Source organism: Peribacillus sp. FSL H8-0477 (assembly GCF_038002765.1).
GTDB lineage: Bacteria > Bacillota > Bacilli > Bacillales > DSM-1321 > Peribacillus.
Window position 1 is genome coordinate 2,016,021 of the sequence record NZ_JBBODE010000001.1, and the last position, 57,671, is coordinate 2,073,691.

A 57,671-nucleotide genomic window follows, 5' to 3' on the forward strand; every position below is an offset into this window, starting at 1 on the left:
TGAACGATCCTTCATAAAATCAACTGCCATTATGAAAAACAAAAAATCCGGATAGCTAATAAGCTTTCCGGATTTTTGAATTATTTACTTAGTTACCGTTGCAGAGATATCGACAATTCTTCCCTCAATCTTCGGTTCAACTGTTTTTAATTTAGCTGCATAATCGCGCAGGTTTTCCCAATCAGATAAGCCAAGATCCGTTACACGACCTGCTTCATAGGCTTTCTTGAAGACATCAAACCCATCTCCGCCTTTGGCTGTAAATGCGTTCGTTGCAACAACGTATTCAGCAGTAGGAATCAGTTCTGAAAAAGTTTGATTTTTCCCTACAACTTCCATCTTCTGTACACGGCTGCCTGCAGGCTTTGTGCTGTCATAGGTAAACTTCATACCTGAAACATGTAGGAACCCGCCATTTTCTAACGGTTCTAGACTTACGCTGTGTTCTAAAGCCTCTTTAATTTCAGCACCGGTTAATTTCATGGTAGCCAGTGTATTCCCGAAAGGAAGCGTTGTTAATACCTCTCCTACGGTAATATCTCCTTCATTAATCGCTTCACGAATTCCACCGCCATTTTGGAAAGCAATCACGGTTTCAGCATTATATTCTTTAGCTTTATCAAGCATTCCATCTGTAATAAGGTTCCCTAACTCGGTTTCATTTTTACGGACACTTGGAAGTGCATTATTGCCATTAGTACGCGGATTCGTTAACGCTTTGACCGCTGTTGCTCCTGTTGACTTTGCTTTCAATTCCTTAATAACACTTGAATACTTCTCAAGTGACTTGGCTACTTCAGGATCATCTGCTTTATCAGCAGTCTTAATTAACTTCCCTTCATGCTCCACAATTTTGCCTTCAGCATCAAAGTTCACATTTAATTTCCCGACAAAGTCGCCATATTGATAAGCCTGTACAATCACCGTTGGATCTTTTTCTTTGCCATTATTGTCTTTAGCAATCACTACTGGTTTGTCTAATTGCGTATGGCTGTGACCGCCGATAATGACATCAATGCCACTGACAGCTGCAGCTAAGATTTGATCGTTATCATAAGCAGGGTTATCATCAAAGCCAAGATGGTTCAGCGCGACAATTTTATTCACACCTTGCTTTTCCAATGCTGCCACAGATTTTTTGGCGGCTTCAATATAGTTCTCAAATGCAACACTGCCAGGACTTGAGATGTCTATTGTTTCTTCTGTGGTTAAGCCAATAAATCCAACATTTTCTCCCTCAACGTTTAAGACCACTTCACTATAGATCTTGCCGTTTTCCGGCTTCATGGTCAGCGTATCAGAATACAAAGGACTTAAGTTTGCATCTTTTGAAAAATCAACATTTGAACTAATCATTGGGAACTTAGCTTCCTTAATAAAACTTGCCAGCGCCGCATGTCCTTGTGGTGAAGTCCCTAGATCAAACTCATGATTACCAAACGTCATTAGATCGTAGTTCATCACGTTCATGAACTCAACATCTGCTTGTCCTTCGAACTTATTAAAATACAGTGTTCCAGAGAATACATCACCAGCATCCAGTAAAAGTGTATGAGGATTAGCAGTGCGTTCTTCCTTAACCACCGTCGCACGTTTGGCCACATTATCTAAATGGGCATGTGTGTCATTGGTGTGCAATAGGGTTAGGTTTAACGGTTTAGGTGCAGTTGCTTTTTCATAAAGCCCTTTATTCTTTTTCACCACTGCAAGAAGGTTAGCCGCAAGCTTTGTCTCTTTCGTAGAGATAGCGGCTACGTATTTCTCTGCACCGGTAATAATGTCTCCTGCTTTTTCAAGATTTGTTTCAATCAGCTTGCCTGATTCAATTTCTTTGTATGCTTGATAGATGGCCATTTCGTTATTAACCGATGCAGCCTTCGCTTTTGCTGGTACGGTATAGGTTTTTTCTAGGACAGCACGTACCTTTGGTCCATAAACCTTAGCTGTTGCTTTTTCAAAAGCAGTAATTTTCGTATGTAAAACGGTTTGAGTCTTAAGAACATTCTTTTGTTTTCCACTCGTAACGGCTGTATCAAAATCAGCCTGTGCTCTTTTAAGATTAATATTTGTAGCTAGCACGTACTTTTCTGCACGCTCAAGATAATATTTTTTATCTGTTAACTTCTTCATGTAAGCCGATTTTTTGGTCTTGCTTCCACCTTTTTTGTTGATTGCATCAACAGCAGCTTGGTATGCTTTCTGTGCATCCTTTACAGCACTTCTTGTTTTAGAAAGAGAAGGTAATTGGCCTTTTTCGGCTGGCTGCTTATAGGTATGAAATGCTGTTTTCATTTTCGTAATCGCTGAAGAAATAGAATGATCAACTGAATGTGTGGCTGCCTGTATTGGTGAAGCGGCTGCGATGGCTGAGACTGCGATGGCGGATGCTGTAGCGAATTTAATTGCTTTCTTTTTACTCATTCGGTAAGTGTTCCCCTTCCACTATCTAAAGTAGTCCATTGGAACTAAAATGTCCAATAGCTTAAAAAGCACATCTCTCTCTCGTTAGACTTAACGATCAGCTACGGTGTCTCACTCATTCAGTAAGCGCTCTCTATTTAACCAAAAGTTATTCTATCAAACGATGAGTACATATGACTCTATCATAATATAAGTTATCAGTAAATTCTACCTATTTTACAAGTACTTAACATATTTTCATCAGTATCTCTAGTTATCCAACCATAGTTCCGACAAAGGTTTCCCCTATAAAGAGCAACCATATCTATTATTCCTATTACTGGATAACGACTTCCTTTATTTTATAGTATAAAATAGAAGAACTAGATTATTTTATTAGGCATTTGACTATTTCCGAAAAGACTATCAATATGGACGAATAATGATGTAATTAAGGCAAGAACTATATAGAAAGAAGGTATGTATCATGGCAAAAGAAAAGAAAGAATTTGTCTGTACAGAATGTGGTTTCTCTCATGCAAAATGGGGAGGGCAATGCAGCTCGTGCAGAGAATGGAACACGTTAGAAGAGAGAGTGGTAGAAAGCAAGAGCGCTGCAGCTACGCCTACAACCCCACGAAAGAGTCTTGGGAGAGGCAGTAAGCCAGTCCGACTTAAAGACGTGAAATCCAGTAAACAATCTCGAATTCTTGTGACGGACCAAGAATTTAATCGTGTCATGGGTGGCGGGATTGTCCGCGATTCCATTACGATTATTACCGCTCCTCCTGGTGCCGGTAAAAGTACGCTGTTACTCATGATCGCCGAACAATTAGGTTCATCTGGGTTAACCGTATATTATGCTTCTGGTGAAGAAAGTGTTGATCAGATAAAAGAACGTTCGAACCGTGTAGCGCCCAACATTGCGGATAATGTATGGATCCAGTCGGAAACCAATATGAATGCGATCGAAGATAGTCTAAATGACGTGGACCCGGATATTCTAATTATTGATTCGATCCAATCGATGTATGTAAATGAGCTTCCGGCTAGAGCTGGTTCTCCTACCCAAGTTGATGAATGTGTAAATCGGTTAATCGGAATCGCCAAAAATCCAGACCGAAAACGAGCGATTTTTATCGTTGGTCAAATGACAAAAAAAGATGAATTAGCCGGGAATCGTAGTATGGAACATGCGGTGGATACGGTATTGTATTTAGAAGGAGAACGTACCCAGCAAATACGCTATGTGTATGCGGAAAAGAATCGATTCGGAGAAACGGGCGAAGTGGCGCTATATTCCATGGAACAAGCCGGAATGATTCCGATAACCAATCCTTCGGAGTTCTTTATGACGAAAAGAAAGAGCCCTGTGCCAGGAAGTGCGTTGACGGTTACAAGAGAAGGAACCCGGAATATCGTCGTCGAAGTCGAATCACTAACCGAGAGTTCGATGTATGGTTTCCCGATTCGCGTATCAGAAGGCATCAACAAACAAAATCTCCAAATCATGACCGCCATCGTAGAAAGAAGCGGCGTACGTCTGAGTGATAAAGATGTGTATGTAAAATTTGTCGCCGGAATGAAACCGAAAGAAACCTCTGTCAATTTAGGCATTGCGATGTCTATAGTATCGAGCGTGCAAAAAATGGGCATTCCCACAGACACGGTGTTTATCGGTGAAGTCGGATTAACTGGAGAAATTAAAAACGTACCGTACCTTGAAACACGGATCAAAGAACTGGATCGATTAGGCTTCCGTACCGTATACATTCCTAAAGGAAATCTAAGAGAGCCGATTCCAACAAAGAACCTGAAAGTCATTGAAGTCGGAACCCTTAATGAAGCGATTAGCTCGGTCTTTTCAGCCAAATCAAAAGCGGTTACTCCTTTTTAAAAATATTGGAAAATAGTTACATTTATAAATTCAAATGAAAACCGCTTGCCAAAATGGCAAGCGGTTTTGTTTTTGATAGATCCAATCATGCTAGATAAACCATTTCTGTAATCGCAGACTGGTACTGCCGATTACGGATTCCATTTTCTCACCATTCTGCACCCCTCCATAAATTTCTTATACAGTTTTTCAACGGCATCCTGCTTTTCCTCTCGTGTGGTTTGGATATAGAATTTTGCCGTCATATTTACGGTGGAGTGCCCAGTCAATTTACTGACTGTGGTAAGGTCCACGCCTTTCCTAAGTAACCTTGTGGCAAACGTATGTCTAAACAAATGAGGATGCAGTTTGAATCCCACATCCTTTGAAACCTTTGCTAACCAATCTCGAACCGCATCCCTATGCATTTTTTCTGATCGTTGGCTGACCAGTAAGTACTCGCTCTCACGATATCGAGATTGTACCCGTTCCCCTTGTTGATACTGTTTAATAAGTTGCAATACATCCTGTCTTCGTAAACTTATCTCTCGAACCTTTCCACCTTTTCCTCGAACGGTAAGGCTGGACGTTAAAGCATCTATATCGGCTAGCTTTATATTGACTAACTCCGTCACACGAATACCTGTATACAACAGAATATAGGCAATTAATTTATTTCTACAACTCACTTTTGTCTGTTCCTCCAGATAGAATAGTAGTCTTTCGACCTCCTCTCCCGATAAGGCCGTAACCATATGTTCACTTCCAGAAGCGATTTTCACCTGATCCTTTTTAAGCTGGATATAATTTTCATCTACTATTCCTTTCTTTTGTAAGAAATCGTTATATACCTTTAAGCTATTAACTTTCTTATTGATGGTCGTAACGGCAAAGTCTTTATCAAGCAACAACTGCTTATATCTGACAAAAGAAAAGCGGGAAAGAGGCTGCGATTCATCCGAACTCTTTTCCCTTAGATACTGTTGAAAACCCTTTATATCGCCTATATAGGATTCAATTGTTTTTGGTGCTCTGCCTTCTTCTGTAAGCCACTGTCGGAAACCTTCCAGTAAGCCACTCATAAACTTTCCTCCAAATTAAAAGAGCCATGAATGCTTTATTTGCATCCATGACTCTTAGTTTTTAATACTAGCGATGATCAGACAGACTCTCAACGAGGGCCACCTCTTTCCTTTTATTGTTTATCTTTAGATATCTCTCTTAATACTTCCGCAGCTATCGCAACGATCACGGGAACGATGATTTTCACCCACATCTATTTCACCCCCTTTCAGGTCAGCTCCCGACAGTACTATAATTATGGCGTGAGTTTTAAACAGGCAAAACAGGCTTGATTATATGGGAATGATTGATTCTTCTTTCTCCACTCTTGGTCGTTTTATTTTTGGCGTGAGTTTCCCATAAGTTATGTCGTGAGCTTATTCCAAAGAATCTACCAAACGCTCCAGATAATCGATGTAATTTTGTACAATCTCTCTTTGGTGGATATTATTTATACAAGAGATGGATCGTTCAATCTGTCCTTTATCAATTTCAATGAACTCCTCTACAGATTCGTCTAACAACTCTTCAATTACTTCTTCTTCAGTTAGCACTTCATCTTCATAATACCCCGTTGACTCATTTACTCTCCGATAAGTCTTTTCACCGTTTTCTACGATTTTATGGAACATACTCATTTTATTATTCCTCCTGTGTTTTATTAGTGAATACCTGCTTACCGTTAAGCAAAATGACCTGTAACAACCATTTCCTAGATACGGGATGCATACCGATTATCCCTAGCCATTCATTTTCTTCTGTTTCATAAGCTAAGGTTTCATACAACAATGGATTAGGTAAATCAGTAAGAATCTCAGCTTTTATTAACGCCTCATCCACTTCCTCATGATAGTGTTCGTACCCTTCGGTACTTATTTCCTTTGATTCAACTAGTAGGCCAAATTCATGTAGAAGGGTTTCACAGAACCAGTTCATCTCTCTGGTCATGACAGATAACCCTTTTCTTTAAGAGAAATATACCGCCCATCTCCAATGATGAGATGATCTAATAAATCAATGCCTATGATCTTCCCTGCTTCTCTTAGCCTCTTCGTCACCTCCACATCCTCTCTTGAAGGTTCTGGATCTCCAGAGGGATGATTATGAAAGCACATAATGGATGTGCTGTTCGAAAGAATAGCCGTCTTGAAAACTTCTCTAACCGATACAATCGACGAATTAATATTTCCGATATGACACGTATTAATGCATGTAGGCTCATTTTTAGTATTCAGTGATACAACAACGAAATGTTCTCGATCTAAATCCTCCATAAACTCTTTTCCAAGTTCATACGCATCCGATGGAGAAGATATCCTTCGATTTCTATACAATACGCTCGATTCCTTTACTAGTTTGACCCGAACAATATCAATTCGTTTGGCTGGTTGTTCCTTCATAGACTTTTCCTCCTCAAATAGAAATAGCCCTAACTCTCCATGAAAGAGGTTAGGGCTTTGTATATTTAATTCACTTCACCTATATAATATAAGTTTGTCTTTCTACTTGATTCGGTTCTAGTTAAAAAAGAAAAGCCCCGTAGAGATTTTACTCTCTACATGGCTTTTCTATCAGATGCTTATTTCCATTTTTCTAGTCGGTTCCTAGCACCCTATTTTTTTGTTATAATTACTTTTCCTACTTTACTAACCAATCACTTTCAATATCCCATTTTCCTTCACCTTGATTAATGAATGTTACATCGATATTCTTGTATCCACCATTGAACCTCATATTAACTTTGAAAGTATCTCCTGCAGCCGGTTTTTGTGTATCAGGATAAAGGTATCTTATATATACGGTATTTGCTTCACCACTGCTATTAAGATATATAATTTTATTATCTTTACTTCTTTCAGCATTTGCTTGGAAGAATCCTGTCGACAGTGTTAGTTTTAGCTGCTTTAGATTAGATTCCCCTTCAACAATTTTATACTTAATATAGCGGGATTCTACTTTTGCATTAAGGGCATTTTGTATTGTAGCAATTTCCCCCAATAACTCTGTTTGATCCTTACCATATGGTAAAGAATTAACATATACTAACAGATTATCAATTAGCTTTTGTACAGCATCTGATTCTGCTTTGGAGAAATTTCCTTTATTAAAACTACTTTGAACTGTATCTAATGCCTTAAAGGCATCGTTTGTTTGTTTAATCATTGTTTGTGCCTTCTCAATTTCTTCCACGCTATTCTCGTCTTATACTACATTCATCTGTAGTTTTCGATTCGAGCCTTCACCGTACAGGCGGCTTTCACCGCATACGGCGATCCATCAATGGTAGAATTCCTTTAACATTTCCCTTATTCAACATCAAACCTATTCTTAATAATGAATAAATTTAATGTTAATCCTCTTATTTATTCTTAATAAAGAACATTCAGTTAAGAGCAGAGCCAATCACTGAAGTCTGATTGGCTCTATTTTATTTAAACTAAATTTAGGGAAATACGTCAGATAATTATTCTACCACTGACTGGGTTCCTTCGTTCCCATCTGTTTTCTCCTCTCACTATGTTACCATAGCAATACAAACGGCAGATGATCAACACTACTACGAACCCGCTGCCACCCTACTAGCTTCACTGGTGCTAACCCCACCTCTTCTAGTAAGACTTCAAACGTTCCATTACTTCTATCCCTATTTTTGATGACCTTAGGCTCCCACTATTCAGGAATGAGAAAGACCAGATTAACAGCCAATTCATTGATCTCCATTAAATCATTTCATATCTAAGGGTGAATGCTAAACTCCTAGCTCTTCTTAGTATTCACTACCTCACCCTGCCTAAACATGGATTCGTCTCCTAGCCATAGCCACCTTTTAAGGAGCCCCGCCTCAATTTCATGAGTACGACTTCACCTGACTTCATCCCTTCGGTTATGGTAGAACCTCAATGGATGCAGGAGGATTAGGCTCATGCTGAAAGACTGTTAGCATGAATAGGAATTTCACCTACTTATTCAAAATAACAGTTAGAAAAACACCCTATGATGAAACAAACAATAAATGTAAGTTTATCACAGGGTGTATAATCCACTTATTTCACTGGGTTACCAGCTTATAAAGTAACGTTTCGTTTAGTTTTATTAAGGAGTAACAACTGTTACATTAGTTCTTCCTTTTGCTGGTAGAACTGTTCCAAGTAAGTCAGTTATTTCAGATGTTCCTGAGAACGTTGAAGAATAGGCATACACTAAATCTGTTCCAGTACTAACTGCTTTAGTAGGAGCAAACTTGATAACCAATTCTTTATCGTTAGCTGTTCCAGTAGCTATACTTGAACCTGCATCAAATTCAGTAGAATCTCCTTTATAAAAACGGAAATCTGCAGCTTCTACAGTAGAATCCTTGATATCCCTATTGAAAGTGATTTTAACTCCATCTATTGTTTTGTCTCCATCACTGTCAACTGCTTCTGCTTTAGTAATAGCAAATGCTGGGTACTTAGATTCCTGGAATTTAGTTGTTGCTGTAGCTAAAGCTGCGACTGTTTTATCCACATCTTCTTGTGTGAGTATTGTAGCATCTTCTGCTAATTTAATAGCAGTTTTATACGCATTTATAGCTGTTTGTGGATAATCTGCTAATTTTGCAGAAGCCACTAGTGTATTAGCTTCTTTAATTACTTTTTCCAATTCTGAGAATTCAATTGTTACATTTTTAGTAATATCAAAAGATTCAACATCACCTTTAATATAAGTCAATTGATCCCCTGTGCTAATTGCATCCTCAAAAGCATTTTCAGAGACTGGGCTACCTTCTAAGAATAATTTGTCACCAGTGTAAGTTAAAGTGTGTTCTTTGCCGCTAATATCAAGTACTAAGGTATTATTATCGTTATTTACGGATTTAACTGTTCCTGGATATTTAACACCTGGTGTAAGTTCAGATGAATTTGTAAATGAAACAGAAGCCGTTTTATTTGGTAAGCTTGCTAGAGAAGCAGAAGCATTAATTGTTACGTTAGATGCAATGTTTTCTGACTCCACCTTAAGTGTTGCTAGACCAGTAGTCGCTTGAACCTTTACAGTTTCAGTTGTACCTTTTTTAACTAATACTCCGTCAGTAGGTAGACCTTTACCATACACTTTTATATTAGCAAGGTTAGCTGTAACTTGATAAGATACTTCATATGATCCATCACCTGCATAATAATCAAATCCATTTTGATCTATAGATTGATAGTGGAAGAATGCAGATTTAGCGGTTGATACTGATGTTACTGGTTTGTCATTTTCATCTTTAACTGTTAGGTCAGCATTATTAATTACAGCATCTACGAAGTAAGTAGTTTCACCTACAGTTTGTAGATCACCTTTGTCTAAGCCTGGTTCACTACCATTTTCTAAATAAACTGTTGGTGTGGCATACGAATCCTTATCACCATTTAAAGTGAAAGTAGCTTGACCGTTAGCGCCGACTGTAACTGCATAATTAGTATATTTGTTTGCATTTACGGTAGTTTTTCCATCTGTAATAGTTACTCCAGCGGTGTAGCTTCCTTCTGTAAATGTTACATACGCTTTCGTTCCAGCAGGAGCTAATTTACCATCTTTATCAGTAACTGTTACGGTATACTCACGCCCACCTTGACCAGTGCCCTTAGCATTTTTTGCAGCAGCATTCTGTACGCCTTCAGCTTTTACTGTTAGACCGATAGATTGCTTTAATTCGAATTTAACTGTCGGTGCAGCAGCTTGAAGATCAGAAGCAGCCCACTTGCCATCTTTATTTGTATCAACGAATACAACTGGTGTAACTGAAGAATTCGCACCTGTTAATGTGAATGAAGCTTCGCCATTAACTACTTTAACACGTACTTCATTTGAACCACCCGTTGTTACTTGGTATGGGTATTTGTCATTGGTTGAAATAGCAGTATCAATAACTTCTACTCCACGTACAAGTTTATCAAGAGCTACGTTGACATTTTCAGCAAATGCTACATTTACATAGTCATATAACTTATTACCAGCTGCATCATAAGCAGTTGAATAATTATTTGTCTTTACTTTATATACCTTTTTAGCTCCGTTTACTAAAGTGTTACCTTCAGTTGCTTCAGAAACTGTTAAAGAGTTGGCCCAATAAACTGAAGCTGTTGAGGATACTAGACGATTACCTGTAGCATAAACTACTACGTTATCATTTACTGCACTGTAACGAGTGTAAGAGTAAGTAGCTACACCGTTCGCATCCGTATACACTTCATCTGTAAGTGCTCCATTTAAAGAATTTCCTGCTGGAATGTTTACAGTTACAGGAATACCAGCTTTAGATTGACCTTCTGGGACTGTTACTGTTGCTTTTACTGTTACTTCTTTACCAATTGTTCCTTGAATTGATGGAGTAGTTACATTGATTGCAGTTGGAATAACGGCAGAAACACCTTTGAATGTTCCAACTTTAATTGCACCAGATTTAACTGTATATTCTTTAGCACCTTCTTGAGTAGAAGTAGTAAGAACAACCGTTTTAGAATCTGTTTGTTTAACAACAGCGCTAGCGATTGTTAAGCCTTCAATAGAGTATTTACTAGCATCAACATTTTCAACTGCGTTTTTGTACGTTACTTCAACAGTTGTAGCGTTAATCGCCAAAATTTAACCGGAAAATTCAGCACTTCTAAGTAGCCTACAAACCCAATAGTACCAAGGGTTTCACTCCTATATCAGCAGAGTAGCATAGTAAAAAACGAGTGAAAAAAGAGCAGTTTTTGGAAGAGCTTAGGAAAAGCTGAATGAAAGCAGGCATTGTAAAAAAAGAAAAGTCCTGACAAAACCGAAACAGACCGTAATCTCAAAAAGGAAAATTGAAGGTAGGATAACAAAATCCCGGAAATCCCTTAAAAGCCGATACAAAAAGAGAAAAAAATAAAAAAGGAAATGAGGACTAAACCTACATAGGAAACTACTTATGAAACATAATGATAAGTATAAAATCCATAATGCATAACCATTCCAAATACATTAGTACGGTTAACCCCCTATCTCACTACAAGTAACTCTCTCATCTATACCTTTCTATTAAGAGCCACCTGTTTTCACTGGGACATCGGGTAAACCGGGTTTCCTAGACTGTAACTACAAAAAAAGCGGGGATGGTTTTCCCATTCCCCACTAACCTTGTAACACACTATTCAGTTGTTCCTCATATCCATATCTCTTGAAAAACTCTGCCAGTGCTACCTCGATGATATCTCTCTGGGTAACATTGAATTCCTTACTAAAATCGTTCAGTAGGGTCTGCAATGAGGTAGGCAAACCCAATGTTTTATTGGCTTTCGCACCCTTAAACTTATATCGTGGAAGCGTTCCATTGCTATCTGGTTCAAGGAGTTCATACAAACGCTCTTTTTTGTCCAGAAGAAACTCTAGCAAGAAATGATATTCCTCCAGTCCTTCTGGTTTCACAATTGAAGAGGATGGAGTAGGTTGCTGTTTCTCAATCATGGCTTTATCATAATGATAGTTATTTTCTTCGCTGTTCCAAATATATCCCTGTGCCCTCATATAGTCTCCCATATCATCAATATTGGAGAAACCATTCTTCGTTACTACCTGTCTGATATCCGTATACTTTTGCTGCAATTGCCGGACAATTTGTCCTGCTTTCGTTTGATTGGCGTGGACTTCCTCCGCTGCTCCTATGATGACCTCCTCTTTTGGTTCAAAGGTTTTCCCATTCCAATGGAATCCTTTCCTTCTAAAATACATATCAATGGATGACCAAGTCTTATTACCAAAATGGTTCGTTATTTCATTTTTAGTCTTTCCCTCTGCCAGCATGGTAAGGATAGTATTAATTTTTGAGTCTTTATATAATTCTGTTTCAATTGCTGTCATATTCTTTTCATCTCCTTAGAAGTCAATTTGGTCTACAGCCGCTTGCAAATCATCTTGATTCACATGAAGATAGATGGAAGTAGTTTTCAAACTAGAATGACCCAAAAGTCGCTGAATGACCGCAACATGAGTATCTTTTTTGACCAGATAGCTTGCAAAGGAGTGCCGTAAAATGTGACTAGTAACGTGTTTTTTTATACCAGACTTTTCACAGGCTTCCTTCAGCTTCCGATTGATATACTGACCACTTACTGTTCCAGTCTTTTGCAAGGCGAAGAAGAAAAGAGAATCCGTATATGGTCTATGTAATTCCAAATACTTCTTAAGATGTTCCTTCAATTGCTTATTTAGCGGAATGGTTCGGTTCTTCCCCCCTTTCCCATTGATTACTTTAATGCACCCTTCCTCGAAATTGACATCATTTATGGTCAGATTTATACACTCATTCACCCGGAGTCCAGTATATGCCATCGTCATGACGAAATAGCTCAGGGTTGGATGTTCGACAGCTGATATGATAGCTTCAACCTCTTCTCGATTGAGATAGATTCTTTCCGAATCTGGTACTTTCATACGTTTGAAATCCTCCATCGGGCTCTCGGTTATGTATTTCTTTTTCTTCATACAACTGAAGAATGTTGAAAGTGCATTGATTTTGCGATTAATCGTACTTGGCTTACACGCTTTCGCCTTTGTAAGATAGCTAAAAAACTCTTCAATATGTTGAACAGTAATTTCGTCAACTAGGACAGGACTATTCGCTTTGGATGAAATCCAACGGTTGAATTGACGAATGTCTACATGATAACCTCTCAACGTTGCTCCACTCAGTCCTCGGATGGACAGTGATTCTTGAAATTCAGGTATTGCCTCATTCATCAGTAAACTTGTCATAACAGATTGTTTCATACTAATTTCTCTCCCTTTTTGTTGAAAAGGCAAAGGAATCACCCTTTGCCATATTTGCTCGTATCAGTAAAATTTACTAGTTATATTACCTTCACTTATTAGCTGGTTTGCTGATTGATATGCTCATCCAGAGTACCCAATGGCAGTTTAATATTATATGTGGTGTCCTGCGGTTTTTTCGGTACTTTCTCACCCAGTGAATTCTCACGTTCTTTTTGTTCTGAATCTTCAAAAATCTTAGTGCGTTTAGTTGCTCTGTCACCCTCCGTTACCATCCAACCTTTCTCCCTCCAGTCACGAATCACCACTTTCGGGTCATCAAATCCGCCTAACCTCAACTGTTGCTCCAATACGTTCTTGAGGAATGCGACCTCCATGCAGTCATGATGATTAAATATTTTCCCCCAACAATTAATAGGAATAGCAAAGTCTTTCTCTCTGCGAAAATGGCTTTGATGCTGGATTACTTGTTGCGTAATATAGTTAAGTGCCTTTGTTCCAATATCTCTAGACGTCATTTGCTCTTTTTCTTCTTTGACAAGAAAAGCGACGATACGTTCTAAATCTAGTCCTAAATCTAGTGCCTCATTGGCAATTTCTCCAGCAGCAAGAATGAAAGCACATTTTTTTGCTATTCTCGTCCGAAAAGGGGTTTGAGGTAGTTCAGCCTGAAAGCGTTCTTGCCAGTAATGCCATACTTCTTCTATGACTGAAAAACCTTTTTCAAACAGAAACTGGATGAAAACTTGACCTGCATGGCCATAATTTTCTTGAATGACCGCTCTTATCGAATCAGCATTATTAGCAGAGGTCGTCCAAGTAATATTTGAGAATTCAAACGCACGAACTGTCAGACCAGAATTTTTATTGGTTCGTTCGAAGATTGACTGCTCTCCAGTTGAAATGATAGTGGTAGCCCATGAAGCTTGTTTTCTCTGCTTCATCTCATCATTCAGTCGTGATTTTTCCTGTCCATTCGCCAATACGTATAGGTCACTAGTTAGGGACTTAGCAGTACTCATGGATAGTTCATCTAAGACAACAGGTATTCCATAGTTACCACCTAGCATATTGGGAATAGCATTCTTGGTTCCGTTCCAGGTTTTCATCAAACCCTTTTTCTTGTTAGATGGCATACCAAATGGAGAAACAGCTAAAAGAGCAGCAGTTGTTTTACCTTTGGTACTGTCACCGACAAGGTGAACAAAATGGGTATCAACATCATCATGTTCCCTGGATAGATAGCCAACTAATGGAGCAGTAAAACCTAGACTCAACATGAGTTGAAGCGGAATATGTGGGACAACTTCTTTATGCACCATTGCTTTCCATATGTTCAAAGAGCCTTTTGGCTCTAGATTATATGAACCATTTTCATTATCATTGACTGCATTGATATTTAGAAGGTTTGGGATGAGTTGATTATGTCGGAATACAACTACTCCATCTTCAGTCTCATGCCAACCAACCTCACGATATATTTCCTTGTGAGGAGCATGTTTCTGTTGTTCTCGCAGAAATCTGGAGATTTGTTTGTGGAACTCATATGAAACATCTAATCCTTTGGATGATAGTTTTAATAGCTCATTTGGGATAAGCTGTCCCATTCCAACATTTATTTCATGAAAATTATTTTTAAACCAATAACAAAGAATAACCTGAACTTCTTTCGTGTCACTGTTTTGAATGGTTTCTTTTATAAAGAGCGGTTCACTGATTTTTACAAGCGATACCTCTTCAGTTTTTTTGTCTTTCACACGATGAAACAACCCTTCTAAACTTAATTCAAACGGAAAATATTCATATTTTCCTCCGTTCAGTAACTTTTGAATTGTGCATGATTCGTTTAATTTTTTATTCATACTCCCACTCCTTCTCATTAATAGTTGACATGCCAGATTGAATGTTTATTTTCATAATGAGTTCTTCAAGACTCATCTTCAAAATCTTCATCGTCTTCGTCTGGAACTTCGACATAATTCTTTATATGGTCAATGCTGACAACATTCGCATAGATGTTCATGCCTGTGAAGGTATGCTTCACCTCAACAACACATTCTTTCCCCACTAAGTCATGGGAATTCGTTGCATTCACCAAACTGGAAACTGCTCCATTAGTTGCATAAATGAGCTGCTTCAAGAGTGGAGATTCTTCATACAATAGAATACTTAGCGTGACCTCTTGAAAATAGTCATTTCTAAATTTCACTTTTTTTCTTCTCGTCATTCCCTTCCATGTTTTCACAGGTTTATCCTCTTTAACACTCACAATATTTACCTGATTATAACTTTCAGGCATTATACTTTTATTTACTAACATTTTTAAAAACTTCCTTTCTATCTAGATTAGTTGAGAGACCCATTTTTTTGCGATGTAGTGCTAATTCCTCCATGGTGCAAATATCATGTAAGTAATATGCAAACTCTCCACCAGTCATTTCCATCGTTACAAGAAGCCCACATTTTTTTACCAAGATGTCAGTGGGAACCTGTCCCTCCACCGAAGATACTCCAAGAACGGACAACAGTTTTTCATAGTTTCTATTTACCGTATTTCCTAAAGCAAATGGATGAGAAAAGAAATCTCCATTTTCAAGACTCCACTCAATTAGATTAATATTTTCTTTACTTCGTATAGGACAAATTCCTAATGGATATCCTTCAATCCAATAGCTATTTGAATAAGAGGGTTTAAATTCACTTTGGCTAACAGTAAGTAAATATTTGTACTCCTCAATGTTTTTAACATCTCTCATTTTTTCAACTAACCCAATTTCTTCAGCAAATTTGGAATTGACCATATTCCCAATTCCATTTTCACCAATCATCATTCTGCTGGTATACATCTTTTTAGTTTGATTCATATAGTTCATTATTTTCTCCCCCTCTTTTTTTTCTTCTCTCTTTTGCAATCACTTTTAATTTTTAATAACAACTGAAAAAAAGTTTCAATTAGCAGTACAAAACATATACTAGGGTTTTATCCAGTTAGTGTCAACCCATCAAAACCCTTATGTACCAATGGTTTAAGCCCATAAATTCAAATCCCCTCCGACGTTTAGACTCAGTCTCTAACTCTAAACGTCGGAGGGGATTTGGGTGAAATTCGTACAAATTCACAAATAAAAAAATTTTTTCCCTGTCTGAATTTACCCTTTCAGTAAATTTCACTTAGCGATACTTTGCCTAAACTCAGATGTATTTTTCCAAGCAAAAAAAACTCTAAAGGAATAATCACATCAGAAATTATTCCTTTAGAGTTTTCTATTTCTTTTTAGCTAATTCATCCACAATTGTTTTAAGAATGAATAATACTATACTTATATCTATCTTTGGCATACCATTACCCCTTTCATTTATTACAAGAGTTGCACTGCATCCATTTTTTCTTTTCTTGTCGTTTGGATATAGAACTTTGCAGTCATATTTACAGATGAGTGACCTGCAAGCTTGCTGACTGTGGTTAGGTCTACTCCCTTTTTTAGCAATCTGGTACAGAAGGTATGACGGAATAGATGTGGATACATGTCGAATCCTAATTCTTTTGATATTTTAGCTAGCCAATCTCGTACTGCATCCCTGTGCAATTTTTCTGCCCTCTGGCTAACTAATAGATAGCCACTATGGTGGAAAACAGACTCGGAACGCTCTTCCTTCATGTATTGCCTTACTATTCGCAGGACATCCTGTCTAAGTCCGATTTCCCGTCTCTTTCCGCCTTTCCCCACTACTTTCAAATGACTCGTAAGAAAGTCAATGTCTCCTAGTTGAATGCCCACTAACTCGCTCACCCTAACACCCGTATATAAAAGCAAATAGACAATCAGCTTGTTTCTTGTACTAACTTTGTTTCTGTTTTCCACATAGAAAAGTAATTTCTCTACCTGTTCCTCTGAAAGAGCATCCACCGATTCCTCACTTCCAACAGCTATTTTGATTCTATCTCTCTTCAATTGGATGAATGACTCGTGTACAACTCCCTTGGTTCTTAGAAAATCATTGTAAACCTTTAGACTATTAATCTTTTTGTTGATAGTTGAAACGGCATAACCCTCCTTCATCAGATGTTCCTTATATCTGACAAAAGAGAAGCGTGATAGGACTGGAATGTCCTTCAACCTCTCTTGTAAATAAGCTTGAAATCCTTTGACATCACCTACATATGACTCGGTTGTTTTGACTGCTTTTCCCTCCGCAAACAACCACTTTTCAAAATCAACTATTTCCAAGGGTCATTCACCTCCAAAAATAGAAAAAGGCCATTGATGTTGTAATTTCACATCAATAGCCTTTTACGGTTTATTTGTAATCATATTTTATTCCTTCCCTTCAAACTGACGACAGTTATATAATAATGTCATGAGCCTATTCAAGCTAAAACGATTGTCTTTCTATGCTGAACATCGAATCTATCGTTCATAGGCAGAGTCACTTTAGTTTTGGCGTGAGATACTCCTTAGAAATGTCGTGAATCTACTCGAATGATTCAGTCAAACGCTCAACATAGTCTAGATAGATTTGAACAAGTTCCCTCTGATATCTGTCTGGTATATTGGAAATGGCTCTCTCAATCTGCCCCTTATCCACTTCAATGACTTCCTCCACAGCATCTTCCATCAGATATTCAATCAATTCCTCCTCCGAAAGTGTTTCCTTTTCGTAAAAACCATTTGCCTCATTGAATTCTCTGTAACGTACTTCTCCATTGGTGATAATCTTGTGGTAACTGGACATTTATCATCTCTCCTTTTTCTTTTTAGATGTATATTTCATATGCGATAGCCTCACCGTTCTTTATCCATACTTCGTAAAGCATTTCCTTTGTCTCTTCATCCAATACAACACCAGCTAACCACTCGTTCCTGCTTTCATCAACGTAAATCAGTGTTTCAAGAAGCAGTGGGTTGGGAAGCTTTTCTAAATGTTTTACTGGAAAGAGCAAGTCATCCAATTCATCATGGTAAAAATCATAAGACTCATAGCCTACTTCCTCTTCAAGGATTATTGTGTTGAACGTCATTTTCATTCTCTTTACAAACCAATCCACATACAACATGTAATATCCTCCTCAAAAGAAATAGCCCTAACTCCATGAAAGAAGCTAGGGCTTGGTATATTATATTTACTTCAACAATATAATATAAGTTTATCTTTCTACTTGATTCGGTTCTAATGAAAAAGAAAAGCCCCGCAGAGATTTACACTCTTGAGGACTTTTCCATTTTATCACTATAGATTAATGACGGGTGTCTGATACCCTGATTTTAATGATTTCTTATCTAGTTAGAGTAGTTCCAGCAGAATTACCAACTACATCAGTAACAGCTGGTGCAATCACAATCTTGTCATTTACTTCCAATTCATTAGTGAATGTAATAGTTACAGATTTATTATCCGTTGCTCTTTCAAACTTTGTAATCGCTCCTCCTTCTACACTTGAGAAGTTTGTTTGAATAAGATTATCTGCTTTCATAGCTTCGCTAAACTTTATAGTAATAACTTTTTTATCTGTACTAGTGTAATCACCAGTAGCTACAGGTGCAATTCCATCAATAGTTACACCAGTTAGTAATCCATCTTTTACTGATAAGTTTGCTGGACCGCCTTTAATAGTACCAATTGTACCACCTTCAAGGTTTATTGAAGATACAGCTAAATCCTTCCCAACTGGAGTTGTATCCCCAGAAAGAACTTTATATTTAAATACTAGTTCTTTAGTTCCACTACCTGTTTGATACGTAGCTTTTGTACCACCAACGTTCAATGCTAAACTCGGAGTTCCAGTAACAGTAACCGCATCACTGAATGTTACTTTTATATCAACTTCATCACCAATTTTTTGACCGCTTGTTGCAACTGTAGATACACCTGTAACAGTTTCAGCTAGGCTGTAATCAGGAGTACCTGTGCCTGAATTATCAATAATTTCAAACGATACTTTACCATCTGTAGTTTTTGTATAAGTTGCTTTAACAGTACTTGACGCTAGTGTTGCTTCGAATTCTTTCTTATCAATTACATTACCATTTTTAGCTTTAAATGTTGCATTTGCATAGCTTACTGCGTCTCTACCCTCAAATGTAACTTGTTCTTTATTTTTACTATAAGATTCAATAGTACCTGTATAGACATCACTAACTGCAGTTGTTGATGTAAATGTTACTGAAGCAGATTTATTTGGTAATGAGATAGAAGATGAAGAAGCATTCACATTAACAGTTGTTGCTAAATTGTTAACGGAAGTAACATCTAATTCAGCTTTACCATTTACCGCCTTCACAGTAACTGATTTTGTAGTACCTTTAGCAACAGTTACTCCCTCTGCAATTACATCATTAAACAAAGCTGATACTTGATACGTCACATCATAGCTTCCAGTACCTTGAATGTAATCGAAACCGTTTTGGTCAACCGATTTGTAGGTAAATGTAGCTGTATGATTTCCTGGTACTGAAGTTGCTTCTTTCTTAGTATCTTTATCTGTAACTGATAAAGTAGCTTCTTGAATAACAGCATTTACAAAGTAAGTAATTTCCCCAACTTTTTGTAAATCACTGCTATCTAATTTTCCGTTATCAGTACCATTATCCAAGTAAACAGTTGGTGTAGCATAAGCGTCTTTATTACCGATTAAAGTAAATGTTGCTTCACCTTTAGAACCTGCAACTTGTATCGCGATTCTTTCATCTTCATTAACAGTGTGATAAGTACCATTTGCGCTTACTAGCTGAACAGCTTTATCTTTATTAAAGCTACCTTTCGGGAACACAACATATGCAGTAGTTCCTGCTGGAGCTACTTTACCATCTTTATCAGTTAGCGTAACCGTATAATCGCGTCCGCCTTCACCGTTAGCTGTGTTAGCAGCTGCATTTTGAACGCCTTCAGCTTTTACATTTAAACCAATTGTTTGACTAAGAGCAAATGTTACTGCTGGAGCTGTTGCTTGAAGTTCACTTGCACCTAATTTACCGTTACCAACCCATGCGTCTTTATTAAGAGAGCCAAATCGGTTTACATCATATGAACCATCAGCGAATACTACAGGAGTAACAGTCGCATTATCACCAGTTACAGTGAACGTAGCTGTACCTTGCGCATTAAGCTGAACAAGTGCAACTTGAACACCGCCAGTTGTTACTTCATATGGGTATAAACCATTAGGTGCTGAAAGTGAACCATTAGGATTTAATGTTTTAATAACTGCATCTTCAATCTTGGCAGTAGTAACTAATTTGTCTGGACTAACTTGCACGTTCTCTTTGAACGTTACGTTTACTACAGAATTTGCAGCGCCAGTTACTTTATAAACTTTCTTAGAACCATTTGGTAAAGCATTACCTGCTGTTACTTCAGAAACTGTTAAAGCATCTGCAAAGTATACATTTGCTGTTGAAGATTTAGTGCGGTCTCCAGTTGCATATACAGTTACGTTATCGTTTACAGCACTGTAGCGAGTGTAAGAATAAGATGCTTCTCCATTTGCATTTGTATATACTTCAGCAGTTATTGCAGGATTTAAAGAATTTGTTGCTGGAATATTTACAGTTACAGGAATACCAGCTTTAGATTGGCCTTCTGGAACGGTTACTGTTGCTTTCACAGTTACTTCTTTACCAATTGTTCCTTGGATAGAAGGAGTAGTTACATTGATTGCAGTTGGAATAACTGCGGAAACACCTTTGAATGTACCAACTTTGATTGCACCAGATTTAAGCGTGTATTCTTTAGCACCATCTTGAGTAGAAGTTGTAAGAACAACAGTTTTAGAATCTGTTTGTTTAACAACAGCGCTAGCGATTGTTAAGCCTTCGATTGAGTATTTAAGAGCATCAACATTTTCAACTGCATCTTTGTACGTTACTTCAACAGTTGTAGCGTTAATCGCCATTATTGATTTTACTTCTCCAACTACACCAGCTTTTTCATTGTATTTTGCTTTGTTTTTAGCTACAGCGTCAAGAAGGTTTTTCACTAGTTTGGTATCACGTTTGTCTCCAGCAGCTAATTTTTGAACCGTTGCTTCTGTAGCTGCGATAATTGAACCAGCTTTTTCAAGGTTCTTCTCGATTAGGTCTCCACTTTCGATCTCTTTGTAAGCATTGTATACAGTTAATTCATCTTTAACTGTAGCTGCTTTTGCTAGAGCTGGTACGTGGTATTTAGCTACAAGTACTTTACGTGTGCTTGGTCCGTATACAGCTTTAACTGCTTTTTCGAATGTTGCAGCAGTTTTCACTAGTGCAGCTTCTGCAGCTTTTACGTCTTTTGCTTTGCCTGAAGCAACTGCTTTATCTAGTGCTTTCTTAGCTGCGTTAAGGTTAACGTCAATTGCTTTTACATAACCTTGAGCGCGAGTAAGTAAGTATTTTTTAGCATTTAATTTCTTAGTGAATGCTGCTTTTTGGCTCTTCGTTCCGCCATCTTTAGCGATTGCTGCTACAGCTGCATCGTATGCTGCTTCTGCATTTGTAGTCAACTGACGAATTTTAGCAGTTGGCGGAATTTTCCCTTGAAGACCTGGTTTATGGTAGCCATCGTAAGCAGCAGCCATTTTAGAAATTGCTGTGTTTACAACTGTGTTCACGTTTGTCGTTTTAACTGCGGCTTGGGCTGGTGCAACGGCTACGAAGCCTGTGGCTGCGATTGCTGAAGCTGTTGCGATTTTAATTGCTTTCTTTTTGTTCATTGAGTAAAAGTTCCTCCTTCGAATATCTAAAGTAGTGCATCAGATCAACATGCTTCTCAAAAAACATGAATTCCAATGGCTTACAACACTAACAACCTTTAAATCACGTACAATCAAACTCTACAAAGCTATGTAGATCGGACTGCCTTGATCTAGTACTAAATACACGCCAGTAATGATTTCGTTTCAATTACCAAATCATTACTGTAAACCTATAATAATACATATTTTTGATAATTTCCAGTCATTTATTCAAATTTATCCCTTTTTATTTAATAAATCTTTCCAATTATTCATTAAAAAGGAACTATTTTTACATTTAAAATACAATTCTCTGATAAAAATGTTATTTCCTAATAATTCTATTTTGATAGGTTAATAGTCTTATTTTATTGGAAATTAACAACATTTCAATTATACTCTTGCTCTCGGAGTTAAATATACCTATGCCTGCTTACGTCTGATACTATCCAAGTAAACCATTTACCTTTTGAAGCGGTTTGTAAGATTTTAAGAAAGTCTAATTGTGAACGTTTCCCTATAACGACATCAAATGTTTATTTGTCGAAATATTCTGATATTAATGTATAAAAAAGACATCAGCTTCTATGCTGATGTCTTCCTTCTATTATAATAGTTATTGCTTTAAATACTTTTTCCAAACGGGCTTCATCTTATCAACCACCAGATGACTGCCGCCTCTTCCTTTGACATCTTCCATCATCCAAGACATCAGTAATTGTGGGTTCTCGGTATTTACTCCGACGAACCAACCGTTTTCCGTTCCGCTTCCTCCTTTGTTTAGTTTGGTTTCAGCTGTCCCTGTTTTCCCTGCAATCGAAATGCCGAGATCATCTAGTGTATGACCCGATCCTTTCGGGTGTTTGACGACCTGTTCGAGCATCGTTAACATGCTTGATGCCTGTTTTTCAGGAACTACATTTTTCTTCCATACCTGGCTTTTCTTTTCCCCGTCGAACAAGACAGGAGAAATCATATTTCCTTTGTTTACATAGGCTGAATAGGTGAGCGCTAAGTGGAGGGTACTCATTTGTATCTGCCCTTGGCCATACCCGCTGTCTGCTAAACGACCTTCACTGTCAATTTTCCCAATTCCAGACTTAGTGATTGGATAATCGAATGGAATGATATCTCCAAAGCCAAAATCCTTCAGTCCTTCTGAAAACTTAGCTGTGCCCAGATTTAAGGCTTTCTGCGCAAAGTAAATATTATCTGAATAGATAAGCGCATCGGTCATATTAATATCCTTGCCGGGTGTAGCCACACGGGTAATTGAATGGTCTTTCCAATTCGATTTTTTCCATGATGTTCCTGAAATCTTGATCGCTTCCTTTGGATCGACGCCATTTTTCATCGCGATTGATCCTGTCAGCCCTTTGATTGTAGAACCTGGGGTATACACAGAGCTAAACCGATTAATCAGCGGCTTGTCCGGATCTTCTTCCCACGCCTTCTGTGTACTGTTTGAAATGCCAAGAATGTATTGATTGGGATCAAAAGATGGACTGCTCATCAAAGCCAATGTCTCGCCCGTTATCGGATTGATGGCGGCTGCTGATCCATTTTCATTTTTATATTGTTGATAAATTTGCTGTTGCAGCTCCGCATCGATGGTTAAGGTAATCGTTTCGCCTTCAGCTGCCGGCTGATCGGCAATGACTTTTTCTTCGCCATTACTTGCTGCAATATACACTTTTGCTCCCGCTTTTCCCTTAAGACGGGTTTCAAGAAGCTGTTCAAGACCTCGTTTGCCGATTTCGTCTTGAGCGGTGTAGCCTTTATCTTTATTTGCTTTTAAATCTTCAGCCGATACGTCGCCGATATAGCCGACTAAATGGGCAGCGACTTCTTTATATGGATAAACGCGGTCTTGGACTTCGTTCACCGTTACCGATTGAATGGCTGCCACTTTGTCTTTCACTGCCGTATCTTCCATGGACAGCTTTTTGATTGGTACTAAATAATTGGGCTGTACCCATGATTGATTTAGTTTGTTTTCGATTTCATCTTTGGACATCTTTAATGTGCTCGACAGCTGGGTGAGGATTCCCGCTTCGTTTCCTGTCATTTCTTCCGGCACAATCCCGACTTCATATACAGTGCCGTTCATCGCTAATCCACGCTCATTCCGATCGACAATCTCACCGCGAATGGCTGGATAGGTTTTTACCGATACCTTTTCTCCTTCCTCAAGCTCAGGAAAGATATAACTTGGATCCCATTTCACATACCAATTGGTTTCATCTTCTCGTTCTTCTTTAACAAGTGTGGCTTTATGGTCAAAATTAATGTCTCCCGCAACTGAATTCATGCTTATGGAAAACGGAAGCGCGACTTTTTTCTTATCTTTATGGTCCTGCTCTTCTGTCGGCTTTTTATAGGTTACCTTTACTTGCTTGGCCTCAATGCCTTTATAAATTTTTTCATAACGCTCAGCAAACTCCGCTTTTGACATAGACTTTTTTGTATCTTTGGATAAGTACGTGTACATTTCTGCGAACTTTTGTTCATTCCATAGCTTCGTGTAAGCTGCTAATCGTTCTTCTGGCTGAGGTTCTTTGTCAAAACAGCCAGTTAGAAGTAACATAATCGCTGCAACCAGTACCGGAGCAAAAAGGTGTTTCTTCATATTTACCTCCCTGTAACTAATGGTGTCTTCCTTCTATAGTAACAAATTCTTAGAAAAAAAAGTGAATTAGTGGCGACAAAACGACAAAAAACTGCCCCATAAGGATGGGACAGTTGAAGAATTAATAGATTCTTTTTCGTCGACTATGTCTTTCTTTCAACCAGCTTCGGACAAATACGAACCCAAGTGAGAGTGATACCGCCACACCTGAAATGGTCACAAATAGAGCGAGATATTCGTAGATACTAAATTGATTCATCTTCGTCCAAGGAATATTGCCCTTCAGTTGATCTGTAACCAAGTTCATTCCAAAGATACCGGATATGGTCGAGTAGATCGTCAAAATCTCGAGCAGGTAACCGCTCCGTTTTCCGGATAATTTATCTTGATTTTGGTATAAATCCGACAGTGTTTCTTTTACATCTCGGTAGAGGTCTTCTATTTTAAAGTTTTGCCTTATTAGCTCAAAAAGCTCCTGTCCCGTTGAGGTACTATTAATTTGCGGGAAGTAGTACTTCGCTGAGAACTCGGTAATCATGACAATCAGCAGCTCAGTTTCGGATTGATCTTTTTCGATATTAATCTGAGAATTTTCATGTGTCAATTGGAGCAAAACAATTTTGTAATAATAAAACAGCAGCAAGGAATAAAAATGTTCTCCATACATTTGACCTGCTAATTGCTGTTCGAGCTCGTCACGCACTTTGGTCACGCAGATAAATGCATCATCACCAACAATATAGTACGTCTCATCTCCCCAGCGATCGTACACGTTTTCCTGACAATATCGTTTGATATAATCTGGATTCTTCGCACCAATAAAGGGCAGCCCCTCACTATCATACCCATTCATGCCGACCGCTCGATATAAATCAATTTCTCTTATGTTACTATCTTCTTCCAACACAACATGGCCAATCACGTACATTCGTTCATCAACGAAAAAAGGAAGACTCCCAAAGTACGTTTCATGACTGCTCTCAGATTCTATATAATCTTTCAGAACGGTTAAAAGTTCATTAAAAACGAATTTTTTCACATTGGTGTATGGTGCGCTATCATCGGAACAAAAAATCTTCGTGCTCTCCTCATCCTGAGCAATCGGCTCAAGAATGCGAAAGATATCACCAAATGCCAAAACAGCTGAATAATCCATTCCTTTTGGCAGCGTAACTCGAATATTCATAAGTCCAATATGAAAAGGACAGATAATGATATCGAAAGAATCGATGGTAAAGGCCGTAGTGAGAAAGGTTGAGGATAGTGTAAACTTCTGATTAATTTTTTTTGTGAAGCGTCGAAGTCCTTCGCTTCTTTTATACGTTGCGGGAAACACAATTGGTTCTATATTCGGCATAAAATACTTTTCCATTGAACGGTGGGAAACAGAATCACTTCCGTAAAATTGGTTTTCCTGTTCCATATTTTCTAAATCAAAAAACACAAAGCCCTTTTCAAGCAATTTCTCTGCAAAGCCTTCAATTTTTTCTTCTTGGAGTAAAAACGGAAAGACAAATTGGAGGTTTGCTTTACGTGTGGTGAGATCCTGAGCCATTTCCGGATTCCCTTTTTCTATTTCAGCCACTAAAACCTTCACCTCTCCCTAAGTCTATATATCATCAATTTACCCCCACATGATGAATTCAAACGAAGGAAAAAATCCCATAAAAAAATCCCACAGCTAAAAGCTGCGGGCCACCAGAATGTTCTTTTTTCCGAAGAACATTCTCCATTCGGGTACTAGATTACTTGAAAAAAGCCAGACATTTGGAGTCGTTTTATTTTCACAAAACATCTTCCAGTAAAGCAAGTATGTAACAGTCTGATTGTCAATTACCAATCAATCTAGTTCTATTTAACCATACCTCTTCCCTATTGGGAAACAGGAGAATACCCGAAATACGACAAGTTTTAGGTAAAATGAATGATTACCCTGCCTTTTTTCACTGTTTTTCAACAAAAATATAACTTTAGGCATATTTTTCTTATATGAAGGTTTCAGACCTTTACTGAAAGGGTAAAAGAAATTATTATGCACGAACAGGAAAATTCAAACAAAAGGAGAACATCGATGAATCTTGAACTATTAAAATTACGATCGCAGCCTAAAAGCCAAGTCAAGCTAACAGCTTTATCGGAAAAATCTACTACTGACCGAAAAAATATGAAGCAATTTTTAAAGATGAGAAAAAGTTCAAAAAAATAACACTCATGGCCTGCTAATTAGAAGCCGTGAGTGTTTTTTTATTCTTAATAAACCAGATTATACTGATTAACGCATTTTTTAATTCCTAAGATGTTTAAAAAGTGCTGGATTTTTCTCATTGAAGGTTCATGATATTCTTCCACAATTGAAAATTCTCGTAAGTAAGCAATTTTTTCCTTCTGTTCATCATGGATCGCATAGATCTCTTCTTCTCCCGATTCTTCACAGGTGTAAATAATTGCTTCCCCAATTTTCTTCGACTCCCGGATAAAGGAAAATGAAAAGACAATGGCGCATTCATCATCAAAAAACGAGGGATTGACCTTCATATTAATATCAAGCATTATTGTAACACCTCTCTCCCATTTATTATTTTGAGTATAACAAATAGTGGGTTTTTATGTATTCTTGCTCATTCTCTTTTTATAGGTATATATCGCCCTTTTCTGCTCTAATACTCGACTTTTCAGTACATAATATAACTCTAGGCATACTCTTGGAAGAATAGATAAATAGAAAAATGAATAACAAAAACACACCCTCCCATTGAAAAGGTGCGTTTTTTTAAAAGGCTAATTTATCGATTAATGTACCCCTGGTAATTCGTGAACACCTGGCAGCTCATGTACGCCTGGTAATTCATAAACCCCTGGTAACTCTGATGTCTGTGCTCCGCCGACAATCACTGCACCGGCTACTAGAAGAAAAGCTACCATAAAACCTGCGAATTTCTTTTTCATAGGTAATTCCTCCTTTTTCTTCAAAAAATATTGGATTTAATAGAAATAAATTCTATAGTTATATTTAACCACACTATTATAAGGCTTGAAATCCGGATAAACCATACTAAAAAAGTGTCTATCTATAGGATATGAACGGTTTACCTTCGTTTTTATATAAAATTATAACTCTAGGAATATTTAAGGGGAGTTAATATGGACTTTTCAGCTGTAGGAAAGAAAATAAAAGAACTTCGAAAACAAATTAAACTCTCACAAGGTGAGCTTGCAGAGGGAATTTGTACACAAGCGCAAATTAGCAAAATTGAAAAAGGGGATGTTTACCCCTATGCCTCGACCCTTTATTTAATTTCTCAACGGCTCGGAGTCGATGTAAACTATTTCTTTGATATTGGGATGACTCCAAGACTCGACTATGTTGAAGAGGTTATCTATCAGTTAAAACTTGCACGGCGCAATATGAACTATACCGAAATGTATCAGCTTGTACGAACCGAAGAGAATAACCCATTGTTTACTCAGCACACAAAGAATCATCAATTGCTGCTTTGGCATAAAGGGATTTATCAGTACGAAGTAAAGGGAGATGTGGGAAAAGCTGTTTCCCTAATAGAAGAAGGTCTCGCGCTCACACAAATCAATGACAAGATGTTTTCCGAAAGAGAAATCGAAATGACGAGCAGTATGGGTGTCATTTACTTAGCTGATCGACAATATGAAAAATCCTATGCAACGTTCCAAGATGCTTTACTTCATATAAAGTCCCTCCCGCATGTCAGTGATAAAACGGTCAAGACACGCCTTTATTATAATTTTGCCCGTTTGCTGACTCGTATGAATCAATATGATGAGTCGATCGCCTATTGTCAAAAGGCAATAAAATGGTGCCTTGAGCAGGATCAGCTCTACTTGCTGGCGGAACTGCATTATCAGTTAGGCTATAATCTTGAATTGCAGGAAAACTATACAGAAGCTTGTGCCAATATGAAAAAATCGATTTTCCTGTTTGAGATGCAAAAGGATGACCGTTTCCCTGCTTTTATTAAAAAAAAGCTGGATTCTTGGATTGAAGAAAAGAAAATTGAAGATGATTTGACCATCGTTCATCTAAATCGATAAAACGGCTTATAGAATGGGAAAACCCATTTTATAGGCCTTTTTTGTTTTCTCCTGATAAAGAATTTACACCTGCCTAATCCACGTCCTCACGTCCATTTCCCTTTTCCCTTCAAAAACGTTGGGCAAATGAAGTATAATAGAGAGATGGGAAATGGAGAAAGTTCCATATTTTCTTGGGGATCTTCATTGCCAAATATGTGCGAGTACAGCCATCGTTTATTTTTATTAGGTAGGAACTATCTAACTTTCTACGGTTTCTTTGTTAAAACCTGTAAAATTCGGCATCATAAGTTGAAGACTTCGAATAAAATGTTTACTTTTTAACGATAACTGAAATAGGAATGTTATTTGCTATTCTCTGTTTGGGAATTTTATATATATACGTTTTTTATTCTATAGATTCTGGGGACTGACCCGTTGGAGGTGCTTTATGAAGGATGAGTTGGTGTTTTTTGGAGAGCTGTTAGATGAGGCACTTGAGCCGTCAAGCCGCGAGGACCAAGCAATTGTCCGGACTGGTCATTCACTGTATGGGCAGGAAATGGCGGACGTTACCGTAGAGAATGAGGCATTCATTGAAGGCCGCGTTCAAGATTTAACTCCACATGAAGTGGAGCTGGATCTAAATGTTCTTCATCACAGTAAATGTTCGTGCGGTGCCGAATTAATTTGCAGCCATCGCATTGCACTCTTTTTCGAAAGCTTTTCTTCTTATGGCAGTGTCAGCGACTGGATTTCTAATTGGAACGGCAAGAAGAAGCAAGCGCCGTTTATTCCAGCTGGTATTCCGATTAAAACAGCCAGTCAAGTATTTAAAGAAAAGGCACTCCTTGAAAACGATTATTACACGTGGAAAGAGTTTGCTGAAACTTCCTTTACTGAGATCGTGGTTAATCAATTGCAGCCACAGCCGTATATTATGGAAGGTCACATGCGTCAATACATGAAACTATTGAAATCTAAGGAACCATTTGACCGGAATTGGCGTGTATTTTATCAATTTGCTACCGACCTATCAACACTTTTTTCGATTTTAAAACTGTTGAGTGAGTATAAATCAGATCCACAATCGGTCCGGATGTTTTATCCGCTTGCTGTTGACATTGCCGAAGAACTTCACGGGAATGTCCTCTACTTGAGTAACCAAGCCCGGCCGTTTTCCTTTGATTCGCTTATAGAAGGTCTTACCGAAGATACAAGACGCCTTCTTGATGGTGATGATGGCATTGAATATGAAAAAGTGGAATTATACCGTGAGCTATGGACGTATATGCTGACGACTTCATCCAGCCGAAAAGCTGAATTTGACCGCATAGAAGCAAAATTAGCTCAGGATGAGTTAGACGAAAGCGAGAAGCGTACTTATACGATTGCAGCCATTCATCTGGCTCTGCTGGATAATCGTGATTCGACCGCGGTGGATATGCTGAAAAGTTTGGGAACAAGCGATTGTCCTTATCTTTTTTACTGGCTTGATTATTTTACTGACGCGGATACACCTGCACGCTCCATTCCTTTCATTGAGTTTTTAATTACTCATGTTCAGGGTTATTTAAAGAGTGCCGGCGACTATTATAAATGTACAGATTTTGTCCGTACCTTCACACGACCGATTGCGTCCAGCTGCTCGAAACTGAAGCGTAATGATTTACTCGAGAAGTTCTTCAAAGAAACGCTTCCCTACAGCTACTGGAATTATTCCACTCTGCTTTTTGAACTTGGGCAGTATAAGAAGTGGGTTGAAATGCAGATCTATTCTGGCGTCACCATTGATACAGTCGGGCAGGATAAGCTGAAACTAATTGCAGCAAGTGACCCTGCACTGCTTTTACCGCTGTATCATCAAGCGGTTCAATATACAGTCAGTATGAAAAATAGGCCGTCTTATAAGCAGGCCGTCCGTTACTTAAAAAAGATGAAGGCACTATATAAAAAAATGAAGCAAGAACAGCAATTCCAACAGTATGTCAGCTATATTTCTGACAGCACGAAGCGGCTTCGGGCCTTCCAAGAGGAATTGCAAAGGGGGAAGTTAATTGATGTGGAATAACGGAAGAATCACCGTCAAGACGGCTTCTCTTGGCAATGGACAATACACCATTGCGGCGATGGACGAACAAAATGCCTATATTTCCTCCCAAACCATTCGCCGGCTCCTGTTCACCTGGGACGATGCAAGCTATTATGGGACCCGTTTGACAGAAGAAACTATTGATGATATTCCGGTATTCATTGTCGATGCTTGGGGTCTGCTCAATTTCTTTGCGAAGGAAAGCTTTAACTCCTTTATTGATTGGGAATGGACGGAATTATCCTCACTTTGTCTGTCTGCTGCGCCTGTTTTATTTGAGTCAATTGATGAAGGCATTCCGATTCCGGACTTTGCCAGTCTTCAACAGCATCAGATTGCTTGGTCACTCCCTCAGGAGGTTGAAGAAGAATTCGTCCCTGATTTTTGGAAAGAGAGCATACACCCTGATCTTTTTATGGAACAAGAAGAATCAAAGCAAACATTCATTGAACGCTGGTACAATGATGCTGCGAATACGTATCTTACCAAGTATTCTCCCGTTCGAACTAAATGGACTGAAGCAGTAAGTGCTCTTCAGGAAACACGACTCTCAGCGGAAGAGCTTCAAGCCTTCTTCACACCGGAGACGTGGCAGCAATGGCTTGGGATTGAAAGCGATACGATGCCGTTCATTATTGGTCTGCGCTTAACGGAACCGATAGATGGTCAGGGACCTTGGGACTTCTCAGTTTTTCTGCGTTCTAAAAAAGATGATTCGATTACAGCGGATTATCCATCTAAACGTCTCCCTCGCGGCTGGAACAAGTTTGCCAAAGATGTGGATAAGAAGATCAAATCGTGGTTGAAAATTGTCCCATGGATGGACAACGCCGGCCAATTTAAGGCTACATTGACAGAAAATGAAGCATGGGAGTTTCTAACCGAATCCAGCGAAAAACTATTGTTCCTTGGGGCTGAAATTCTTCTGCCTTCTTGGTGGAAAGCTCTTCAGGAATCACAGATTCGATTAAAAGCTAAAGTGAAAAGTCAAACAACCCGCGGTCCTTCCTATGTAGGACTTCAAGCGCTGATGGACTTCGACTGGCGTTTCTCGATTAACGGAGAAGATTTATCCGAAGATGACTTCCAAAACCTCGTGAATGAAAAGCGTCGCTTAATTTATATTCGCGGTCAATGGGTGAAACTTGATCCTGCGTTCATTAAACAAATACAAGTGTTAATGGAAACGGCCAATGAAAAAGGCTTAGCACTTAACGATTTACTGCAGCAGGAGTTATTAACAGACACCGATGATGGTGAAGAAGAAGATATCGCAGGGATGATGCGGATACAGTTCGAATTAAATCAAGACCTGGCACGAATGGTCAGCACCCTTCGCGAAACCAAGAACCTCCCTATTCTACCGGTCCCAGATGCCCTTCAGGGTGAACTTAGGCCGTATCAAACCATTGGAATGAGCTGGCTGTTATTTCTCCGTGAGCATGGCTTTGGTGCTTGCCTGGCCGATGACATGGGTCTTGGTAAGACTGTACAAATGATTTCTTATCTTCAATATGTAAAAGAACACGAAGAACCAATGACACCTGTTGATGCTGGTGCGGATGAAAAACAAGCGGAATCTGCACATCAAGTGATTGTCGAAGCGGATACTGAAAGCAGTGATATAGAGGAAGAAACCGACGAACAAGAAGAAGTCATCGTGGAGGAACCAGCCGTGATGATTCCCGTTAATACCGCCCTGATCGTTTGTCCAACATCTGTTCTTGGCAACTGGCAGCGCGAACTTGAACGGTTTGCGCCTGAGTTGAAGGTCCATCTTCATTATGGTTCCAACCGCACTAAGGGACCTGCCTTCACACAAAAAATGCAGCAATATGATGTGGTACTGACCTCATTCGGCATCACCCATCAAGATATTGACGAACTTAGTACTCTCTATTGGAGCAGTATTATCCTTGATGAAGCGCAGAATATTAAAAACTCACAGACTAAGCAATCGCGTGCTGTTCGTAAGCTGAAGGGGCGCCACCATATCGCCCTTACCGGTACACCGATGGAAAATCGCCTTAGCGAGCTTTGGGCTATTTTTGATTTTATTAATAAAGGATATCTCGGATCATTAAAACAGTTCCAAGATAAATATGTATCTCTGATTGAACGTGAAGAACAAAAAGATAAAATTAAAGAATTGCAGCGCTTGATTCAGCCGTTCTTACTAAGACGGACGAAGAAGGATAAAGATGTTGCCCTTAATCTTCCAGATAAGCAAGAACAGAAAGAGTTTGTGCCGTTAACCGCGGAACAAGCTTCCCTGTATGAGCAGCTGATTAAAGATACCTTTGATAATATTGAGAAGCTGTCCGCTTTCGAACGTAAAGGGATGATTTTAGCCATGCTGACGAAACTGAAGCAGCTATGCAACCACCCCGCGTTGTATCTGAAGGAAGACTCCGAAATCGATATTGTGCAAAAGGCGAAGCGTTCCGGTAAGCTTGAAAAACTAACCGAAATTACCGATGCCGTGCAAGAACAAAATGAAAGCTGTCTCATTTTCACCCAATATATTGGGATGGGCAATATGATGAAAGAGCTGCTTGAAAAGCGCTATGGTCATAAGGTTCCCTTCTTAAATGGCAGCAATAACAAAAAACAACGTGATGACATGATTGAACGCTTCCAAAACGGTGAATTCCCAATCTTTATTCTCTCGCTTAAAGCCGGTGGAACGGGTCTTAACCTGACCGAAGCCAACCATGTGATCCATTACGACCGCTGGTGGAATCCAGCTGTTGAAAACCAAGCCACCGACCGTGCCTACCGTATCGGTCAACAACGCTTTGTCCATGTGCATAAGCTCATCTGCACAGGAACATTGGAAGAAAAAATCGATAAAATGCTTGATAAAAAACAAGCACTCAACGATGAAATTATTTCAAGCAGCAGTGACAACTGGATTACCGAACTCTCAACGGAAGAAATCAAAGATTTAGTCTCGTTAAATTAATAAAATTACGAACGCCGCCAAGGTTTCAGACCTTGGCGGCGTTCGTAATGGTTAAACAAAAAGGCAGCCTCCAAAGCGTCATAGACCTTTGGAGGCTGCCTTGATTTTACTATTTCCCTTTTTTCTTACTTTCTTTCGTGATTTCTTCTATTTTACTTGTCTGGTTGCCTGCCAAATCGGTTACCACAAATTCAAATGTATTTTTTCCAGGTTCGAGCTCAAGTTCGAGTTTCTTGATAGTGTGCTCAAAGCTTCGCATTTCATATGCACCCTTGAATTCATGGTAGTAAATCTCGCTTCCGTTAAGCATAAGACGGATCTCATCAAAATTATCCGATACTGTTACGTCCACCTTCGGATTTTTATCTTTTTCTTTCACATTCTTCTTAGGGAGTCCCTTAATGGATAACTTCGGTGCTTTAGAATCAACTAAAAAGGTTCGTTTAAACGAAGCAGTATTTCCAACTGTGTCTACTGCTTTAATAACTAAGCCTTGAACACCATCCTTAAACTTCTTAGTATATGAAAATTCATAATGCTTCTTCACTGCATTATACGTGACTGGCACATTCTGTCCGTCTAAGGTAAATTCCTTAATCCCCGTTGATTCTTCTATATATCCGTTAATTAGTACATCACTTTTATTCGCAACACTCAATGTTTCTGGACTCGTTATATGCACTACTGGTGCTGCTTTATCAGCTGGAAGTTCCGATGAACTTACTTCGGTCGTCTTCGTATTACCGGCAAAATCAACCGCCATGACCTGAATTTTAGTTCCCGTTGATTCCGGAAGTGTATATTCAGTAGTTGTCGGGTTGAGCATTTCAGTTAAAATTGATTTCCCATCTACTAAAATATCATAATAGGCAAGTCCTGATCCGTTAGGATTATCTGCTCCTTGAAGCGTTAATACATTTTCTTTCTTATTAGCTTCAATGGTCGGTGCCACAGTATCTACCTTCACTGGAATATCATACGTCTGCCATTCAGCATTCTCGTAATCTATGACTGTTTTTATTTGATAGTAATATTGCCCGTCCGCAGCACGTTTATTATTTATATTTCCGTCCCAGCGTTTCGTTTCGCTAAGGGAATAGTAAGAACTGTTTCCACTGTCGTAGTAATTTTTTCTGACACTATTTTCTGTCCTAAGCTTACGAATTTGTTTCCCATTGCTATCTTTGACGCTGTATTCTACTTGCTTCGCATTTCTTAAGAAGGATAGGATGGGAAGGATATCATCCTGAATACCGTCACCATTAGGTGAAATCGCAATCTGTTCCTTACCAAATGCAGCGGATATTGGATTGTATCCGAGATACATAAAGTCTTCACCTGAAGTCGATACAGCACCACTCATACCATAATAAGATCCAGCTTCATACTTCATGGCATCGATAATCGGCGCTTTATTCCAATCTCCCTTAAACCCTACGTATGGTATGTGAAGATCTGGATTGGTATCCGCCGGATCGTTTAATGTAACAAATCCCTCAACAAAATAGCCATTAGGGAACACTGTATCAATCGCTTCTGTTGTTTCTAAATCATCTCCATATACCTTAGCCCCTGCTAGATCAACCTTCACCTCAAGTGTTACCGAACCATTAGCCGGTACACTGATTTCCCCTGATTCACTGCCATTTATTGTGATCTTTGCATCAAGGATTTCCTGCGCTTCTAACTCATTGGCACTATAGCCTAAATGTCCATTTATAACAAAATCTGTTTGAATATTTCCTGTCACATCATATTTTACAGGCTTATTGCTATAGTTTTGTGCTTTTAGGGTAAAACCAAATTGGTTTCCAACTTCCTTAAGTGCTGCTTTTGCTTCATTTGTGAATGCTTCTGTCACAACTACAGGAGTGCTAAGTGCTGAGTGCAGCTGCATAATACCCGCTCCTTGTCGACGCGGGGAGTAAGGAATGTCCCATCCAAATGCATCATTGACAATTCCTTTATCAATGATAGGACTGGCTGTATTCATCATGATGTTTTTCGTTAGATTTACCTTTTCGAAGTCCTCGAGTTTGAATTCATTTTCCACTCTCTCGAGGATCAATGCTGAACCGCCCGCAACATGTGGTGCTGCCATCGATGTTCCACTCATCATCCCATATTCATTATTATTCAATGTCGAATAAATTTGACCGCCTGGTGCTGTGATTTCTGGTTTGAAATCTAAATTAGGCGCTGCCCCCCACGACGTAAATGTGCTCATCTTGCCTGCAGATGGATTGGCTGATTTCTGCTTTTTCCCTTCAAATGAAATGGAAACCGTTTGTCCATTGGACAATGCCGTCTTAATGGTATCTCCATCTGTTTTGAGCATAAACAGCTGCGGGATTTGAATGGCTGCTTCTGTTACCATAGAAATAAATCCATCCGTATTATTGTATATAAATACTCCTTCCGCACCTGCTTCTTGAGCATTCAATGCCTTCTCAACAAAGGATATATTTCCTCGTTTAATTAATGCATACTTTCCTTTCAAATCTACTGCTGCAATCTCTTCAATTGTTCCAAGTCCTGCGTCGACAATCTCATAGTTTTTCTCTGCAACGTCATTAGGATGTACACTGCTTGCCGACATAAATGGTGCTTCAACCTTTGCTCCATCGATGGAATATGTCACGGAATCTAAATCAATATAATTATTTTCACTTGATGCAACCTGCAGTGAATCATAGGCAATCCCAGGTGATCCAACAACACCGATATCAGGGTTTGAAGCTAAAGGGTTCGCATACCCATTCCCCATATGTGCCGAATTCCCGGCCGAGATAGACATCATTATTCCGTTATTAACAGCGCGTGTAATTGCTTGCTGCTCTGGATCATCTGGGGCTGTAAATCCAGCTGTTGAACCAAGACTCATGTTCAAGACATCAGCCCCGAGAATAATTGCATCATCAATTGCTTTTACATAAATATCTGCCCATGTGGAACGCATCTCAGGATCGTTGCCAAACACCTTTAATGCCAGTAATTGGGCCTCAGGAGCAATTCCTTTTATCCCGCCATTTTCTTCATTCCCATTTGCACCAGCTGTCCCTGCTACATGCATCCCATGCATCGAAGCTCCTGCTGCTGAATCTAAAATATCTTGGTTATCATCCATATAGTTGTAGCCATATGGAACTTTTTCCGTATAAAAGATTCCTGGAAGACTATTCTTTATTTTCAAATCTGCTATTTCACTTTTAGATAGTCCTTGTTCAACTCCATCTGAGAGGACCATATCTCGATGAGTTGGATCGATACCGGTATCGATAATACCTACAACCATTCCCTCTCCTCGATACCCATAATCACGCCATGCTTCTTGAGCTTGTACTAACTCCTTACTGTAAACCATATCTGGTTCCTCTTTTGGACGTTGGTATTCATTTACCACTTTTACACTCTTTACCTCAGTTATATCTAGAATACTATCTATCTCACCATAAGCCACTTCTCCGCTGAATCCATTTACAACTGTCGTAAAACTCTTCAGCTCTTTAAATTTTACTTTCTTTTCGTTTACCTTATTTTTTACTTTTTTATGTCCGGCAAGTTTTTCTGCCTTCAGCTCTCTTTTTGTACTCTCTTTTAAATCTTTATACCGCTTCCCTTGTTTCTGCGCATATTGAATGGCCGGTTCTTCCTTCATTTCTATAATGACCCGTACCTCTTCATTATCTTTATATTTCTTATCAGAATCCTCTTTCTTAACTCTGAGAATACTGTTCTGGTTTTGTTGGCCAAGATTGGAATTAGTTGGTTCTGTTTTCATTGGTGCAGCAGTTGTTACTGAAGCGAAGCTCATTAATATAATGCATAAAACAGCCAAACTTTTTTTCATCAATATGTTCCCCTTTCAATCTCTGAATAGTTCCGAATTTTCTTACTATATTAAAATTACCATAACTTACTAGGTATGAATAAGGTAAAAAAGTAGGTAGTTTCGTATTTTAACCTGGGTATATAGTAGCTAATTTGTCGTAAAATGTATTTTTACAATGAAAAAAGAACCAGCCAAAAAGCAACTGATTCTTTTTTAACAATTATTTAGTTTTTCATTCGTGGATCCAAGGCATCTCGGAGGCCATCGCCCATAAGGTTAAAGCCGAGTACAGTCAGCATGATTGCAAGACCTGGGAATAGTACTGTCCAGGGTGCTTCGAGAATAAACTGCCTCGAATCTGCAAGCATTTTCCCCCATTCTGGTGTAGGTGCTTGTGCACCCATCCCAAGGAACCCAAGGGCAGCCGCTTCAATAATAGCTGAAGCAATAGCCAGCGTGCCTTGTACAATGATTGGTGCAATACTGTTTGGCAGAATATGATGCACCAATATGCGTGTATCCCTCATGCCTATGGCCTTCGCAGCTGTGATGTATTCTTCCTCTTTTACACTCAGCACACGAGACCTGACGAGCCTCCCAAATGTGGGGACATTAATAATGGCGATGGCGATCAGGGCGTTACGTAAGGATGGCCCTAATACGGCCACAACAGCAATGGCAAGTAAAATACTTGGAAAAGCCAGCAGGATATCAAAGAAACGAGAAATGATTGCATCCACCCATTTCCCATAATAGCCAGCAATAATGCCGAGAGCGGAACCAACAATGACCGATCCTGCTACAGATATAAAGCCAACCCAAAGGGAAATTCGTGATCCGTAAATGACACGTGTTAGAATGTCACGTCCTAAATCATCCGTTCCAAACCAGTGCTCTGCTGATGGAGCCAGATGTTTATCACCAAGCTTCGCATCGTCAAAATCATAAGGAGCAAGTAAATTTGCGAAAATGGCAAGTAGAATAAAAAATACGACGATACCCAGCCCAACAATGGCGAGCTTATTTTTCTTAAAGTTCTTCCAGGCTTCCTTCCAAGGAGTGACTGCTTTTTCCTCCGTCACATCAGGATTCAGCAATGGAGGTGGGGTGCTGATAATTTCGGCCATAATTCTGCCTCCTATTTGTACTTAATTCTCGGATCGATTGCAGCATACAGCAAATCGACGAACAAGTTGATCATGACGAAAAGAAAAGCAACAACCAATATTCCAGACTGGATAACTGGATAATCCCGATAACTAATCGCATCGTAAATATAGGTTCCAATACCTGGCCATCCAAAGATGGTTTCTGTCAAAATGGCACCGCCAAGCAGCAATCCAGTTTGAAGACCGATAACGGTAACTACAGGAATTAATGCGTTTTTTAATGAATGGCTATAGACCACCCAAAACATTTTCACTCCTTTAGCACGCGCAGTTCGGATATAATCGGAACGCATCACTTCAAGCATAGACGATCTTGTCATCCTGGCGATAATCGCCATCGGAATGGTCGCTAAGGCAAATCCGGGCAGAATTAAGTGTTTAATGACTTCAAAAAATTGGTCAAATCTGCCGGCAATCAACGTATCGATTAAATAGAGATTCGTTATGGACTGCACGGGGTCCCGGATATTATCTCTTCCTGAAGTAGGAAGAAGATCAAATTGAAGGGCAACGACATATTGTTCCATCAAACCCAGCCAAAAAATCGGCATAGACACACCAATTAATGCAACGATCATTGCTATGTAGTCAAACCATGAATTCTGAAACCAAGCAGAGATAATTCCTGCATTTACTCCAATGAATACAGCAACGATCATCGCTACAAGAGCTAATTCCATCGTAGCTGCCAAATACGGCCAAACTTCTTGAGAAATAGGCTGTCTTGTTCGCAATGACACCCCTAAATCCCCGCTGAATAACCCTTTTAAATAACTCCAAAATTGAATATGCCAAGGCTTGTCCAGTCCAAGGTCTTTCGTTAATGCGGCAACAGCTGTTGCGGTTGCCTGCTGCCCTAGTATCGTTTGAGCAGGATTACCTGGAATTGCTCGAATCATCATAAATACGATCAAAGCCATTCCTAAAAGTACAGGAATTAATGAACCTAACCTACGTATGGTATAAGAAAACAACCACATCACCTGCTTTCTCTAAGAATGAAAACGTTCCGTCGTTGGCAATGAAAAAAACGGGAAGCATGAAAGTATCCATACTCCCCGATGGTGCTTTAATTATCGATAGATACATCAATAAATGATTGTGAACCTGTTGGATGCGGTACAAAATCTTTAATTCCTGCTATTCCAGCCAATTGCGGCTTAGAGTGTACAAGTGGAACCCATGGTGCTTCCTCATGGATAATAACTTGTGCCTCTTGATACAGCTCATTACGCTTGTCTTCGTCAGCAGTAGACTGAGCTTCAATTAATAATTTGTGAACATCTTCATTCACATAGCGCGAATAGTTATTTGAGCCAATTGTGTCTTTATCAAGCAATGTGTAAAGGAAGTTATCAGCGTCACCATTATCCCCAGTCCAGCCGAGCATAAAGGTTGGCGCTTCACCTGCCTGTACTTTTTCAAGATACGTAGCCCACTCAAACGTCACAATATTTGCTTCAATATTCACTTTTTTCAGGTTCGCTTGAATTGCTTCTGCAACTTTTTGTCCATCCGGCATGTAAGGACGTGCGACCGGCATAGCCCAAAGATCCATTTTGAAGCCTTTTTCATAACCGGCTTCTTTTAAAAGTGCCTTCGCTTTTTCTTCATCGTAGCCATAATCTTCAATACTATCGTTATATCCGCTGACAGATGGCGGCATTGGATTTTTTGCCGGTTCAGCCGTTCCTTCGTAGAAACTTTCAATTAATTCTTCTTTATTGATTAAATGAGAGATTGCTTGACGAACTTCTTTTTTATTAAATGGTTCCTTCTCTGTGTTAAATCCGAAGTACCCTACGTTCATGGATGGGCGTTCAAACAGCTGCAGCTTGCTATCGCCTTCCACTTTGCCCATATCACTTGGATTTAAGCCATCCATCAAGTCAATTTCACCCTTGATCAGCGCATTTAAACGAGTGGCATTTTCTTTGATTACTTTAAATTTAACGCCTGCAAGCTTCGGCAGACCTTCTTGCCAGTACTCTTCATTTTTTGTCAATTCAATCATATCGTTTGCTTTCCATGATACAAATTTGAATGGACCTGTTCCTACTGGATTTTTAGTGAAATTATCTCCTTCTTTTTCAAAAGCCGTCGGGCTGGCAATGGCAAAAGGACTCATTGCGATATTTTTCAAAAATGGTGCTTGTGGACGGTTCAAAGTAAAGACAACCGTTTTAGCGTCTGTTGCTTTTACTTCTTTAATTACATGGCCTTCATCACCTTCAAAACCGCCAAACATGGACGCATAATAAGCAAATTTAGCTTCATCTTTACTTTGTGCCCAGCGCTGGAAGTTCTTAACGACCGCTTCAGCATTAAAATCAGTTCCATCGTGGAACTTAATTCCTTCATTCAGATTGAACGTGTACGTCAGGGCATCTTCAGAAATCTCCCAGTCTTTAGCCAGTTCTCCCTTAATTTCTGTACTATCCTTTTCATAGCCTACCAATGTTTCATAAATCTGCTGGGTTACGATAAACGCTTCCCCTTCTGTAGTAATTGCTGGATCAAGATCTGTTGAATCGCCGCCTCGTCCATAAATCATAACAGCGCCTTTATCGCCTGTATCCTTGCTGTCTCCATCCTTAGTACCTGTAGACGTCTTAGAGTCGTCTCCACAGCCAGCTAAAATGACTGATAATAGCATAAACATACTTAAGAATAACCAACCGGTTTTTTTCATTTGATTTCCCCCAATTTTTTAAATAGTAATCGCCAATGTATGGTACGAGCTGTCATTCATATAAATGACAAGCTACATAATGGCCAGGTTCATATTCTTGCAGAACAGGTTTAACAGATGAACAAACTTCCATCGCTTGAGGACAACGCGTATGGAATGGACAGCCAGCCGGTGGATTTGAAGGGCTTGGCACATCACCTTGAAGAACAACTCGTTCTTTTTGATACGTAACATCTGGAATCGGGACAGCAGATAACAGGGCTTGAGTATAAGGGTGAAGAGGCTTTTCATACAGCTTCTCACTCTCCGTTATTTCAACCATATTCCCGAGATACATCACGCCTACCCGGTCACTAATATGACGAACAACCCCAAGGTCATGTGCAATAAAGAGATAGGTTAAATTGAATTCTTTTTGCAAATCCTGCATGAGGTTTAACACTTGTGATTGAATCGAAACATCGAGTGCAGATACGGGTTCATCAGCAATAATCAGTTTAGGATTCACAGCCAGCGCACGAGCAATCCCAATCCGCTGCCGCTGACCGCCGCTGAATTGATGCGGATAGCGTTTTGCATGATAACTGCTTAACCCTACAACCTCAAGAAGTTCCTTGACCCTGCGTTTCCGTTCCTTTTTATCCTTCATGCCATGAACAATCAACGGTTCTTCGAGAATTTTCTCGACCGTATGGCGGGGATTAAGGGAAGCAAAAGGATCTTGAAACACCATCTGCATTTCACGGCGAAGTTTTCTCATTTCTGCCGCAGGCAAATTGGTAATATCTTGACCTTCAAAGTAGACCTTCCCTTCGCTTGGTTCAAGAAGCCGCAGCAGCATTCTGCCTGTCGTAGATTTCCCGCACCCGCTTTCTCCAACCAGCCCTAGGGTTTCTCCTTTATTAATCGAAAATGACACGCCATCCACGGCTTTTACTTGGCCAATGGTTTTACCGAGCATGCCCCCCTTAATGGGAAAATGCATTTTTAAATTGTCTACTTTAACTAATGGCTGAGTCATGGATGCCGGCTCCCTTCCCGTCTTCATATAGCCAACAGCGAACTTTTTGCCCATTTTCATGATTGGTTAAGGCTGGCGTTTCACTGATACACTGACTCATTGCATGGGCGCACCGCGGAGCAAATTGACAGCCTAGATTTTGGCTGCCTGGCTTAGGTACATTGCCGGGAATTGAATAGAGCCGGTCCTTTTTCACACGCATGTCTGGAATAGACTGGATTAACCCTACCGTATATGGATGCAGTGGATTTTGAAAGACAGAACGGACATCGCCTTCTTCTACAATTCTGCCGGCATACATGACAATGACACGCTGGCACATTTCCGCTACTACTCCCAAATCATGGGTAATCATCAAAATCGCCGTGTCTGTTTTCTTATTTAAGTCCTTCATTAATTCAAGAATTTGGGCTTGAATGGTTACATCAAGCGCCGTTGTTGGTTCATCGGCAATTAGAAGCTCCGGCTCACAGATCATAGCCATTGCAATCATTACCCGTTGTCTCATTCCCCCGGAAAGCTGATGTGGATATTGTTTCAGCAGTTCTTCCGCACGACCAAGGCCAACTAATTTCAGCATTTCAACTGCTCTTACAGAAGCTTGTTTCTTTCCCCATTTTCTATGTACACGAAGCGATTCAGTAAGCTGCTGTCCGATTGTAAAAACAGGATTTAAGCTTGTCATTGGCTCCTGAAAAATCATGGCGATTTCATTGCCCCGGATTTTCCTCATTTTCTTTTCGGAGGCATTTGCAAGGTTATCTCCTTTAAATAGAATTTCTCCTTCAACCTTGCCTGTTCGAGCTTCGACTAAGCCCATAATCGACAATGAGGTGACGCTCTTCCCACACCCGGATTCTCCTACAACTCCCAGCACTTCGCCTGGCAAAACGTGAAAATCGATTGAATTCACAACCGGAATGGATCCATCATCGGTTTGGAAGCTTGTCCTCAGCTGTTTAACCTCGATAATTGGACTCTTCATTTATCGGCCTCCCTTCTCCTGATGACTAGGTTAATTTCCTCATATTGTCATTATCACATTTATTTTACAGATAGACAATAATATTTCTGAATATTTTCTATATATTGAATAGTATTATAAGTGTTAAAATCTATAAAATAAAGATATATTTGCAATATGACGAAAAAACGGCTGCCGGGAGCAGCCATTTCCAGTGGATTTTATCTTTTCTTTGTGCTGACTGCACCATGAGGAATTGCGGGGAAACAGAGGAAACACATCAAGCGGGGAAGGTTTTTAATTAAAGAATAAGGGCAGGACTAGTTAATTCGTCCACTCTTTGTTCCAGCTTTTCAAGTCTTTGAAGAATCTCAGCATTCTCTTTTATTAACACTTTATATTTTGTTTCTAACCGGGCTGCAATCATCTCCAGCTGCACTAGCTGATATTCAAAATTTGTCGTTTTCACTTGGGTTTTTGCGATGAAACTAATGAGGTCTCCAGTAATTTGTTCCACTCTTTCAATGCGCTGTTTAGGCGGAAAAAATACCGAAGTTTCCATACGGTTGCCGATCTTTTCATCCTCAGGGGTAAATGGCTCCATCCTTCTCATACACTCACTCTCCAGTTATAATTCGATGTGTTCAAACTCCTGCGGCGTGCTTTCAGCCTGCTTTGGTCCGACAAATCTGACCATTTCTGCGACCACTTCTGTTACATAAATTTTTTTCCCTTCTTGATTTTCATAATTTCTGGTTTGAATACGGCCGGTAACCCCAATTAATGAACCCTTTCGGCAATATTCAACCGTATTTTCTGCCGTTTTACGCCAGAGTGTGCACTGTACAAAGTCCGTTTCATATTCACCGACTTGATTCTTAAAGTTTCGGTTTACTGCCAGCGTTACATTCGAAACAGCCTTTCCCTCCGGTGTATATTTGAGTTCTGGATCTCTGGTCAGGCGCCCTACAATCGTTACTTGATTAATCATCTTTTCAACTCCTTTCTGTTCTTATCTTACTGGAAGCCAAATTATTGGTAAAATCGCTGAAATATCTTTTCGCTACGCTTTTTATACGTAAAAAACAGTTTTAAACGCCTCTAAAATAGCATTATTCGACCAAAAGCGATAACGGCCGATCATTTTTATACTTTTTTCAAAAATTTTTAAAAATTCGCAAAGTCCTGTTTCTTTATGAGATTGCTCCCTTTCGGTTATGCTATAATTACAAAAAAAGGATGCAGAACGGAGGTCTTTTATGAAATCATTTAAGTTAATTTCGGTTCAGCTAATCTCAGAGGACAACCAGTTAGTTAACGTTGAGTTAACCGATGGATTAATTATTAATAAAGAGGATGATAACAACACATGGATCGTTGAATCTTTCCTGACAGAAGATGGGTTTAGTAAAATTAAAGATGCCCTTCCTGAAATTAATAAAGAAATTATGATCCAGGCCGTGATCACTAAAAAGGATAATGATCCTGCTTTCATGAAGACCGTTTTACGAAAAATAAAACCAATCAATGGTCATATCAGTTTACTTTTCGAAGGACACCTGCAAAAGTCGCGCAGTAAATACGCTGAACTTTTATTAAAGGATCTTATAGAGCAAGGTATTGTCGGCAATGAATTGATTGAACATTTTAAAGAAAAAATCCGTTCACGTCCGCAAGTTGTCCCATCTTTCAAAAAATAAAAAGGCAGGAAGCGAAAGCTTCTGCCTTTTTATTTCATTATTTGTTTTCATCTTTATCTTTATCTAAGACATCGTCATTACCCGTAGTGCCATTCATTCCACCATTATCATCGACGCCTTCATTTACATCCGGTACGACTTCGTTGTCGTTTGTGTCTGTATTCAGATCGTCGTCTGTGTTATTCATATCATTGTCGTTATTTTCTTCCTGATTCGTACCATTTTCTGGCGGCGGGTTATTTGTATCGTCGTCATTTCCACACCCTGTCAATAGCATGGCTGATAGGACAGATCCCCCGATTACACTAAGCAATTTTTTATTCATCCAAACAAAACTCCCTTCTACTTTTTCTGATCCACAAACTACATGGGTCTGAAGCTAGTTTGCCCGAAATTCTCATTATCTTGCAGCAATTAATACGGTTATTTTAGCCAATTTCTGTAGAACAATGGTGAAGTCGTTTCGCTTATTTTTTCCCTTTTAGTACAGATTATCCGCTATTAGCACAAAAAGAAGACAAGCTTCACAGATTGCGGCTGTTGATTCCATTCCAGATGTTTTGCTTTCCGCGGGCGGGGCAGTAGCCCGCAGGAGTCTTCACGCCAACACTTCCAATTAACGTTCTTTTTAAATGGAAACAGGTGCTACCCAAGAGCTTTCAGGAGGAGATCCATTCAAATCGGGGGAAATTCCATGAAAAATGCCAAAAGAGGTACGGAATGAACCATTCCGTACCTCTTTTGGCTACAAACTGAGACAAGCTTCACAGCTTGTCTTTTTCTACTATGTATTTTATTCTTTATCGCCAAATGCAAACATAATTTCTGTTTCACAGGCAACCTCGCCGTCTACTGTAGCTATGGCTTTGCCTTTCCCTACTGAACCGCGGATTCGAGTAATTTCTACTTCTAAACGAAGCTGATCACCTGGCACAACTTGTCTTTTAAAACGGCAGTTATCGATCCCAGCGAAGAAGGCTAGACGTCCCTTGTATTCTTCTTGACGGAGCATAGCTACTGCTCCAACTTGAGCTAACGCTTCAACGATTAGTACACCCGGCATGACTGGGTAACTTGGAAAGTGTCCATTGAAAAATGGTTCGTTAGCTGACACATTCTTGATGCCTACTGCTCTTTTTCCATCTTCAACTTCTAGTATTCGATCAACTAATAAAAATGGGTAACGATGCTGTATAATTTCCTTTATTTCCATAATATCAAGCATAAAAATCCCTCCTCAGTCAGTTCTTCACTTTCAGAATACCATGAAAGAGACTGACATTCAAAAAAGGCATACGTCCTTGAGAATTACTCACATCACTATTCCTCTTTATTGACAAGATCGAGAATATGAGTCCAGGTTGATTTATCGAAAATCTCCATAGCGTCCCCGCCGCCCATTACTCCATATCCAAACATAGCTCCTAATGTAACGGCTAATACTATTAAAAGTACGACAATCAAAACCCTCAGCCAAATCGGCAGCATTCTGATTCTTATACGCCTATTTGGTCTCGTTTCTTTTTGAGCTTCTAGCTCTTTTTTATATGTTTCTCGGGTCATTGTTTTTTCTTCCATACTGATTGGCACTAGCTCCTTTTAATCAATTTGGTTTAGTTCGAAATCAGTTACCGAATTCCATTTACCAAGCCAGACATTTGGTCAGCCATTGAAATTGCCCTCGATTGAAATTGATACTGGCGCTGAACATTTATTAAATCAGTCATTTCTTTCGAAAGATCAACATTCGAATTTTCGAGTGAGCCTTGTGTAAGAGTAATCTCTTCACGCAGACCGCCATTCAGCGTGTCGAAAACTTCGGCTTCTTGAACGTTTAAATCATTTGGAAAACTCAATAAGTTTCCACTGGTTTTTTCCATGAATTGTGGTTTCTTTATCGAGACAACGCCTAGATTAAAGGTCTGAACACTGCCATCATCTTTAGCAGCAGACAGCTGGCCACTTTTTGAAATAACAAGGTTCTTAAGGCTGCCGCTAATGATAATTGGATCTTGATATTCATCTAATACTGCATTTCCATCACCGGTAACAAGCATCATTTCATCCGTATTCCCAGTGGGTGTCAGATAAAAAGCACCATCTCTTGTATAGGCAGTACTTATCCCTTTTTCATCCTCGGTACGTACCGTGAAAAACAAATCGGGCTTCGTAAATGCCATATCTAAATCACGGTTCGTTGACTTTAACGCGCCTTGTGTCAGCACCTGCTGCGCCTGACCCAATTTAGCACCATTGCCTTGGCGGATTCCGTTCGGCGTCAGTCTGCCTATTTCAGAAGCTGTATCCCCCATATTATTGAACTGTTGAACGAGCAAATCATTGAAGCTGGTTTCGCTTCGCTTAAATCCTGTTGTATCAACATTCGCGATATTATTGCCGATACTATCCAACTTATGTTGAAGCTGGCCTAGTGTGTTCGTTGCTGTAATCATCATACGATTCATTGCCATTCTCCTTTTTCCTTACGGTGTTGGTGATCAGCCTAGCTTACCAACTTCATTGACTGCTTTATCCATGCTGCGGTCATAAGCTTGAAGCATCTTTTGATTTGCTTCAAATGAACGATACGCAGCCATCAGTTCAGTCATCGTCTGTGATTCATCTACATTCGAGCCCTCAAGGACACCTTGATTGAGTGTAAAAGAAACTTCTGCCTCATTATATGCATCCGTTAATTCGGCATCAGCAGCCCGGAATAAGCCGCCTCCTTCTTTAACAAGTGAATCAGGGTTCTCAGCAAATGCAACGCCTAAACGGGCAACTGCTTGATTGTTCTCCGATATGGTGCCGTCTTGATTAATGGTGAAGTCATCACTATTCAGTTGGATACGCTCATTATTTTGATTCAATACGTAATTTCCTTCAGACGTGGTTAAATACCCTGTTCCATCAAGAGTAAAATTACCATTACGCGTATAACGCATTTCACCGTTGCTGTTTTCTACAACGAACATGACCGTTCCCATCTTACCGTTTGCGTCAGCAGGCATCGTTCCGTTAATCAGAGCGATATCTGTTTTCAATTCAGTTTCCTGAACATCACCTTGTGAGAATAACGGCGTAACGTCCTGAACATACACCCCTGTACTTATTGATCCGACATTTTTACTAACCGGTAATTGTAAGGAGTTATCTGTTGGTATATTTTTGCTTTCCATCCGCTGCAAAAGCATTTCAGGAAAAGATCGTATACTTGACTGATCTGCTTTAAACCCGGTAGTGTTTGCATTAGCCAGGTTATTTGTCAGCATTTCAGTTTGGCGCTGCTGCGCTAGCATTCCCGAAGCTGCAGTGTAGAACCCTCTTAACATCCTATTCACTCCTTTTTCTTAGACCAAATTTCCTCTGGTATGGAATCGTAACTTGAACACACTCTTTTCCGATTCTTTTTTTCTCTACTATACATATCGGCAGTTAGCAGATGAAGTTTATCGAAACAAAAGAAATATGAATAGATGTTTTCTCTAAACAGGACAGACATCGTAAGGAAAGAAAGTTAATGGTAAAGGAATTATGCTGAAAGTGAATTCTAGTCAAACAGGGCCCTGGATCCATCAGCGGATCCTCACCAAGGAAGGTGTTGGATGACTAATGAATCCGTAAGGACCCTTGTGCAATCGTATATTATCCGAATTTATGTCTAGGCAGCTTGTCCATATTATCAAGCATAATACCTGTTCCAATTGCTACACAGTCCATTGGATTTTCTGCAACAAGTACAGGAACTTTTAATTCTTCAGCCAGCAGTAAATCAATCCCGTGCAGCAATGCTCCACCGCCTGTTAAAATGACACCGCGGTCTATAATATCTGCGGAAAGTTCAGGAGGAGTCCGTTCAAGCACACTCTTAGCAGCTTGCACAATGACAGCTATTTGCTCACGTAGTGCTTCTTCGATTTCGACAGAGTTAATCGTGATTGTTCTAGGAAGTCCGGACACCATGTCACGTCCGCGAATATCAATTTCTTCATTACGGGAACCTGGAAAAACAGTTGCCACTTGAATTTTGATATTCTCTGAAGTACGCTCACCGATTAACAGCTTGTATTTGCGTTTGACATAGTTCAGTATTTCATTATCAAACTTGTCTCCAGCCATTTTTATTGAAGATGAGGTAACGATATCACCCATGGAAAGTACAGCAATATCCGTTGTTCCTCCACCAATATCAACAACCATATTCCCGCTTGGCTGGAAGATGTCCATTCCAGCGCCGATTGCTGCGACTTTAGGCTCTTCTTCAAGGAATATTTTCTTACCACCGCTCTTTTCAGCAGCTTCTTTAATTGCTTTTTGCTCAACAGATGTAATATTTGTCGGGCAGCAAATTAGAATTCTTGGTTTTGATAGGAAACCCTTTACATTCAATTTATTAATGAAATGTTTTAACATTGATTCCGTTACATCAAAATCTGCAATAACTCCATCCTTCAAAGGTCGGATAGCCACAATGTTTCCAGGTGTACGTCCTACCATTTTGCGGGCTTCTTCTCCTACCGCTAGAACACGATTTGTATTCTTATCAATCGCCACTACAGACGGTTCATTCAACACAATTCCTTTACCTTTAACATGTATCAGAACATTCGCTGTTCCAAGATCTATTCCAATATCTCTAGCAAACATTTTATAAATCCTCCTTGAATCCTCATAAAAAAACCAACTTCTGTCCTAATTAATTATTTTATCACACCGTATAGTCTAGAAGAAGTAGGAATCTAAAAAAACGGCGAAAATTGTCATTTTTTTATATATTTTCTAGTTTGTTGGGATTGTTGTATACTCATCTATTGATGAGTCTTTCCTAAATCGTCCAATAATGTGTATGAAAAACAAAAAACCGGTGTCGGCTGTAAATTCCTAATGTAGTCTCTTTAGAGAGTAACACTTTTTTCTAAGCGTTCCCATTTAAAGATACCACATAAAAGAAATCACTTTGCCTGTTCCGGTTTTTCTTTGACATAGTTTATTCTCTTCAGTCTTTCACCGCCTCACTTTACAATTTCTTCTTCTCGATCTGAACGCTTATATTTCAGCTTAGTCGCTTCCCCGCCCCGTAAATGACGAATCGATTTATGATAATCAAGAATATCTTTTACCAATGTGGCCAGCTCGGGATTAATTTCAGGCAGCCTTTCTGTCAGATCTTTATGAACCGTACTTTTCGATACCCCAAACTCTTTCGCGATAACGCGAACCGTCTTCCTTGTTTCCACGATATACTTACCAATCTTGATAGTTCTTTCTTTGATGTAATCGTGCACACCACTCGACCTCCCCAAATTGGATGTGAGAAGTGTGAAATGAGATTCGCTTCCGACTATAAAAACAATCGCTGCCTCAATAATTATCAATAACGTACACTTCAACTGGATTTATCAATTGTATTAAACGATTCCTCACCTCAAACACTCTCAATGTACGGGTTTGTTTCAGTTTATTAGCTTGGTTAACGATATATGCACGATTTGGGCAATAAGGACAAGGTCTTATAAAACTAAATTTATCGGTTCTATCTTTTCAAAGAGTCATTCGACATAATTTCAACTATTTCCCGAGAAATTTGTAAACTATTAGCAAAAAAAGATACATCTCACTTATAGCCCAAATAAGGGTCACGATCCTCCTTTCTTTAGTCTATTTGAACAGTTGTTCCATTTAGACCATATTTGTGTGTAGAGTTACTGAAACAAAAAAAAGGAACCTGTCCTAAAACCGGACAGATTCCTTCTCTCAGTTGTTGCACATGCGGGATACATGTTCGTTTTGATCTATTTTAATTATCTTGGTTACCAGTTGTATCTTCTTCATCTTGGTTTGTTGGTTCATCGGATTTTTCTGAATCAGGGATATCTGTCCCTTTTTCTAATTCCGGATTTTCATCTGCGGGTACAGCACCTTTGTCACTGTCATTGCTTTCGGCTTTAGTGTCAGAAGGAATGCTTGTTGGTTGTTTATCCATAAAATCAATTGGATTAACAGCTACCCCGTCTTTGCGGATTTCAAAGTGTACATGAACGCCAGCGTCTTCATTAATTAGACTTTGTCCAGCAACCGCAAGTTTTTCACCTTGCTTCACTTTTTCTCCAACTTTCACTTCGATATCTTGAATGGATTGATATCGAGTCACCACACCATCTTCATGTTCCACTTCAACAAGATTTCCATTTAAGGAATCGTCTTCAACTTTTGTTACTTCACCACTGATGGAAGCAACAACGTCAAAAGCTTTGTTGTCTCTTGCAGCTACATCGATCCCTTTATTCGGCTCATATCTATTGTTGTAATAAACGAGTGCTGCTTCTTGTTCTGCTTTGTCAGCATTTTTATCATAGAAGTTTTTCTTAATGACCGTGGCTGAAGCGTCGGCTACTGGCATCTTAATAGATTCAAGTTTGCTGTTTACCTCAACGGAAGGCTGATTGAAGTCCTTAGCCGTTTCTGCCGTTTCTTTGTCTTTCCCATTTTCTGCAGTTTGATTATCGCTATTTTGATACCAAAGCACAGCAGACAAAATAATAGCGGCACTTGCAAGATAAATAGCTGGCATTGTCCAACGTTTTTTTAGTATTCGTTGGAATCTAGATTTTTGAGAAGTATTCTTTTCTTCCTCTCTCATTTAAATCACCTCTGCAATCATTGTGAACAGATTCAAGAGATTATATACCTGCCTCATACTTTTTTTTAGATTTATTTTTTGTTTTCTTGTCTGAATTTATGCATAGAACATTTTACCAGTGGTTTTTTTATGCAAAAAGAGAAATTCCCATTTCTGCTTTTTCCTGATAAACTATTGTTAATCTGACCCTTAAAGGAAGTTTTTTAAAATGAAAGCATTCTTACGTATTGTTCTTTCGATTATTCCATTTATTTATATGGCGCTTATTTGGTATATGTCCAGCAACCCTGATGATTTAATTCTTGATTTGCCATCCTCTGCTACAGACCGGTTCATCAAAGAAGCTCTTCATCTAATCGAATTTGCCATCCTTTATGTATTATTTGTCGTGGCTCTTGCGGCTAATCATAAGCTCACAGCCGCTGCCAGTCTAACAGCAGCGATTATTGCAGGGCTTTACGGGATTACTGATGAACTCCATCAATCCTTTGTTCCCGCGCGCTCAGCCACCCTCATAGACGCAATAAAGGACATTGTCGGTGTATTGGCCGTTTATTTCCACATTCAATATCATTACTTTAAGCACCATAGAGGCTTTTTAACGGTTATTGAAAGAATTTTGCCTAAAAAACAGCGGGACGTATAAAGAAAAGACCCTCCACATACTCGCGTGGAGGGTCTTTTCGATACTGATCCTTATTTTTTCGCCGTGACTGTATTGAGCATAGTGGCGGATGATTGGATCTTAACACCCTGATAATAGTATTGAACAATCTCTTTGTAGTTTTTGCCTTCTTCAGCCATACCGTTTGCTCCATACTGACTCATTCCGACTCCATGGCCATAGCCTTTCGTAGATATAACAATTTGATTACCCTTACGTTCCCAGGTGAAATCCGTAGAGGATAAACCTAATTTTTCTCTAATTTGCTGCCCAGTCAGTTTTTTTCCTCCGATTTCAACGCTTGCTACCCGTTTTCCTGCTGTTCGACTCTTCACCGATCCGACTGTCTCTCCTGTTGGCAGCTTAACGCCTAGCTTGTTTTCAAAGTTAGCGAGAGGAATAACTGTTTTATGATGAAACTCTGGTGATTCTTTATCCCAAGGACTCGAGACACTTTTTAAATAGGGATACGGACTGCTCCAATAATCTTCTGAGTTCTCTGTGTAACCATTGCTTGTAGAAAAGAAGGTAGCCGTTATCGGTTTGCCATTATAGGTTAATACTTGGCTTTCAGTTTGTTTGACTGCGTTTTTTACTTTTTTGAGGTTTCTTGAATAATTCGTTCCCCAGTTTTTCTTTAGTTCAGCTTCGTCCTTGTATACTTGATGCAGAACAGTATCTGTTACGTCTGCTCCCTTAGGCACCCCTAATCGGTTCCCGCTGACCAGTTGATTCACAATGTATGTCCTTGCCGCTAAGGCTTGTGCCTTTAATGCCTCTAATTCAAATTTTATGGGCATCTCAGCTGAAACTACCCCTACCAAATAGGTTTCTAGTGGAATCTCTTGAATCTCTTCAATAGAAGATCGATAGACAGCCACATCAATCTCCGGTGCTGAATCGACTTTCTTGGCTTTCTTTTCACCGTTTTTCTGTTCATTTAAATTCTCCGCTAGTTTTCCGTCTGAAGTATCTGATGAAAAGGGAAGTACAAGTACGGCTGGGATGATGATAACTACAAACGCTACTACTAAAAATAGATTGACCATCGGTTTAAATGCTTTCAATATCCATATGCCTCCCTATACAACCTGTAGTGATTTACGTAGTTCTTGACCAAACAATTCGTTCTTCCCTCCTAATACAAATGGTTTCTGGCCAAGAGACGTTTTTCTATCCACTACAACTATATGGGGCAGGCCGTATAAATATGTCTGTAAACAGAAAAGACCAGCTCACATGAGTGAGCTGGTCTTTTGTAAACTAGTAAATTATCTTATGCGTTCATATCAGCAATTGTTTTTTCTGCAGGTGATTCAACGTTTACACGTTCAATTTCTGCACCAAGAGCAGCTAATTTACCATGGAAATTAACGTATCCACGGTCAAGATGCTTCAATTCAGTCACACGCGTGATTCCATCAGCTACTAAACCATTTAGAATTAACGCAGCTGCTGCACGAAGATCGGTAGCAGAAACTTCTGCTCCCTGAGTGTTAGATGGGCCGCTCAAAATAACAGAACGCCCTTCAATTTTCACTTCAGCGTTCATGCGGCGGAATTCTTCCACATGCATGAAACGATTTTCGAAAACAGTTTCAGTAATCATACTTGTTCCCTTAGCGCGTAATAACAGGGCCATCATTTGTGATTGCATATCAGTTGGGAAACCTGGATGCGGCATCGTTTTAATATCAACCGCTTTTAGGTTATCTTTCCCGATGATGCGCAGACCATCTTCTTCTTCATGAATTTCTACGCCCATTTCTTCCATTTTGGCAATTAACGAGCTTAGGTGTTCAGGGATAGCACCTTGAACAAGAACATTTCCCTTTGTTATTGCAGCTGCGACCATAAAGGTGCCGGCTTCAATACGGTCAGGAATAATCGCATGCTCTGTTCCAAATAACTGTTTAACCCCTTCAATTTTAATTGTTCCAGTTCCTGCGCCTGTTACTCTTGCACCCATTTTATTTAGGAAATTAGCAAGATCGACAATCTCAGGTTCCTTCGCAACGTTTTCAAGGACTGTTGTTCCTTCAGCAAGTGTTGCTGCCATCATAATGTTTTCAGTAGCTCCAACGCTTGGGAAGTCAAGATACACTCTTGCACCCTTCAAACGTCCGTCTACTTCTGCATCGATAAACCCATTTCCAACTTTAACGCGGGCTCCCATTGCTTCAAAGCCCTTCAAATGCTGATCAATAGGACGTGAACCGATTGCACACCCTCCAGGTAGTGCTACACGAGCGCGGCCATTTCTAGCCAATAAAGATCCCATTACTAGTACTGAGGCACGCATTTTACTTACATATTCAAACGGTGCTTCGTCTAATAAATCTTTAGATGCATCTACAGTAACTTGATTATTTTGAAAGGCAACCTCTGCATTAAGATTGCGCAGTACTTCATTTATTGTATATACATCGGAAAGCGTCGGCACGTCTTTAATGATACTTTTCCCGTCACTTGCTAATAATGTTGCAGCGATAACCGGCAAAACGGCGTTTTTTGCTCCCTCTACTTTAACTGTACCGCTAAGCCTTTTTCCGCCGCGGACGATGATATTTTCCAAAAGTATTCCCCTCCGCGTCCATTTTCTCTATATTAATATTCAAACGTTACGATTGGTGTGCCGACTACAAATGTAGTCTTTCCACTCAACCCTTCTGTTCTCAAGGCAAGTTGCAAATTCATGTGATGTTTTTTTTCCAGGTATTGTTCAAACAAGTTGGTTTGTCCTGAAACTGATATGAAATTTGGTTCCTTCATGCTTTCGATTGTTTTCCCCTTAAATACACCTAACAGCCTTGTCATCTCTGAGGTTAAAACCGTATCCATAGTATCACTGATTGTCCCTTGAATACAAGAAAAAATTAGCGGTTTTTCACGAAATATGTCATCTGTTCTTTTTTCGAATGTAGTTGTAAAAAAAGATTTGGCTTCATGATTCCAGTGACTGCCCTTAACCTCATATATGATATACGTAACCATTTGGTTATTTTCGCGGGTAGACATCAAATTAATGCTTTCTTTGTTGTTCGTTTCAGCATTCGTATATGTTCCAATCGCCTTCCAACCACGGGCGTTGTTCTCTTGCTTCCAGATAAATAAAGGGAATTCAGCTTTGAGCTTTTTCACTTCACTTTCAAAACTATGCTGGTCTTTAATACTTAACGTTCTCTCCCTAGCATAGACTGACCACGACTCAATAGTGAGATTTTCTTCTTTCTCAATCAATTCAGTCATTGTAACTATGTCCGTTTTATCCTTGGCCATAATCGTACTATTCCCAAACAACATTGCTATCAAACCAAGTATCACTATGTATGAAAACATTTTTTTTATATTACTAGACATGTTTATTGCCCCTCTCCTTATCTCTAGTTTTTCCATAGAGTGGGAGGGCATACTTAGTACTTATCGTCAGTTACTGACAAAATTTGATACTCATGAACGTTTTTTTCTAAAATTAGACATTTACGTTACTTTCTTCACAAGCAATGAGAAAAAATAAATACGTTCTTAGTTGCTATACAAAAACGGTAGCTGATTTGAAAAGCCTAGGTAATCCAGAAAGAAGTTGCTGACAGTTGATCCAATGGCAATGGTTAGCAGGATATAAAGAACTCTTGCCTTCAGCACTGAATTTGATCTTAACAATTTATCAAAATTCAAGGCTTGAAGTGCCCACCAGGTAATGGCAATGAAAAAAAGGTGTGCAGTAATTCCAATCAAGGCCTGTTGTCCCAGAACTGAAAACATTAAATCCCTCCTAAAAAGACACCCGATTATCATTCTATCACATTACTCATGTGAATTTGGAATAAAAAAGGAAAATTCTTCAGAATTATCTCTTTACCCACTCTTCCCACTATACACCACGAAGATCGAACATACAAAATACAGATTCTCCTATTTTTATTTCTTTCCTTTTCAGCTCTATATTCACAAAAAAACCTACAGCATCTTGTCTGTAGGTTTCGTCTTTATTATTGAAAATCAATGAAATCACCAAACTGCTGGTGTAAAAAATCGAAGGCTATATTCGGTGCAAGACCGAATATAATGGTCATTACAACACAGACAGCTAATAGAATGTTTATCCCTGCAGGTACTTTGGGTTTTGTTTGTATATTCGGCGTCCGGAGAAACAGCTGTACTAGAATGCCAAAGTAATAGATGTATGAAATGACTGTTGTTCCAGCCATAATTGCGGCGAGTACATAAAAACCTGGATCCATGGCAAAAGCTCCAAGGAAAATAGATACTTTGGCAATAAACCCTGCCGTACCAGGTATACCAGCCAGACTTAGAATAGAGATCCCCATTGCCACAGCCAGCCACGGGGAGCGCTGATATAAACCAGACAGCATGTCGGTCTCCTCTTGCTCTGTATTCCCCGAGACCACTTGAATAACTGCAAAAGCCCCTAGATTCATAAACAAATAAGCGAGTAAATAAAACCAAAACGTGTCAAATAAGAAATATTGGCTGCCTAATGTCGCAAATGCTACCAATAAATAGCCTGCGTGGGCAATACTCGAATAAGCAAAAAGTCGTTTTAGGTTTCGCTGTCTTAGGGCAACAACATTTCCAATAATCATCGTGATGCCTGCCAAAAAGGCAATATAAATGGAATTACTCTCAAAAAAGCTGAACGCACCGACCGCATCCCCCCATACATCTCTATACAAAGTGAGCAAGATTCGGAGAATAATAGCGAACCCAGCCGTTTTAGACACTACACTTAAAAATGCGGTGACAGGTATCGGTGCACCCTGATAGACATCTGGTGCCCACATATGAAAGGGTGCAGAAGCAATTTTGAAAGACAGACCAACAAGGACCATGAAAAAGGCGAGCCCGAATAAGTAAAGAAATTGGGTATCTACGGTTTCCTTCATAATCATACTCATCGCCGTAAGATTTGTAGATCCAGTCAACCCGTAAAGATAGCTCATCCCAAACAACGTAATCGCTGTTGAAATACCTCCGCTGATTACATACTTCATTGCCGCTTCATTAGAAGCCGTATGATGTTTTCGTATTCCTGCTAATATATAAGAGGAAATTGACAAAAGTTCCAAACCGATGAACAGTGTAATCAAGTCTCCACTCGACGTCATAATCATGGCACCAAGTAAGGCGGTAAGAAACAAATAATAAAATTCTCCGCGTTGTTCCTTCATCCCCTCTTTAGGTTCATAACTCTCAGCTAGCAGCATCACAAACGCTGCACCTACAAGTAAAAGTAGTTTAAAGGCTTTTGCAAAAGAATCCAGTCTAAATGAATCATCGAGAATACTGACGACTTCTACCGGCAATATCACTAGCAAGGACAGTAAGGATAGGAGAATTCCAATTAGCCCAATCCAAGCAAGCATTCTTCGCCTGATATATGGCGGCCAAAATAAATCTAAAAGCGTTAGTAACACAGCTGTACCAAG

Annotated in this window: 47 protein-coding genes (1 of these 47 only partly in view); 6 read left to right on the forward strand and 41 right to left on the reverse strand. The window is 39.4% G+C overall.

Translation table 11 applies throughout. The annotated features are described in order from the left end of the window. Nucleotides 1-84: 84 nt before the first annotated feature. Nucleotides 85-2,421: a 5'-nucleotidase C-terminal domain-containing protein gene (locus tag MHI18_RS10150; protein WP_340847237.1), complete on the reverse strand. Its 2,337-nt coding sequence runs from the start codon at nucleotides 2,419-2,421 to the stop codon at nucleotides 85-87. 466 nt (nucleotides 2,422-2,887) lie between these two features. Here MHI18_RS10150 and radA point away from each other — a divergent pair, with 466 nt between their 5' ends. Then, a complete protein-coding gene (radA, locus tag MHI18_RS10155) occupies nucleotides 2,888-4,297 on the forward strand; it encodes a DNA repair protein RadA (RefSeq protein WP_340847238.1) in 1,410 nt (469 codons plus the stop codon). A 131-nt stretch (nucleotides 4,298-4,428) separates the two neighbouring features. On the opposite strand, the gene MHI18_RS10160 is transcribed toward radA, so the two are convergent. From MHI18_RS10160 to MHI18_RS10250, 19 genes are all read right to left on the reverse strand, one after another. Beyond that, nucleotides 4,429-5,358, reverse strand: a complete 930-nt coding sequence (locus tag MHI18_RS10160) for a tyrosine-type recombinase/integrase (protein ID WP_340847239.1) — start codon at nucleotides 5,356-5,358, stop codon at nucleotides 4,429-4,431. A 357-nt stretch (nucleotides 5,359-5,715) separates the two neighbouring features. Next, complete coding sequence (locus MHI18_RS10165; protein ID WP_340847240.1) at nucleotides 5,716-5,976, reverse strand: hypothetical protein; 261 nt, start codon at nucleotides 5,974-5,976, stop codon at nucleotides 5,716-5,718. A 4-nt stretch (nucleotides 5,977-5,980) separates the two neighbouring features. Continuing rightward, complete coding sequence (locus MHI18_RS10170; RefSeq protein WP_340847241.1) at nucleotides 5,981-6,286, reverse strand: hypothetical protein; 306 nt, start codon at nucleotides 6,284-6,286, stop codon at nucleotides 5,981-5,983. Next, nucleotides 6,283-6,738 carry a JAB domain-containing protein gene (locus MHI18_RS10175; RefSeq protein WP_340847242.1) on the reverse strand — a complete coding sequence of 152 codons (456 nt, stop codon included), beginning with the start codon at nucleotides 6,736-6,738 and terminating at the stop codon, nucleotides 6,283-6,285. The genes MHI18_RS10170 and MHI18_RS10175 overlap by 4 nt, the downstream gene beginning before the upstream one ends. Nucleotides 6,739-6,976: 238 nt before the next feature. Beyond that, nucleotides 6,977-7,501 (reverse strand): hypothetical protein, encoded by a 525-nt coding sequence (locus MHI18_RS10180; RefSeq protein WP_340847243.1) that lies wholly within the window; start codon nucleotides 7,499-7,501, stop codon nucleotides 6,977-6,979. A gap of 930 nt (nucleotides 7,502-8,431) precedes the next feature. Then, nucleotides 8,432-10,945, reverse strand: coding sequence for an S-layer homology domain-containing protein (locus tag MHI18_RS10185; RefSeq protein WP_340847244.1), 2,514 nt, complete (start codon nucleotides 10,943-10,945; stop codon nucleotides 8,432-8,434). 519 nt (nucleotides 10,946-11,464) lie between these two features. Further along, a complete protein-coding gene (locus MHI18_RS10190) occupies nucleotides 11,465-12,190 on the reverse strand; it encodes a hypothetical protein (protein WP_340847245.1) in 726 nt (241 codons plus the stop codon). A 15-nt stretch (nucleotides 12,191-12,205) separates the two neighbouring features. After that, a complete protein-coding gene (xerA, locus tag MHI18_RS10195) occupies nucleotides 12,206-13,099 on the reverse strand; it encodes a site-specific tyrosine recombinase/integron integrase (RefSeq protein ID WP_340847246.1) in 894 nt (297 codons plus the stop codon). A 98-nt stretch (nucleotides 13,100-13,197) separates the two neighbouring features. Continuing rightward, entirely contained in the window at nucleotides 13,198-14,961 is a 1,764-nt protein-coding gene (locus tag MHI18_RS10200) for a DUF927 domain-containing protein (RefSeq protein WP_340847247.1), read from the reverse strand. A 65-nt stretch (nucleotides 14,962-15,026) separates the two neighbouring features. After that, the gene (locus MHI18_RS10205; RefSeq protein ID WP_340847248.1) at nucleotides 15,027-15,398 is read right to left on the reverse strand and encodes a hypothetical protein; all 372 of its coding nucleotides are present in this window, start codon (nucleotides 15,396-15,398) and stop codon (nucleotides 15,027-15,029) included. A gap of 7 nt (nucleotides 15,399-15,405) precedes the next feature. Beyond that, complete coding sequence (locus MHI18_RS10210) at nucleotides 15,406-15,963, reverse strand: hypothetical protein (RefSeq protein WP_340847249.1); 558 nt, start codon at nucleotides 15,961-15,963, stop codon at nucleotides 15,406-15,408. A 495-nt stretch (nucleotides 15,964-16,458) separates the two neighbouring features. After that, entirely contained in the window at nucleotides 16,459-17,328 is an 870-nt protein-coding gene (locus MHI18_RS10215) for a tyrosine-type recombinase/integrase (RefSeq protein ID WP_340847250.1), read from the reverse strand. 244 nt (nucleotides 17,329-17,572) lie between these two features. Next, a complete protein-coding gene (locus MHI18_RS10220) occupies nucleotides 17,573-17,833 on the reverse strand; it encodes a hypothetical protein (protein ID WP_340847251.1) in 261 nt (86 codons plus the stop codon). A gap of 22 nt (nucleotides 17,834-17,855) precedes the next feature. Then, nucleotides 17,856-18,155 (reverse strand): hypothetical protein, encoded by a 300-nt coding sequence (locus MHI18_RS10225; protein ID WP_340847252.1) that lies wholly within the window; start codon nucleotides 18,153-18,155, stop codon nucleotides 17,856-17,858. 219 nt (nucleotides 18,156-18,374) lie between these two features. Further along, nucleotides 18,375-21,788 (reverse strand): hypothetical protein, encoded by a 3,414-nt coding sequence (locus MHI18_RS10230; RefSeq protein WP_340847253.1) that lies wholly within the window; start codon nucleotides 21,786-21,788, stop codon nucleotides 18,375-18,377. Nucleotides 21,789-22,425: 637 nt separating this feature from the next. Then, nucleotides 22,426-24,438 (reverse strand): penicillin-binding transpeptidase domain-containing protein, encoded by a 2,013-nt coding sequence (locus MHI18_RS10235; protein WP_340847254.1) that lies wholly within the window; start codon nucleotides 24,436-24,438, stop codon nucleotides 22,426-22,428. Nucleotides 24,439-24,559: 121 nt separating this feature from the next. Next, nucleotides 24,560-26,023 (reverse strand): hypothetical protein, encoded by a 1,464-nt coding sequence (locus MHI18_RS10240; RefSeq protein ID WP_340847255.1) that lies wholly within the window; start codon nucleotides 26,021-26,023, stop codon nucleotides 24,560-24,562. Between the two features lie 665 nt (nucleotides 26,024-26,688). Continuing rightward, nucleotides 26,689-26,988 carry a hypothetical protein gene (locus MHI18_RS10245; protein WP_340847256.1) on the reverse strand — a complete coding sequence of 100 codons (300 nt, stop codon included), beginning with the start codon at nucleotides 26,986-26,988 and terminating at the stop codon, nucleotides 26,689-26,691. Nucleotides 26,989-27,228: 240 nt separating this feature from the next. After that, complete coding sequence (locus MHI18_RS10250) at nucleotides 27,229-27,384, reverse strand: hypothetical protein (RefSeq protein ID WP_340847257.1); 156 nt, start codon at nucleotides 27,382-27,384, stop codon at nucleotides 27,229-27,231. Between the two features lie 195 nt (nucleotides 27,385-27,579). Between MHI18_RS10250 and MHI18_RS10255 the strand changes: the two genes are divergently transcribed. The 3 genes from MHI18_RS10255 (at nucleotide 27,580) to MHI18_RS10265 (ending at nucleotide 33,539) form a co-directional block, all read left to right on the forward strand. Then, nucleotides 27,580-28,503, forward strand: a complete 924-nt coding sequence (locus tag MHI18_RS10255) for a helix-turn-helix domain-containing protein (RefSeq protein WP_340847258.1) — start codon at nucleotides 27,580-27,582, stop codon at nucleotides 28,501-28,503. Nucleotides 28,504-28,933: 430 nt separating this feature from the next. Further along, nucleotides 28,934-30,553: a hypothetical protein gene (locus MHI18_RS10260; protein WP_340847259.1), complete on the forward strand. Its 1,620-nt coding sequence runs from the start codon at nucleotides 28,934-28,936 to the stop codon at nucleotides 30,551-30,553. Beyond that, nucleotides 30,543-33,539 (forward strand): DEAD/DEAH box helicase, encoded by a 2,997-nt coding sequence (locus MHI18_RS10265; RefSeq protein ID WP_340847642.1) that lies wholly within the window; start codon nucleotides 30,543-30,545, stop codon nucleotides 33,537-33,539. Before MHI18_RS10260 ends, MHI18_RS10265 begins: the two co-directional genes overlap by 11 nt. A 109-nt stretch (nucleotides 33,540-33,648) precedes the next feature. Here MHI18_RS10265 and MHI18_RS10270 read toward each other — a convergent pair whose 3' ends face one another. The 8 genes from MHI18_RS10270 to ssb all read right to left on the reverse strand — a co-directional run bounded on the left by MHI18_RS10270 (nucleotide 33,649) and on the right by ssb (nucleotide 44,208). Next, a complete protein-coding gene (locus MHI18_RS10270; protein WP_340847260.1) occupies nucleotides 33,649-37,389 on the reverse strand; it encodes a S8 family serine peptidase in 3,741 nt (1,246 codons plus the stop codon). A 206-nt stretch (nucleotides 37,390-37,595) separates the two neighbouring features. After that, entirely contained in the window at nucleotides 37,596-38,498 is a 903-nt protein-coding gene (locus MHI18_RS10275) for an ABC transporter permease (RefSeq protein ID WP_340847261.1), read from the reverse strand. Nucleotides 38,499-38,509: 11 nt separating this feature from the next. Then, the gene (locus tag MHI18_RS10280) at nucleotides 38,510-39,514 is read right to left on the reverse strand and encodes an ABC transporter permease (RefSeq protein WP_340847262.1); all 1,005 of its coding nucleotides are present in this window, start codon (nucleotides 39,512-39,514) and stop codon (nucleotides 38,510-38,512) included. A 95-nt stretch (nucleotides 39,515-39,609) separates the two neighbouring features. Beyond that, nucleotides 39,610-41,232 carry an ABC transporter substrate-binding protein gene (locus MHI18_RS10285; RefSeq protein WP_340847263.1) on the reverse strand — a complete coding sequence of 541 codons (1,623 nt, stop codon included), beginning with the start codon at nucleotides 41,230-41,232 and terminating at the stop codon, nucleotides 39,610-39,612. A 52-nt stretch (nucleotides 41,233-41,284) separates the two neighbouring features. Beyond that, the gene (locus tag MHI18_RS10290) at nucleotides 41,285-42,253 is read right to left on the reverse strand and encodes an ABC transporter ATP-binding protein (protein WP_340847264.1); all 969 of its coding nucleotides are present in this window, start codon (nucleotides 42,251-42,253) and stop codon (nucleotides 41,285-41,287) included. Next, the gene (locus MHI18_RS10295) at nucleotides 42,234-43,238 is read right to left on the reverse strand and encodes an ABC transporter ATP-binding protein (RefSeq protein WP_340847265.1); all 1,005 of its coding nucleotides are present in this window, start codon (nucleotides 43,236-43,238) and stop codon (nucleotides 42,234-42,236) included. Before MHI18_RS10295 ends, MHI18_RS10290 begins: the two co-directional genes overlap by 20 nt. 280 nt (nucleotides 43,239-43,518) lie before the next feature. Continuing rightward, a complete protein-coding gene (locus tag MHI18_RS10300) occupies nucleotides 43,519-43,830 on the reverse strand; it encodes a hypothetical protein (RefSeq protein WP_340847266.1) in 312 nt (103 codons plus the stop codon). 15 nt (nucleotides 43,831-43,845) lie between these two features. Beyond that, entirely contained in the window at nucleotides 43,846-44,208 is a 363-nt protein-coding gene (ssb, locus tag MHI18_RS10305) for a single-stranded DNA-binding protein (protein WP_340847267.1), read from the reverse strand. Nucleotides 44,209-44,476: 268 nt separating this feature from the next. Here ssb and MHI18_RS10310 point away from each other — a divergent pair, with 268 nt between their 5' ends. Next, on the forward strand, nucleotides 44,477-44,917 hold the full coding sequence (locus MHI18_RS10310) for a YwpF family protein (protein ID WP_340847268.1): 441 nt from the start codon (nucleotides 44,477-44,479) through the stop codon (nucleotides 44,915-44,917). 37 nt (nucleotides 44,918-44,954) lie between these two features. Here MHI18_RS10310 and MHI18_RS10315 read toward each other — a convergent pair whose 3' ends face one another. The 8 genes from MHI18_RS10315 to MHI18_RS10350 all read right to left on the reverse strand — a co-directional run bounded on the left by MHI18_RS10315 (nucleotide 44,955) and on the right by MHI18_RS10350 (nucleotide 51,557). Further along, nucleotides 44,955-45,242: a hypothetical protein gene (locus tag MHI18_RS10315; RefSeq protein WP_340847269.1), complete on the reverse strand. Its 288-nt coding sequence runs from the start codon at nucleotides 45,240-45,242 to the stop codon at nucleotides 44,955-44,957. 468 nt (nucleotides 45,243-45,710) lie between these two features. Next, the gene (gene fabZ, locus MHI18_RS10320; protein WP_340847270.1) at nucleotides 45,711-46,142 is read right to left on the reverse strand and encodes a 3-hydroxyacyl-ACP dehydratase FabZ; all 432 of its coding nucleotides are present in this window, start codon (nucleotides 46,140-46,142) and stop codon (nucleotides 45,711-45,713) included. Nucleotides 46,143-46,237: 95 nt separating this feature from the next. Next, a complete protein-coding gene (locus MHI18_RS10325) occupies nucleotides 46,238-46,480 on the reverse strand; it encodes a DNA-directed RNA polymerase subunit beta (protein ID WP_340847271.1) in 243 nt (80 codons plus the stop codon). Nucleotides 46,481-46,545: 65 nt separating this feature from the next. Then, a complete protein-coding gene (locus MHI18_RS10330; protein ID WP_340847272.1) occupies nucleotides 46,546-47,382 on the reverse strand; it encodes a flagellar hook-basal body protein in 837 nt (278 codons plus the stop codon). Nucleotides 47,383-47,415: 33 nt separating this feature from the next. Further along, a complete protein-coding gene (locus MHI18_RS10335; protein WP_340847273.1) occupies nucleotides 47,416-48,249 on the reverse strand; it encodes a flagellar hook-basal body protein in 834 nt (277 codons plus the stop codon). Between the two features lie 313 nt (nucleotides 48,250-48,562). After that, nucleotides 48,563-49,564 (reverse strand): rod shape-determining protein, encoded by a 1,002-nt coding sequence (locus MHI18_RS10340; RefSeq protein ID WP_340847274.1) that lies wholly within the window; start codon nucleotides 49,562-49,564, stop codon nucleotides 48,563-48,565. Nucleotides 49,565-49,929: 365 nt separating this feature from the next. Beyond that, complete coding sequence (spoIIID, locus tag MHI18_RS10345; RefSeq protein WP_040375209.1) at nucleotides 49,930-50,202, reverse strand: sporulation transcriptional regulator SpoIIID; 273 nt, start codon at nucleotides 50,200-50,202, stop codon at nucleotides 49,930-49,932. A 512-nt stretch (nucleotides 50,203-50,714) separates the two neighbouring features. After that, complete coding sequence (locus tag MHI18_RS10350) at nucleotides 50,715-51,557, reverse strand: M23 family metallopeptidase (protein WP_340847275.1); 843 nt, start codon at nucleotides 51,555-51,557, stop codon at nucleotides 50,715-50,717. 208 nt (nucleotides 51,558-51,765) lie between these two features. On the opposite strand from MHI18_RS10350, the gene MHI18_RS10355 reads away from it, so the two are divergent. Further along, nucleotides 51,766-52,203: a VanZ family protein gene (locus MHI18_RS10355; RefSeq protein WP_340847276.1), complete on the forward strand. Its 438-nt coding sequence runs from the start codon at nucleotides 51,766-51,768 to the stop codon at nucleotides 52,201-52,203. A 50-nt stretch (nucleotides 52,204-52,253) separates the two neighbouring features. On the opposite strand, the gene spoIID is transcribed toward MHI18_RS10355, so the two are convergent. The 5 genes from spoIID to nuoN all read right to left on the reverse strand — a co-directional run. Then, a complete protein-coding gene (gene spoIID, locus MHI18_RS10360; protein WP_340847277.1) occupies nucleotides 52,254-53,288 on the reverse strand; it encodes a stage II sporulation protein D in 1,035 nt (344 codons plus the stop codon). A 209-nt stretch (nucleotides 53,289-53,497) separates the two neighbouring features. Then, nucleotides 53,498-54,796 (reverse strand): UDP-N-acetylglucosamine 1-carboxyvinyltransferase, encoded by a 1,299-nt coding sequence (murA, locus tag MHI18_RS10365; protein ID WP_340847278.1) that lies wholly within the window; start codon nucleotides 54,794-54,796, stop codon nucleotides 53,498-53,500. A gap of 32 nt (nucleotides 54,797-54,828) precedes the next feature. After that, nucleotides 54,829-55,581 carry a YwmB family TATA-box binding protein gene (locus MHI18_RS10370; RefSeq protein WP_340847279.1) on the reverse strand — a complete coding sequence of 251 codons (753 nt, stop codon included), beginning with the start codon at nucleotides 55,579-55,581 and terminating at the stop codon, nucleotides 54,829-54,831. 165 nt (nucleotides 55,582-55,746) lie between these two features. After that, nucleotides 55,747-55,986 (reverse strand): DUF1146 family protein, encoded by a 240-nt coding sequence (locus MHI18_RS10375; RefSeq protein ID WP_040375215.1) that lies wholly within the window; start codon nucleotides 55,984-55,986, stop codon nucleotides 55,747-55,749. Between the two features lie 227 nt (nucleotides 55,987-56,213). Further along, nucleotides 56,214-57,671: the 3' portion of an NADH-quinone oxidoreductase subunit NuoN gene (gene nuoN / locus MHI18_RS10380; protein WP_340847280.1), read on the reverse strand. The gene runs 60 nt beyond the window's last position; the window shows 1,458 of its 1,518 coding nt (coding positions 61-1,518); the start codon falls outside the window, past its right edge — the gene reads right to left on this strand; it ends in the stop codon at nucleotides 56,214-56,216.

Excerpts from the sequence above, each read along its gene's own strand:
- MHI18_RS10340 (WP_340847274.1), bottom strand. The coding sequence starts at position 49,564 with ATGTTTGCTAGAGATATTGGAATAGATCTTGGAACAGCGAATGTTCTG.
- MHI18_RS10290 (WP_340847264.1), bottom strand. The coding sequence starts at position 42,253 with ATGACTCAGCCATTAGTTAAAGTAGACAATTTAAAAATGCATTTTCCC.
- MHI18_RS10300 (WP_340847266.1), bottom strand. The coding sequence starts at position 43,830 with ATGAGAAGGATGGAGCCATTTACCCCTGAGGATGAAAAGATCGGCAAC.
- MHI18_RS10150 (WP_340847237.1), bottom strand. The coding sequence starts at position 2,421 with ATGAGTAAAAAGAAAGCAATTAAATTCGCTACAGCATCCGCCATCGCA.
- MHI18_RS10170 (WP_340847241.1), bottom strand. The coding sequence starts at position 6,286 with ATGACCAGAGAGATGAACTGGTTCTGTGAAACCCTTCTACATGAATTT.
- MHI18_RS10310 (WP_340847268.1), top strand. The coding sequence starts at position 44,477 with ATGAAATCATTTAAGTTAATTTCGGTTCAGCTAATCTCAGAGGACAAC.
- MHI18_RS10160 (WP_340847239.1), bottom strand. The coding sequence starts at position 5,358 with ATGAGTGGCTTACTGGAAGGTTTCCGACAGTGGCTTACAGAAGAAGGC.
- MHI18_RS10350 (WP_340847275.1), bottom strand. The coding sequence starts at position 51,557 with ATGAGAGAGGAAGAAAAGAATACTTCTCAAAAATCTAGATTCCAACGA.
- MHI18_RS10330 (WP_340847272.1), bottom strand. The coding sequence starts at position 47,382 with ATGAATCGTATGATGATTACAGCAACGAACACACTAGGCCAGCTTCAA.
- fabZ (WP_340847270.1), bottom strand. The coding sequence starts at position 46,142 with ATGCTTGATATTATGGAAATAAAGGAAATTATACAGCATCGTTACCCA.
- MHI18_RS10275 (WP_340847261.1), bottom strand. The coding sequence starts at position 38,498 with ATGGCCGAAATTATCAGCACCCCACCTCCATTGCTGAATCCTGATGTG.
- MHI18_RS10225 (WP_340847252.1), bottom strand. The coding sequence starts at position 18,155 with ATGTTGTATGTGGATTGGTTTGTAAAGAGAATGAAAATGACGTTCAAC.
- MHI18_RS10285 (WP_340847263.1), bottom strand. The coding sequence starts at position 41,232 with ATGAAAAAAACCGGTTGGTTATTCTTAAGTATGTTTATGCTATTATCA.
- MHI18_RS10180 (WP_340847243.1), bottom strand. The coding sequence starts at position 7,501 with ATGATTAAACAAACAAACGATGCCTTTAAGGCATTAGATACAGTTCAA.
- ssb (WP_340847267.1), bottom strand. The coding sequence starts at position 44,208 with ATGATTAATCAAGTAACGATTGTAGGGCGCCTGACCAGAGATCCAGAA.
- MHI18_RS10245 (WP_340847256.1), bottom strand. The coding sequence starts at position 26,988 with ATGCTTGATATTAATATGAAGGTCAATCCCTCGTTTTTTGATGATGAA.
- MHI18_RS10325 (WP_340847271.1), bottom strand. The coding sequence starts at position 46,480 with ATGACCCGAGAAACATATAAAAAAGAGCTAGAAGCTCAAAAAGAAACG.
- MHI18_RS10220 (WP_340847251.1), bottom strand. The coding sequence starts at position 17,833 with ATGTCCAGTTACCACAAGATTATCACCAATGGAGAAGTACGTTACAGA.
- MHI18_RS10190 (WP_340847245.1), bottom strand. The coding sequence starts at position 12,190 with ATGACAGCAATTGAAACAGAATTATATAAAGACTCAAAAATTAATACT.
- MHI18_RS10200 (WP_340847247.1), bottom strand. The coding sequence starts at position 14,961 with ATGAATAAAAAATTAAACGAATCATGCACAATTCAAAAGTTACTGAAC.
- MHI18_RS10250 (WP_340847257.1), bottom strand. The coding sequence starts at position 27,384 with ATGAAAAAGAAATTCGCAGGTTTTATGGTAGCTTTTCTTCTAGTAGCC.
- MHI18_RS10295 (WP_340847265.1), bottom strand. The coding sequence starts at position 43,238 with ATGAAGAGTCCAATTATCGAGGTTAAACAGCTGAGGACAAGCTTCCAA.
- MHI18_RS10255 (WP_340847258.1), top strand. The coding sequence starts at position 27,580 with ATGGACTTTTCAGCTGTAGGAAAGAAAATAAAAGAACTTCGAAAACAA.
- MHI18_RS10265 (WP_340847642.1), top strand. The coding sequence starts at position 30,543 with ATGTGGAATAACGGAAGAATCACCGTCAAGACGGCTTCTCTTGGCAAT.
- MHI18_RS10210 (WP_340847249.1), bottom strand. The coding sequence starts at position 15,963 with ATGAATCAAACTAAAAAGATGTATACCAGCAGAATGATGATTGGTGAA.
- MHI18_RS10260 (WP_340847259.1), top strand. The coding sequence starts at position 28,934 with ATGAAGGATGAGTTGGTGTTTTTTGGAGAGCTGTTAGATGAGGCACTT.
- MHI18_RS10375 (WP_040375215.1), bottom strand. The coding sequence starts at position 55,986 with ATGTTTTCAGTTCTGGGACAACAGGCCTTGATTGGAATTACTGCACAC.
- MHI18_RS10175 (WP_340847242.1), bottom strand. The coding sequence starts at position 6,738 with ATGAAGGAACAACCAGCCAAACGAATTGATATTGTTCGGGTCAAACTA.
- MHI18_RS10335 (WP_340847273.1), bottom strand. The coding sequence starts at position 48,249 with ATGTTAAGAGGGTTCTACACTGCAGCTTCGGGAATGCTAGCGCAGCAG.
- MHI18_RS10370 (WP_340847279.1), bottom strand. The coding sequence starts at position 55,581 with ATGTCTAGTAATATAAAAAAAATGTTTTCATACATAGTGATACTTGGT.
- radA (WP_340847238.1), top strand. The coding sequence starts at position 2,888 with ATGGCAAAAGAAAAGAAAGAATTTGTCTGTACAGAATGTGGTTTCTCT.
- MHI18_RS10355 (WP_340847276.1), top strand. The coding sequence starts at position 51,766 with ATGAAAGCATTCTTACGTATTGTTCTTTCGATTATTCCATTTATTTAT.
- MHI18_RS10235 (WP_340847254.1), bottom strand. The coding sequence starts at position 24,438 with ATGAAGAAACACCTTTTTGCTCCGGTACTGGTTGCAGCGATTATGTTA.
- MHI18_RS10270 (WP_340847260.1), bottom strand. The coding sequence starts at position 37,389 with ATGAAAAAAAGTTTGGCTGTTTTATGCATTATATTAATGAGCTTCGCT.
- MHI18_RS10205 (WP_340847248.1), bottom strand. The coding sequence starts at position 15,398 with ATGCCTGAAAGTTATAATCAGGTAAATATTGTGAGTGTTAAAGAGGAT.
- xerA (WP_340847246.1), bottom strand. The coding sequence starts at position 13,099 with ATGAAACAATCTGTTATGACAAGTTTACTGATGAATGAGGCAATACCT.
- MHI18_RS10315 (WP_340847269.1), bottom strand. The coding sequence starts at position 45,242 with ATGAATAAAAAATTGCTTAGTGTAATCGGGGGATCTGTCCTATCAGCC.
- MHI18_RS10230 (WP_340847253.1), bottom strand. The coding sequence starts at position 21,788 with ATGAACAAAAAGAAAGCAATTAAAATCGCAACAGCTTCAGCAATCGCA.
- MHI18_RS10165 (WP_340847240.1), bottom strand. The coding sequence starts at position 5,976 with ATGAGTATGTTCCATAAAATCGTAGAAAACGGTGAAAAGACTTATCGG.